The sequence below is a fragment of the Arthrobacter sp. lap29 genome (assembly GCF_032458965.1).
Lineage (GTDB): Bacteria > Actinomycetota > Actinomycetes > Actinomycetales > Micrococcaceae > Specibacter > Specibacter psychrochitiniphilus.
The window spans coordinates 284,562-342,232 of the sequence record NZ_JAUCEK010000005.1; the positions used below are offsets into that span (position 1 = coordinate 284,562).

At 60.4% G+C, this 57,671-nt stretch carries 47 protein-coding genes (2 of these 47 cut by a window edge); 26 read left to right on the forward strand and 21 right to left on the reverse strand.

Annotated features, from left to right (window positions below; genetic code table 11):
- A protein-coding gene (locus tag RY113_RS10920) for a hypothetical protein (RefSeq protein WP_146213017.1) crosses the window boundary here: on the reverse strand, positions 1–241 show its 5' portion. Its footprint begins 284 nt before the window's first position; the window shows 241 of its 525 coding nt (coding positions 1–241); its start codon is at positions 239–241; its stop codon lies off the left edge, out of view.
- A gap of 705 nt (positions 242–946) precedes the next feature.
- Here RY113_RS10920 and RY113_RS10925 point away from each other — a divergent pair.
- The 14 genes from RY113_RS10925 (at position 947) to RY113_RS10990 (ending at position 13,839) form a co-directional block, all read left to right on the forward strand.
- On the forward strand, positions 947–2,062 hold the full coding sequence (locus tag RY113_RS10925) for a DUF475 domain-containing protein (RefSeq protein WP_315914557.1): 1,116 nt from the start codon (positions 947–949) through the stop codon (positions 2,060–2,062).
- A gap of 47 nt (positions 2,063–2,109) precedes the next feature.
- Positions 2,110–2,703, forward strand: a complete 594-nt coding sequence (locus tag RY113_RS10930) for a TerD family protein (protein ID WP_315914558.1) — start codon at positions 2,110–2,112, stop codon at positions 2,701–2,703.
- Between the two features lie 69 nt (positions 2,704–2,772).
- Positions 2,773–3,354 carry a TerD family protein gene (locus tag RY113_RS10935; protein ID WP_110105755.1) on the forward strand — a complete coding sequence of 194 codons (582 nt, stop codon included), beginning with the start codon at positions 2,773–2,775 and terminating at the stop codon, positions 3,352–3,354.
- 87 nt (positions 3,355–3,441) lie between these two features.
- Positions 3,442–4,023 (forward strand): TerD family protein, encoded by a 582-nt coding sequence (locus RY113_RS10940; protein WP_110105754.1) that lies wholly within the window; start codon positions 3,442–3,444, stop codon positions 4,021–4,023.
- Positions 4,024–4,137: 114 nt separating this feature from the next.
- Positions 4,138–5,331 (forward strand): toxic anion resistance protein, encoded by a 1,194-nt coding sequence (locus tag RY113_RS10945; protein ID WP_110105753.1) that lies wholly within the window; start codon positions 4,138–4,140, stop codon positions 5,329–5,331.
- 35 nt (positions 5,332–5,366) lie between these two features.
- Positions 5,367–5,924: a hypothetical protein gene (locus RY113_RS10950; protein ID WP_315914559.1), complete on the forward strand. Its 558-nt coding sequence runs from the start codon at positions 5,367–5,369 to the stop codon at positions 5,922–5,924.
- Entirely contained in the window at positions 5,912–6,463 is a 552-nt protein-coding gene (locus tag RY113_RS10955) for a TerD family protein (RefSeq protein ID WP_315914560.1), read from the forward strand. Before RY113_RS10950 ends, RY113_RS10955 begins: the two co-directional genes overlap by 13 nt.
- A 10-nt stretch (positions 6,464–6,473) precedes the next feature.
- Entirely contained in the window at positions 6,474–7,376 is a 903-nt protein-coding gene (locus RY113_RS10960; protein ID WP_315914561.1) for a hypothetical protein, read from the forward strand.
- Between the two features lie 49 nt (positions 7,377–7,425).
- The gene (locus tag RY113_RS10965) at positions 7,426–8,607 is read left to right on the forward strand and encodes an HpcH/HpaI aldolase/citrate lyase family protein (protein ID WP_315914562.1); all 1,182 of its coding nucleotides are present in this window, start codon (positions 7,426–7,428) and stop codon (positions 8,605–8,607) included.
- 26 nt (positions 8,608–8,633) lie between these two features.
- Positions 8,634–10,103 (forward strand): phosphoribosyltransferase domain-containing protein, encoded by a 1,470-nt coding sequence (locus tag RY113_RS10970; RefSeq protein WP_315914563.1) that lies wholly within the window; start codon positions 8,634–8,636, stop codon positions 10,101–10,103.
- 77 nt (positions 10,104–10,180) lie between these two features.
- The gene (locus RY113_RS10975) at positions 10,181–11,350 is read left to right on the forward strand and encodes a cysteine protease StiP family protein (protein WP_315914564.1); all 1,170 of its coding nucleotides are present in this window, start codon (positions 10,181–10,183) and stop codon (positions 11,348–11,350) included.
- Positions 11,347–12,162 (forward strand): HAD family hydrolase, encoded by an 816-nt coding sequence (locus tag RY113_RS10980; RefSeq protein WP_315914565.1) that lies wholly within the window; start codon positions 11,347–11,349, stop codon positions 12,160–12,162. Before RY113_RS10975 ends, RY113_RS10980 begins: the two co-directional genes overlap by 4 nt.
- Before the next feature lie 174 nt (positions 12,163–12,336).
- A complete protein-coding gene (locus tag RY113_RS10985) occupies positions 12,337–13,320 on the forward strand; it encodes a DUF1524 domain-containing protein (RefSeq protein ID WP_315914566.1) in 984 nt (327 codons plus the stop codon).
- Positions 13,321–13,431: 111 nt separating this feature from the next.
- Positions 13,432–13,839 (forward strand): hypothetical protein, encoded by a 408-nt coding sequence (locus tag RY113_RS10990; protein WP_315914567.1) that lies wholly within the window; start codon positions 13,432–13,434, stop codon positions 13,837–13,839.
- A gap of 70 nt (positions 13,840–13,909) precedes the next feature.
- Here the strand turns inward: RY113_RS10990 and RY113_RS10995 are convergent, their stop codons facing one another.
- Positions 13,910–14,545, reverse strand: coding sequence for a LysE/ArgO family amino acid transporter (locus RY113_RS10995; protein WP_396334235.1), 636 nt, complete (start codon positions 14,543–14,545; stop codon positions 13,910–13,912).
- A gap of 70 nt (positions 14,546–14,615) precedes the next feature.
- On the opposite strand from RY113_RS10995, the gene RY113_RS11000 reads away from it, so the two are divergent.
- The gene (locus RY113_RS11000) at positions 14,616–15,509 is read left to right on the forward strand and encodes a LysR family transcriptional regulator ArgP (protein ID WP_315914570.1); all 894 of its coding nucleotides are present in this window, start codon (positions 14,616–14,618) and stop codon (positions 15,507–15,509) included.
- Between the two features lie 67 nt (positions 15,510–15,576).
- Here the strand turns inward: RY113_RS11000 and RY113_RS11005 are convergent, their stop codons facing one another.
- Positions 15,577–16,770: an aminotransferase class I/II-fold pyridoxal phosphate-dependent enzyme gene (locus RY113_RS11005; RefSeq protein WP_315914571.1), complete on the reverse strand. Its 1,194-nt coding sequence runs from the start codon at positions 16,768–16,770 to the stop codon at positions 15,577–15,579.
- Positions 16,771–16,834: 64 nt separating this feature from the next.
- Here RY113_RS11005 and RY113_RS11010 point away from each other — a divergent pair, with 64 nt between their 5' ends.
- Positions 16,835–18,091 carry an MFS transporter gene (locus RY113_RS11010; RefSeq protein WP_315914573.1) on the forward strand — a complete coding sequence of 419 codons (1,257 nt, stop codon included), beginning with the start codon at positions 16,835–16,837 and terminating at the stop codon, positions 18,089–18,091.
- A 21-nt stretch (positions 18,092–18,112) separates the two neighbouring features.
- On the opposite strand, the gene RY113_RS11015 is transcribed toward RY113_RS11010, so the two are convergent.
- Positions 18,113–19,630, reverse strand: a complete 1,518-nt coding sequence (locus tag RY113_RS11015) for a TIGR01777 family oxidoreductase (protein WP_315914574.1) — start codon at positions 19,628–19,630, stop codon at positions 18,113–18,115.
- Between the two features lie 129 nt (positions 19,631–19,759).
- Here RY113_RS11015 and RY113_RS11020 point away from each other — a divergent pair, with 129 nt between their 5' ends.
- Both RY113_RS11020 and RY113_RS11025 read left to right on the forward strand, forming a co-directional pair.
- The gene (locus RY113_RS11020; protein WP_315914575.1) at positions 19,760–23,485 is read left to right on the forward strand and encodes a TM0106 family RecB-like putative nuclease; all 3,726 of its coding nucleotides are present in this window, start codon (positions 19,760–19,762) and stop codon (positions 23,483–23,485) included.
- 7 nt (positions 23,486–23,492) lie between these two features.
- Positions 23,493–24,143 (forward strand): DUF1345 domain-containing protein, encoded by a 651-nt coding sequence (locus tag RY113_RS11025; RefSeq protein ID WP_315914577.1) that lies wholly within the window; start codon positions 23,493–23,495, stop codon positions 24,141–24,143.
- Between the two features lie 32 nt (positions 24,144–24,175).
- Here RY113_RS11025 and RY113_RS11030 read toward each other — a convergent pair whose 3' ends face one another.
- The 5 genes from RY113_RS11030 to RY113_RS11050 form a co-directional block, all read right to left on the reverse strand.
- Positions 24,176–25,450 carry a M18 family aminopeptidase gene (locus RY113_RS11030; RefSeq protein WP_315914578.1) on the reverse strand — a complete coding sequence of 425 codons (1,275 nt, stop codon included), beginning with the start codon at positions 25,448–25,450 and terminating at the stop codon, positions 24,176–24,178.
- A gap of 83 nt (positions 25,451–25,533) precedes the next feature.
- Complete coding sequence (locus RY113_RS11035) at positions 25,534–26,217, reverse strand: response regulator transcription factor (RefSeq protein ID WP_315914579.1); 684 nt, start codon at positions 26,215–26,217, stop codon at positions 25,534–25,536.
- Between the two features lie 13 nt (positions 26,218–26,230).
- On the reverse strand, positions 26,231–27,514 hold the full coding sequence (locus tag RY113_RS11040) for a sensor histidine kinase (RefSeq protein ID WP_245932111.1): 1,284 nt from the start codon (positions 27,512–27,514) through the stop codon (positions 26,231–26,233).
- Between the two features lie 47 nt (positions 27,515–27,561).
- Positions 27,562–28,464: an ABC transporter permease gene (locus RY113_RS11045; protein WP_315914581.1), complete on the reverse strand. Its 903-nt coding sequence runs from the start codon at positions 28,462–28,464 to the stop codon at positions 27,562–27,564.
- Between the two features lie 2 nt (positions 28,465–28,466).
- Complete coding sequence (locus RY113_RS11050; protein WP_315914582.1) at positions 28,467–29,408, reverse strand: ATP-binding cassette domain-containing protein; 942 nt, start codon at positions 29,406–29,408, stop codon at positions 28,467–28,469.
- A 401-nt stretch (positions 29,409–29,809) separates the two neighbouring features.
- On the opposite strand from RY113_RS11050, the gene RY113_RS11055 reads away from it, so the two are divergent.
- Complete coding sequence (locus RY113_RS11055; RefSeq protein WP_315914583.1) at positions 29,810–30,043, forward strand: phosphatase PAP2 family protein; 234 nt, start codon at positions 29,810–29,812, stop codon at positions 30,041–30,043.
- Here the strand turns inward: RY113_RS11055 and RY113_RS11060 are convergent.
- Together RY113_RS11060 and RY113_RS11065 are read right to left on the reverse strand one after the other, a co-directional pair.
- Positions 30,040–31,239 carry an MFS transporter gene (locus RY113_RS11060; RefSeq protein WP_315914585.1) on the reverse strand — a complete coding sequence of 400 codons (1,200 nt, stop codon included), beginning with the start codon at positions 31,237–31,239 and terminating at the stop codon, positions 30,040–30,042. The two genes, RY113_RS11055 and RY113_RS11060, sit on opposite strands and share 4 nt — an antisense overlap.
- 113 nt (positions 31,240–31,352) lie before the next feature.
- Positions 31,353–33,035, reverse strand: a complete 1,683-nt coding sequence (locus RY113_RS11065) for an ATP-binding cassette domain-containing protein (RefSeq protein WP_315914587.1) — start codon at positions 33,033–33,035, stop codon at positions 31,353–31,355.
- 214 nt (positions 33,036–33,249) lie between these two features.
- Here RY113_RS11065 and RY113_RS11070 point away from each other — a divergent pair, with 214 nt between their 5' ends.
- Positions 33,250–34,560, forward strand: coding sequence for a sensor histidine kinase (locus RY113_RS11070; RefSeq protein WP_315914589.1), 1,311 nt, complete (start codon positions 33,250–33,252; stop codon positions 34,558–34,560).
- A gap of 61 nt (positions 34,561–34,621) precedes the next feature.
- A complete protein-coding gene (locus tag RY113_RS11075; protein WP_315914644.1) occupies positions 34,622–35,278 on the forward strand; it encodes a response regulator transcription factor in 657 nt (218 codons plus the stop codon).
- Between the two features lie 18 nt (positions 35,279–35,296).
- Here RY113_RS11075 and RY113_RS11080 read toward each other — a convergent pair whose 3' ends face one another.
- From RY113_RS11080 to RY113_RS11105, 6 genes are all read right to left on the reverse strand, one after another.
- Positions 35,297–35,671, reverse strand: coding sequence for a hypothetical protein (locus RY113_RS11080; RefSeq protein WP_315914591.1), 375 nt, complete (start codon positions 35,669–35,671; stop codon positions 35,297–35,299).
- 216 nt (positions 35,672–35,887) lie between these two features.
- Entirely contained in the window at positions 35,888–38,818 is a 2,931-nt protein-coding gene (locus RY113_RS11085; RefSeq protein ID WP_315914593.1) for an NPCBM/NEW2 domain-containing protein, read from the reverse strand.
- A 117-nt stretch (positions 38,819–38,935) separates the two neighbouring features.
- Complete coding sequence (locus RY113_RS11090; RefSeq protein ID WP_315914594.1) at positions 38,936–43,918, reverse strand: NPCBM/NEW2 domain-containing protein; 4,983 nt, start codon at positions 43,916–43,918, stop codon at positions 38,936–38,938.
- Positions 43,919–44,220: 302 nt separating this feature from the next.
- On the reverse strand, positions 44,221–45,369 hold the full coding sequence (locus RY113_RS11095) for a C40 family peptidase (protein ID WP_315914595.1): 1,149 nt from the start codon (positions 45,367–45,369) through the stop codon (positions 44,221–44,223).
- A gap of 359 nt (positions 45,370–45,728) precedes the next feature.
- A complete protein-coding gene (locus tag RY113_RS11100; protein ID WP_110105727.1) occupies positions 45,729–46,379 on the reverse strand; it encodes a response regulator transcription factor in 651 nt (216 codons plus the stop codon).
- Positions 46,372–47,748, reverse strand: a complete 1,377-nt coding sequence (locus RY113_RS11105; protein ID WP_315914596.1) for a sensor histidine kinase — start codon at positions 47,746–47,748, stop codon at positions 46,372–46,374. The genes RY113_RS11100 and RY113_RS11105 overlap by 8 nt, the downstream gene beginning before the upstream one ends.
- Before the next feature lie 189 nt (positions 47,749–47,937).
- On the opposite strand from RY113_RS11105, the gene RY113_RS11110 reads away from it, so the two are divergent.
- The 3 genes from RY113_RS11110 to RY113_RS11120 all read left to right on the forward strand — a co-directional run bounded on the left by RY113_RS11110 (position 47,938) and on the right by RY113_RS11120 (position 50,412).
- Positions 47,938–49,047: an FtsX-like permease family protein gene (locus tag RY113_RS11110; protein ID WP_315914598.1), complete on the forward strand. Its 1,110-nt coding sequence runs from the start codon at positions 47,938–47,940 to the stop codon at positions 49,045–49,047.
- A 167-nt stretch (positions 49,048–49,214) separates the two neighbouring features.
- Entirely contained in the window at positions 49,215–49,913 is a 699-nt protein-coding gene (locus tag RY113_RS11115; RefSeq protein WP_110105724.1) for an ABC transporter ATP-binding protein, read from the forward strand.
- A gap of 109 nt (positions 49,914–50,022) precedes the next feature.
- A complete protein-coding gene (locus tag RY113_RS11120; RefSeq protein WP_110105723.1) occupies positions 50,023–50,412 on the forward strand; it encodes an META domain-containing protein in 390 nt (129 codons plus the stop codon).
- Between the two features lie 85 nt (positions 50,413–50,497).
- Here RY113_RS11120 and RY113_RS11125 read toward each other — a convergent pair whose 3' ends face one another.
- From RY113_RS11125 to RY113_RS11140, 4 genes are all read right to left on the reverse strand, one after another.
- Complete coding sequence (locus RY113_RS11125) at positions 50,498–51,952, reverse strand: NAD(P)/FAD-dependent oxidoreductase (protein ID WP_315914600.1); 1,455 nt, start codon at positions 51,950–51,952, stop codon at positions 50,498–50,500.
- A gap of 2 nt (positions 51,953–51,954) precedes the next feature.
- The gene (locus RY113_RS11130; protein ID WP_315914601.1) at positions 51,955–53,436 is read right to left on the reverse strand and encodes a hypothetical protein; all 1,482 of its coding nucleotides are present in this window, start codon (positions 53,434–53,436) and stop codon (positions 51,955–51,957) included.
- Between the two features lie 68 nt (positions 53,437–53,504).
- On the reverse strand, positions 53,505–54,134 hold the full coding sequence (locus tag RY113_RS11135; protein WP_315914602.1) for a histidine phosphatase family protein: 630 nt from the start codon (positions 54,132–54,134) through the stop codon (positions 53,505–53,507).
- Between the two features lie 43 nt (positions 54,135–54,177).
- Positions 54,178–55,701 carry a CCA tRNA nucleotidyltransferase gene (locus tag RY113_RS11140; RefSeq protein WP_315914603.1) on the reverse strand — a complete coding sequence of 508 codons (1,524 nt, stop codon included), beginning with the start codon at positions 55,699–55,701 and terminating at the stop codon, positions 54,178–54,180.
- A gap of 139 nt (positions 55,702–55,840) precedes the next feature.
- Here RY113_RS11140 and RY113_RS11145 point away from each other — a divergent pair, with 139 nt between their 5' ends.
- Both RY113_RS11145 and murJ read left to right on the forward strand, forming a co-directional pair.
- Positions 55,841–56,371 carry an NUDIX hydrolase gene (locus RY113_RS11145; RefSeq protein ID WP_315914604.1) on the forward strand — a complete coding sequence of 177 codons (531 nt, stop codon included), beginning with the start codon at positions 55,841–55,843 and terminating at the stop codon, positions 56,369–56,371.
- Positions 56,372–56,429: 58 nt separating this feature from the next.
- Positions 56,430–57,671: the 5' portion of a lipid II flippase MurJ gene (gene murJ, locus RY113_RS11150; protein WP_315914606.1), read on the forward strand. It continues 573 nt past the right edge of the window; the window shows 1,242 of its 1,815 coding nt (coding positions 1–1,242); its start codon is at positions 56,430–56,432; its stop codon lies beyond the right edge, outside the window.

The following is a 57,671-nucleotide window of genomic DNA, read 5'->3' on the forward strand; positions in this document are numbered from 1 at the left end:
CAGGTGCGTTGGTGGGACGCAGGGGTGCGGAGCCGCCGTCGTAGTGACCGCCGCCAACCGCCATGCCAGTACCGAAGCCGGCAGGAGTAGACCCGCCGTAGACATTTCGGTCAGCACCATCAGCACCAACAGCACCGAATGGATTGGCGCTACCCGAAGCACCCGCGGGTGAGGGCGCATTGCCCGGGGCACTAGCGCCACCAAACTGGCCAAAATCGAATGGCCTTCCGTTGTCAGACATGGTGCTGCTCCCCCGCATATTGGACGATCCGTGGTGAAAGCAAAATTCCCGCGCGCACGCACGCACAGTTACTTAACTTTGAGACCGCCATCACTGTGGTAATAGTAGGCATTTGACCACTCTCCGGACAAATGTCTACCGCTATAAGTCCCGGGAGACTTTCAAGAGGTGCTATACCGGGTTTTTGTGACGCCGGAACTTTAATGCCACGCAAAGCCGGCTGAAAGGGCCGTGCCCTGATCAGATCCGCCTTGCTCATGCCCCTGCCTTGTCCATGCACACCATTCATTTGCCGAGAGAAACCCCAAGAATCCTCAAAGAACTCGTGGAACTTCAGTGAGGAAGGTAGGAACCTTTGAGCTGATTGCCCACACTAGGGCGGGGGTGAGACATTCTTGGCCCTCAAGGCCGCATCTATGCCGTCCGCAACGCCCAAGCTGCCACCTGCGAACGTTCCAGAGAATCCCGTATGCACAACACGAAACGCAAAATGTCAGTGGGGAAGGGCACAATGTTTGTCACTAGTTTCGGTGACATGATGGAACGTTTTAGCGTTGCCAACCATTAGGAATATGTAGCGTGAATGGAGATAATTGAGTTTGCACGATCCACGCCAGCGCCGCGAGGCGTTGCATCGCCTATCCAGATCGACCAAATCCCTGATCTGAGTCAGTTCATGGGATATCTTGAGGAGCTTGTCAGCGCGTGTTCATAAAAACTTTTGGCTGGTCCTTCGGGATCACCGCGGTGGCACTGATTGTCGCCTACTTCTACGGTGGCGTTGAAGCGCTTATTCTCTGTGCCATCCTCGGTGTTCTTGAGATCAGCCTCAGCTTCGACAATGCTGTGGTCAACGCGCGCATTCTGGAGAAGATGAGCGAGTTCTGGCAGAAAATCTTCCTCACAGTCGGTATTCTCATCGCCGTGCTCGGTATGCGCATCGCGTTCCCGTTGTTGATTGTTGGTGTTACGGCCAATCTCAACCCGGTGCAAGCCATCTCGCTCGCACTGGAAAAGGGCGATATCCACACGCCCGGCAGCTACGCCTACTTACTCCATGATGCACACCCGCAAATCGCTGCCTTTGGTGGTGTCTTCTTGCTGATGCTGTTCCTGGACTTCATGTTCGAAGAACGCGAGCTGCACTGGATCAAGTGGCTTGAAAAGCCGTTGGCGTTCATTGGCCGTCTGCACGGTGCGTCCATGGCGATCGCCCTGCTGATCCTTGTTGCCTCGGCCCTCATGGTCCGTCCCGGCAAGGAGGTTGACGTCCTGATTGCGGGCATCCTCGGCATGGTCACCTACATGCTCGTCAACGGCCTCGGTGACCTTTTCGACGTCGACGGTGACGGTGATTCGGATGCGGACGATATCGACGCCGAGGCGGCAAAAATCGCCAAGAAGGCAAATAGGGGTGTGGGCAAGGCTGTTGGCAAGGCCGCCTTTATGCTCTTCCTCTACCTTGAAGTCATTGACGCCTCGTTCTCCTTCGACGGCGTGATCGGCGCCTTCGCCATCACCTCCGACCCCATCATCATCGCCCTGGGTCTGGGCTTGATCGGTGCCATCTTTGTCCGTTCACTGACGGTTTTCCTTGTCCGCGAAGGCACCTTGGATGACTATGAATACCTTGACCACGGCGCCCACTGGGCCATTGGCGCACTGGCCATCATCTTGTTGCTGACCATCAGCATCGAGGTCAACGAGATAGTGACAGGCGTCATTGGAGTCCTCTTCATCGGCGCAGCGTTCCTTTCCTCTATTGTCCGCAACAAGCGGGTCGCGGCTGCCAAAACCTCTGTTGGGCAGCTCTCTCGCTAACCCTCAAGCCAATTTTTTCCACTGCTATTCACTAGGAGCAAAACGTTATGGGACTTAGTTTGCAAAAGGGCCAGGCCCTTTCACTGAAAAAGAACGACGGCGCTGCCCTCACCCGGGTGCGGATGGGCTTGGGCTGGGACTCTGCAGCCCCGGTAAAGCGCGGACTCTTCGGTGGTTTGAAAAAGGCTGCTGATGTTGACTTGGACGCTTCGGCCATCTTCTTTGATGCCAGTGGCAAGGCTGTTGATACGGTGTTCTTCAACCAGTTGCAAAGCAAGGACGGTTCCACCCAGCACACCGGTGACAACCTCACGGGTGAAGGCGAAGGCGACGACGAGACCATTCTGGTTGACTTGGCCAAGGTTTCTCCTGCCGTTGCCCAGATTGTCTTTGTGATCAGCAGCTACTCCCGCCAGAGCTTTGACACCATCGAGAACGCGTTTTGCCGCCTGATCGATGACTCCACAGCAGGCTCCCCCGAGGTGGCCCGCTTCCAGCTGACGGATGCCGGCACACACACAGCCATGATCATGTCCAAGGTTTCCCGGGAAGGAACCGGCTGGAAGTTCACGGCCATTGGGGACCGCGCCAACGGGCGCACTGCCATGGACTTGATCCAGCCCGCGGCCAACGCACTGTAGGGTTTCGCCAAAGGCTCTTTTGTTTTAGTTTATTAGCGGCACTTTTGTAATTAGAGGAGTTCAGTTCTTATGGCATCTTTGACACTTTCTAAGGGCAGCAACCTTTCCCTGACCAAGGCCGATCCCGGCCTGCAATTGGCCATGGTTGGTTTGGGTTGGGATCCGCGCACCACCAGCGGTGACCAGTTCGACTTGGATGCATCAGCAATTCTGGTCACTGCCAGCGGCAAAGTCCGCAACAATGACGATTTCATCTTCTATAACCAGCTCGAGTCCAAAGACGGCTCGGTTGTGCACCAGGGAGATAACCGCACGGGTGAGGGTGACGGTGATGACGAGCAGATCCTGATCAACCTCGCCACGGTCCCCTCGGACATTGACCGCGTGGTCATTGTTGTCTCGATCGACCAGGCGGAAGCCCGCGGCCAGAACTTCGGTCAGGTCCGTGACGCTTACTGCCGCGTGATCAACCAGGAAAATGACCACGAAATTGTCCGCTACGACCTTTCCGAGGACGCCGCATCTGAGACCACCATGGTCTTCGCTGAAATTTACCGCAACGGCGGCGAATGGAAGTTCCGTGCCGTGGGTCAGGGCTACGCCAGTGGCCTTCACGGCATTGCAACCGACTACGGAATCGTCCTGGACTAGTCCATCTGTGGTGCGCGGAATGATCCGCGCACCACACGAGCGCACCCGGCAACCCGCCGACCACTAACAACGTAAGGACACGATCTCATGGCTGGACTTTCGCTTGCCAAGGGCAACAACCTTTCCCTGACCAAGACTGACCCGGGCCTCCAGCAGGCCCTGATCGGCCTGGGCTGGGATCCTCGCACCACCACGGGTGAGGCCTTTGACTTAGACGCCTCGGCGCTCCTTGTCGGCGCATCCGGCAAGGTCCGGTCCGGCGATGATTTCATCTTCTACAACCAGCCCGCTGCCAAGGACGGTTCGGTGACACACCTCGGTGACAACCGCACCGGTGACGGGGCAGGTGACGACGAGCAGATCCTGATTGATTTGACCAAGGTCGCCTCCGACGTCGAACGCATTGTCATTGTGGTCTCCATTGACCAGGCAGAAGCCCGTGGTCAGAACTTTGGCCAGGTCCGTGGCGCGTACTGCCGCGTGGTCAACCAGGGCAATGAGCAAGAAATCGTGCGCTTTGACCTGAGCGAGGACGCTGCCCCAGAGACGTCCATGCTGTTCTCGGAAATTTACCGCAACGGCACCGAATGGAAGTTCAAGGCAGTGGGCCAGGGCTACGCCAGCGGCCTCGCAGGGATCGCCACCGACTTCGGTGTCCCGCTCGGTTAACCAACCGCGCCAGCGTGCTGGAGTCCGTGCCAACAGCTCTTCGCGTGGCACGGGCTTCAGCCATAAATTAGCATTTGCCGCAACCTCCAACTATTTGGAAAATTGGATCTCACCATGACTTCTCCTTTGACCCCTCCCACCGAAGCCGAAACCGCTCTTGTCCTAAAGGCCCCTGACGCCCCCGCGATCGTCGTGGCTGACGAAGCACCCGGAATGGTTCCCGTTCCGATGGAACGTCAGAGTGAAATCAACCGTCAGGCCAAGGACTTCATCGCGGAGATCGCCACTTTTGATGCCCGCAGCCCCGAATTCACCACCAAGGTGGACGGTATTTCAAAGTTGGCCGGCAGCGAGATGACCAACTCTTCGGATGCCTCAAGCCGCATGCTGGAACGCTCATCAACTTCTGTTGCCGGGGCAAAGAAGAGCGGCAATAGTGCCCAGGCCCAGGTGGCTGGCACCTTGAATGACCTGCGCAGCACGGTGGAATCCTTGACGCCCAACAACGCCGATCTGGGTGTTGGCCGGAAAATTCTGGGGTTCATCCCCGGCGGCAACAAGATGGCCAAGTACTTCCAGAAGTACGAATCGGCGCAGACCCAGCTCGATGCCATCATTAAATCGCTCATGGCCGGCCAGGATGAACTCCTCAAGGACAACGCCTCCTTGGCAGGGGAAAAGGTCCAGCTGTGGGAAACCATGCAGAGCCTGAGTGAATACGCCGTCTTCGCCAAGGCGTTGGATGGTGCCTGTGTTGAAAAGATTGACGCCACCCGGGCCTCGGGCCAGATTGAGCAGGCTCAAAAGCTTGAGGCCGATGTACTCTTCCCCATCCGCCAGCGCCATCAGGACATCCTGACGCAGCTGGCAGTTTCGGTGCAGGGCTACCTGGCCATGGACCTGATCCGCAAGAACAACTTAGAACTCATCAAGGGTGTTGACAGGGCTCGTACCACCACCATTTCGGCGCTGCGCACGGCCGTGATTGTGGCTCAGGCCCTGGCGAACCAGAAAATGGTGCTGGATCAGATCGATGCCATCAACACCACCACGAACAACATGATCTTGAAGACTTCAGAGATGCTCAAGGATCAGACGGTGCGCATCCACCAGCAGGCTGCCAGCTCCGGTGTCAGCGTTGAGACGCTGCAGAAGGCCTTCGACAACGTCTTTGAGACCATGGACGCCATTGATACCTTCCGCGCATCGGCCGCCAAAAACATGGAAGGCACTGTGCACGCCCTCGAGGATGGTCTTGCCAAGGCAAAACCGTACTTGGAGCGTTCACGCCAGTCGGAACGCGAGTAGGCTGAAACGTACGACGACGAAGCAAGGGTAAAGCAATGATTGGCCGTTTTGTGGGGGGCAGGTTTGGCGGTGGCCAAGCGCCCCAAACACCTGCCTCACCTGCAGTTGACCCGGTGGCGGAGGAAATCGCCCAAATGGGCCTTTCCGTGGACAATTTGCGGGCAGCCGTGCGCCGTTCCGGCAGCAGGCTTCCCCCTTTGATCACCTCGCAGCTGCGGCATTTGGGAGACCTGATGCGCGAGGCCGTGACTGATATTGGCATAAGAGGCTGCTCCACGGAGCAGCGCGTGCTGCTCAACGCCATGATTTGCAGCTACGTCCCCACCCCGCTGCAGGCCTACTTGGCGCTGCCTCCTGCACACCATGACGAAGAGTCCCCCGCAACGTTCCTTTTTGCGGAGCAACTGGCCACTTTGCAACTGACTCTGGCGGACCTGCTGAATCAGATCCGCATTGGCGCCGTGGAGGAACTTTCCACTCATGGGCGTTTCTTGGCTGACAAGTTCTCGGCCCAGGACGCTGCCCTGCAGCTTCAACCACCCCCAACAGAGAGAGATCCATTGCGTTTGGAGGGCCAATCGTGGCATCACTAGTGGCGGGGGCCAATGCGGCCCTGACAGCTGAAAACCCGGGCCTGAATCAGGTTCTTGTGGCCATGGGTTGGGATACCATCCCGAGCCATGGCCCGCAGGCAGAGCTGGTCCCCTTCGCCATTATGTGCGATTCAGACGGCAAGGCTGTCTCCAATGAGCATCTGGTATTTTTCAACCAGCTTGTCAGCGCCGATGCTTCCGTGACGTTTGTGGGCGGCAACGATCAAGAACAGATCGATGTTGAGTTGAGCCTGATTCCGCAGGATATTTCCAAGATCATCTTTTTGGCCTACGTTGACCCGGAATTTCGCGGCCAAGGCACTTTTGCGGCAGTGCGCAACGCCCACATCCGTGTAGCCACGACTGAGAACCGCGAGCTTGTCCGTTTTGATCTTGCCGTTAGTCAGCTGGATTCAGTAACTGCCATGATCTTCGGCGAACTCTACCGGCACCGCGACGACTGGAAATTCCGTGCCTTGGGCCAGGGTTACAGCAGCGGCCTGGCCGGGGTGGCCAAGGACTACGGGATCAGCCTGTAGGCCCGCCGACGTGAACATTCCTTCAACTCCACGCACAGACCTTCCGTACTTGCGTCGCCGGGTCAAGCCAGGCACCGCCAAACCGGCTCCCGCTCAGGCACCCATTCGGGCTGCGGCGGCCCCCGCACCAGCTTCCACTCCAAGCCCTTCGCTGAGCCTTCGTTCCCCGGCAGCAGCCGCCCCCGCACCAGTTTCGGCTCCAAGTCCGTCGCTGACCCTGCGTCAACCAGCCACGGCACCGGCACCCACACCGGCCACGCCAACCGCCGCCCAGGGCGGGGCGCCGCGGCCCTCCGGACTGGTGTTAGGAGGCGCGGCACCGGACTCGTCCACGAGTCCTAGGGCAAAGAAGTTGGCAGCTCAGAGGGAAAAGGCAAAGCGTGAGGACCATGAGGTGGCTCTGCTGTTTGAGGCACCTGGCATCCGGGATATTTTTGAACTGAACCTCGCGGACCGGGTCCTGAGGTTATCCGCGCTGGAGTCATCCGTTGGCACTCTGCTGGTGGGCGGCAGCACCGCCGTGGCCTGGGAGGACGCGCGCCATGTGACTGGTGGCCAGAGCGTTGATGGCCACAAGGCTGGCACCGCCGTCATGACCTCCGGAAACCGCGAGCTTGTGGGATATCATGGCCGCGATGCCCTGGTTTCCCTCCGTCACGTCCGTGAGCTGCGGCGCGCTATTTTCATCAATCGCAGTAGTTCCGCCATGGGAGTGCGGCTGTATTCCGGGGAGTCCGTGGCCCTGCCGCCAGCAGCTGACGGCACACAAATGGTGCTGCTGCTGCACAGGATCGGCAATGTCTTGGAACTGCGGGCAGAACCCATTCCGCACGACTGGTCTGATTTACAGATTTGGCAGGAGTTTGACTTCTCCATGACTCACCGCGCACCCACCACCGCCTACGGACGCTAGGGCATCCGCCCAAATAATGCCTACTTCACGCAGCACCTTGAAAGAGCACATGCGACACTTCCGCTCCCTGACAGCCTCCCAAGAAGCGAGACTTTTCCACCGGCTGCCGGTGGAATTGACGGCGGAAAGCTCCCCCGAGCTGCAGGCCGTTGCCTTGGGTGGGACACTGTACACCCCCGCCAACCGGCCTGATCTGGTCAAAGATGTGCGCCGTCAACGTGACCTTGGCTGCGTGTCCATGGTGCTGTGCTTAGAAGACTCCATTGCTGACGCGGAGGTTGCCGCCGCCGAGAAAAATGTGATCGCTGCGCTCGGTGTCCTCGCCGCCTGCAATGAGCCCTTACCACTGCTCTTTGTCAGGGTCAGAACACCTGAGCAACTTCTCTCGGTGGCCCGCCGGGCCGGGCCCAGCACGGGGGTCCTGACAGGTTTTGTCATCCCCAAGTTCGACAACGAATCAGGGGTGGCGGCCGCATTCCTGCACGCCCTGCACCTGATCCAATCCGAGCTCGGATTGGACGGCACCACGGAGGGTAAGCACCGCCTGCGGATTATGCCCATTTTGGAATCACCGGCCGTGATCCATGCCGAAAGCCGTGCCACGGCACTGACAAATGTTCATGCCTTGTTGTCCGCCCACCGGGAGGACATTCTCTCAGTCCGGATTGGCGCTACGGACATGTCCAGCGCCTTCGGCCTGCGCCGCTCACGCGATATGACCATATACGACGTCAAAGTGGTGGCTAGTGTCATTGGCGATATTGTGAACGTTCTGGGCCGGCCGGAGAGCGGCTTTGTTATCTCCGGCCCCGTCTGGGAGCACTTTGCCAACACGGAAAGGGTGCTACGCCCACAATTGCGGCTCACCCCGTTTGTGGGGCCGCAAGAAATTCAATTGCGCCAACGCATCATGACAGCCAACCTGGACACTCTCATCCGCGAGATAGAACTCGATTTAGCCAACGGGTTGCTGGGCAAAACCGTCATCCATCCCACCCATGTGGCTCTAGTGCACGCCATGAGCGTTGTCAGCCATGAGGAATATCTTGACGCTCTGGCCATTGCCGGCAACGTCAACGGCGGTGCCGCGGCGTCCCCTTATGGCAACAAAATGAATGAGATGAAACCACACCAACCGTGGGCGCACCGCACCCTTGTGCGCGCCGACGCTTTCGGTGTGGCGGCGGCTGACATCACTTTTGTGGACCTCCTCGAAGTGAGCATGGCGTGAATGGGCATGGAGTAAGGGATCACAGCGTGAGCGCGCCGTGGCGTGGAACCTTCGTTGCCACGGCACTGGATGTGTCCCTTCACACCGACCCCTCTAGCGCCGTGGACGTGGCCGATCTGGTGGGTCTGGCCCTGCGCCGCAACCCCAAGCGCGCTCATTTGCTGGTCTCTCAGGTTTTGGCCAAGCATGTCCCCACCGAACCGGGGCTGGTTATTGCTGCTGGTGAACTCTTGGGTGCTTTTGTCGCGGACCGGCTCGCGGCCATGGCGGACGACGCCGATCCTCACCCGCCATGCTCCAGCCCACCCCCTGCTCCGCTACTTCAGGCTGCTAAAGCTCTGAGCACGGTCCTGCAATCGCCCTCACCACAGCGGCGTGCGGCTATCGCCGCTCTCACCGAGCATGTGGCGCGGCTGCGTACCCAGGTGCCGGACGCCGTGGTGATTGGCTATGCCGAAACGGCCACCGGGCTGGGGCGGCTCGTGGCCAATGCCTTGGGCGCCTACTACATCCATTCCACCCGCCATGCAACGCCCGGGGTAGCCTCAGTGGCAGGCTTTGAGGAAGGGCATTCGCACGCCACCTCGCACACCATGGTCCCCACCGATCCGCACTGGCTCGACGGAAACGGGCCCGTGATTCTTGTTGATGACGAGTTCAGCACCGGTTCCACCGTCATCAACACAATCCGTGAACTGCACGCCCTGGTGCCGCACTCCACGTATGTTGTGGCTGCGCTGATTGACCTGCGCAGCGCAGTGGACCGGGCCCGTTTTACGGCCCTCGCGAAGGAGCTGGAGTGCCGAATTTCGGTGACGGCGTTGGGTACGGGCCGGATCGAGTTGGGGGAGGACATTTTGGCGCGTGCCAGCGCGTTAATTCAGACGCTGCCTCAAGAAGCCGCTAAAGGCACGGTACCGCTTCCCGGAGGCCGGCTCTCGACGCTTGAACTCACGGCCGCGGATGTCACCCCCGTGCGCAGCGACCGTTTTGGCACTACTGCCCCACCCGCCGCCGCCACCATTGCATCAATTGCGGCGCACGTAGCGGAGCACTTAGCGGCTCTGGACTGTCAGGGGCCCATTGTGGTGGTGGGCTGTGAGGAAAACATGTTCGTGCCGTTGGCGGTGGCGCAGGCGCTCGAGGTGCTGCGTCCGGCTGATAACGTGCGCTTTTCCACCACAACCCGCTCCCCCATTGTGCCCATCGATCGGGATGATTACGCCATTTCCGGGGCGTTGACATTCGCCAGTCATGATCTCACCCATGACGGTCCCGGCGTACGTTTTGCCTACAACCTGAACGGCTCAGGCCAGCGGCCAGGGACTGTGGTGGTGTTCCCGGAACCTGGCACCTCCCGCCGCGACGTGGTGCACAGTGCCGTTCCGGAGCTTGCCCCTTTGGGGATGGCGCAAGCAATGACGAAGGTAGCCGATGACGCAGTGATCATTCTGCTCCCGGCCCACTCTCCTGCACCACCCCGAACCGCACCCTAACCGTTAAAGCTAGCCAACTATCTAGCCATCCAGCCCAGCCCAGCCAACCCAGCCGTCCAGTCGATCAGAGGTCCATCATGAGCCAGCCTGCCCTGCCAACACCCCTGACCGGGCCTGCTTTTGGCTCCTATGCCTCCGATGAGGTCACCTGGCTCTTGAAGGACCTCAGCCACCTGGCATTGGAGGCCCCCACCGCGGATCGTGAACACGCCATCCAGTCCGGTGCCGCCAACTACGCCGAGTCGCTGCCAGTGGAATACTCTCCGAGCCCCGAGTATCAGAAGCTTTACACCGAGGCCGTGACCCGGGCCGGTGCACGGCTTGCCACGGCCGTGGGAGTGGTGACCGAGCTGGCTCTGGCCGCCCGCAACAACGCTCCGGTGCTGGTTTCCCTGGCCCGTGCGGGCACGCCCATAGGTATTTTGATGCGGCGTTGGGCCAAGGAGATCCACGGCTTGGAACTGGAGCACTTCACCATGAGCATTGTGCGCGGTGTTGGCTTGGACCAGACGGCGCTGCGCTATTTAGCAGCCAACTTTGACCCCGCAAGGATTCTCTTTGTAGATGGCTGGACCGGTAAAGGCGCTATTTCCCGTGAGCTGAGCGCAGCCTTGGATGACTTCGCCGCACGTTCCGGGATCCGTTTCCCCGACGATCTGGCCGTGTTGGCGGACCCCGGACACTGCGTATCCATGTTCGGCACCCGGGAGGACTACCTCATTCCGTCAGCCTGTTTGAATTCCACGGTTTCCGGGCTGGTTTCACGCACCGTGTACAACGTGGACCACATTGATCCGCATGATTTCCACGGTGCCAAGTTCTACTCCGAGTTGGCTCCCAATGATGTCTCCAACGGCTTCCTCGACGCCGTCTGCACCCACTTTGCACAGGTCCGTCCCGACGCGCTGCGTTTGGCAAAAGAACACCTAACCGCGGCACCTGCCCCCAGCTGGATTGGGTGGGCGGCAGTGGAACGGATCAGCACCGAATATGGCATTAACAACGTCAATCTGGTCAAGCCTGGCGTGGGCGAAACCACCCGGGTGCTGCTGCGGCGGGTGCCATGGAAGGTGCTGGTCAACCCGGAGGCAAGGGCCGACGTGGCCCATGTTTTGTTGCTGGCGCAACAGCGCGGCACCCCTGTGGAGGAAGTCCCGGGCCTGCCGTACAGCTGTGTGGGCCTGATCCATCCGCAGTTCGATAAGAGCGCTGTGGGCGCCGACGGCAAAGCGGTGCCCAACGCATGAGTTACTCCTCTGTTGTGGCGTGCGATCTGGACCGCACCCTCATTTATTCCAAAAACGCGCTCTGGCTCACTGGTGCCGATAAGGATGCCCCGGCCATGGTGGTTGCAGAGGTTTATGAGGGTGCCCCATTGTCCTTCATGACGCGAACAGCTCAGGAACTGCTGCTTTTGGTACAGCAGCTTGCCTGTTTTGTCCCCGCGACCACACGTACGCAGGCCCAGTACCAGCGGGTGCAACTGCCGGGCCCTGTCCCCGAATATGCCATCACCTCAAATGGTGGGGTGCTGTTGCATCACGGCACGCCGGACACGGCGTGGAACGCGCAGCTGATAGCCAGTTTGAGGGCGTGCTGCGCACCGTTAGAAGAGATTCAGGCGCACCTTTCCAAGCCGGAGTTTGCGCCGTGGATCCTGCGGCTGCGCCAGGCTGAGGACCTGTTTATCTACGCCATCATTGACCGGGAAGCCATGCCTGAGGCCTTCCTGAGCGAGCTTGTGGACCTTTGCGCCACGGCGGGTTGGCGCGTTTCGGTGCAGGGCCGGAAGTTGTATTGCGTCCCTGAGCCCATTAACAAACGCGCCGCCCTGGCAGAAGTAGTCTCGCGGACGGGCACTGGGAACGTCATTTCCGCCGGTGATTCGCTGCTGGATCAGGGCATGCTGGAGCTCGCCCACCTCGCCTTCCGCCCCCTTCACGGAGAATTGCACGACGCCGACTACCGGGCCTCGCATTTGCGGCTCACCTCGGTACGCGGTGTTCTTGCGGGTGAGGAAATTCTGCGCAGCATCCTGGCCGAAGTCACCGCTAACTGACGCGGTAAGCTCAAGGGATACCCCTTCACTTTTCAGGAGAACTGCGCCTTGACTGCTGTCCGCACCACCCGTTCCCTTCGGGCAACCGATTTCCTCATGGGAGCAGTGCTTGCCTCCGTTCTTGTAGTAACAACGGGGTGCGGCGGTGCACCTGTAGCCTCGTCTTCCTCGAGCATGGCAACGCAGTCTCCAGCTGGGAGCTCCTCTCCCACCGCCACGCCCAGTGCCACCCCGACTTCTGAGGATGAAACCCCGCTGGACGGTGACGTGGCGCCCGATGCTGGCGGGGCTGAGCTAGCCTCCAACAAACAGCCTCCCTTCGCTGCGAAGGCGTTGACGGTCCTTGCTACCCTGCCCATCAAGGGCCGTGCCCCAAAAACCGGCTACACCCGCGCCATGTTTGGGCAGGCTTGGGCGGATGTGGATAAAAATGGTTGCGACACCCGCAATGACATTCTGGACCGGGATCTGAGCGCCAAGACGTTTAAGCCAGGCACCCGTGACTGCATGGTCCTGACAGGAATTTTGGCTGACCCTTACGCGGCCGTCACCATTGACTTTGTCCGTGGCACCACAACGAGCAGCGCTGTTCAAATTGATCATGTGGTGGCTCTCAATGACGCCTGGCAAAAGGGTGCACAGCAGTTGAGCAAGGACCAGCGCACAGCGTTGGCGAACGATCCCTTGAACCTCCTGGCCGTTGACGGTCCCAGTAACCAGCAGAAGGGGGCCGGCGACGCCGCCACCTGGCTGCCCCCGAACAAGGGCTACCGTTGTGAGTACGTGGCTCGGCAGATTTCCGTCAAGGCCACCTACAAGCTTTGGGTGACACAGGCCGAACATGATGCCATGGCGAAGGTGCTGGATAGTTGCGCCCAAATTGAAGTTCCCACCAACCAGACCGCTGCGCCGGCAGCACCCGTGATTCTGCCTGCACCGGTTCCGGTTGCTCCCGTGGCCCCGGTTGAGGCAGCTCCGGCCCCTGCACCTGCCCCGGCTCCCGCCCCGCTGGCGGAGGTCCCTGCCCCTGCTCCGGCGAATGTGTACTACCAGAACTGCACTGCCGTGCGGGCAGCCGGTGCCGCCCCGATCCGTGTTGGTGACCCGGGGTTCCAGTCCAAGTTTGACCGCGACGGCGACGGTGTAGGCTGCGAATAACGCCTCCGGACACCCTGTTAGCAGCGCTACCGCACCCGCATTTGGGTGCCACACCTGGTCAATCGGTACAGCCTCTGGCAACTGCCGCTCTCTTTTGGCTAAAATTAGTGTGTGAGCTCTCGCAGCGACCAGCCGCTGGTCCCAGCAGTGTGGCAGCGCCATGACTCGGAGATATTGCCGTTGTGGCGGGACCGGCTGTGCCTGGAAATGGGGCCCACAGTGGCAAGTCGTTATGCATCCGGGCTGTTCTTTGAGGATCGGCGCCGCCCTATTGCGCAATGGTTTAACCCTGCACTGAATGCGGCACTTTTAGTAGGTATTGAAACTTCAGCTGAGTGGCCAGTTCAGCGGTTCGGCTTGTTCTATGCGCCCGCCCAGGGAGGTGTTGTGCATGTCCGGACAACAGTTCATGAGTGGTACACCCGCAACCCCAACACACCGCCCACGGCGGATGACGCCTTCACGGCAGCCATTGAATCCGCCGAATCTTTCCTCCAGGTGGAGATGGACTTCTTCTAGGGCCGGTGAACCGTACGCTCAGCGTGGGCTCCGCAGCCGTTCAGGGAAAACTTTCCTGCGCTCTCTTGCGCTACGTCCCCAGCGCCATTTTGATGCCCAGGAAAAGCATCACGGCGGCAATCAAACCGTCAAGCACGCGCCACGCACCCGGTTTGGCAAAAATGGGCCGCAGGAATTTTGCCCCATACCCCAGAGCGCTGAACCAGATCACGCTGCCAACAATAGCTCCGGCACCGAACCACCACCGCAGTTCTCCTTGTTGGTTGGCCAAGGTTCCTAGCAACAGCACCGTATCCAAATAGACATGGGGGTTCAGCCAGGTCAACGTCAACGCTGTCACCAGGGCCGCTTTCCTGCCCAGCGCACCTTGCTGCCCCCCTGAACCCTGCACGCCCGTAACCAGTGCCCCGGGGTGCACTGCACGCTTGGCCGCCAGCGCAGCGTAGCCAATCAGGAAAGCTGCTCCGGCCAGCCGCACAGCCACCACCACGGCAGGCACTGCTGTAATCACGGCCCCGATGCCAACAATGCCAGCAGCTATCAGGACCACGTCGCTGAGCATGCAGACCAGCACCACCAGGCCCACATGCTCTCCGCGGATGCCCTGACGCAGCACAAAAGCATTCTGGGCGCCGATGGCAATAATGAGGGCTAGGCCAGCACCTAGGCCGGTGGTCATGGTCGCAAAAATATCTAATGGAGTCACAAGCATTGAAACTACTAGGCTAAAGATCAGCAGTACAGCTAATGTTTTTCATGTAAGTTAAGGAAATCTAATGTCAACCTTTCAGACCGAACAGTTGCGTACCTTCCTAGCGGTGCTGGACCATGGCACCTTTGAGGCCGCCGCCCAGCAGTTACACGTCACGCCGTCGGCCATCTCGCAGCGGATCAAGGCCATGGAAGGCTCAGCGGGACAGGTTCTACTCCAGCGCACCACCCCCATTCTCCCCACCCCTGCCGGGACCATAGTTCACCGACTGGCACGCCAACTGCGCCAATTGGAGGCGGACGCCGCCACCGAGCTCGGTCTAGCAGTGAGCGGACCCAACACGTTAACAGTCGTGGTCAATGCCGATTCACTGGCTACGTGGTTCTTGGATGCGCTGGAGCTCCTGCCGGGGTCCGGGCAGCCAGGTGTGGAGGTTATCCGCGAAGACGAGCAACATTCCGTGGACCTGCTGCGCTCCGGCATTGTCATGGCAGCCGTTACGGCCACGGAACAGCCGGTCCAGGGCTGCTCCTCAACGCCGCTAGGCGCCATGACCTACCGTGGCGTGGCCTCGGCCGCTTTCATGGCCAAATGGTTTCCTCAGGGATTCTCGGCTGAGGCGCTCAATGCTGCCCCGTCGTTGAACTACGACCGCTGCGATACCTTGCAAAGCAACTTCACGGCGGCCATCACCGGAAAACCACTGACCGGGCCCCGGCACTTCCTCCCGGACACCCTGCAACTGGCCGAGGCCGTTTCCCGCGGCGTGGGCTGGGGCCTCATGCCGGAGGCACACTGCCGCGCCGGGCTCGCGGCACAAACACTCGTAGAACTGGTTCCTGGGCATCGCACACATATCCCGCTCTACTGGCAGCGTTGGAAGATCCAATCAGCGGCCCTAGACCTCCTGAGCACGGCAGTCCGCCAGGCCGCGGCCGCAGCCCTAGCCTTACCTTGAGGACCTCCGACCTTAAGCACCTCCGTGCCCTAATTTCCGGCAGCGCCTACCAGCCCGGCAACGCCAATCAGCCCGGAAGCGCCGCCCCCATCGCTTCCACGAGCTTACGCAAAATCGGCGCGGGCGTGGCAAAGTTCAGCCGTACAAAACCGGCACCGGCGTCACCGCACAGCCCTCCTTCGGTCAGCACCACGGCTGCATGCGCGGCGAAGAATTCGGTGGGGGTGCCCTCAAATCCGCCCAAGTTGAGGCCGTTGCAGTCAATGAACGCCAAATACGTCCCTGCCGGGCGCACCAAAGAGGCCCCGGGCAGGTGCTGACCCACCAGTTCCGCCAGCAGAGACCTGTTAGCGTCCAGGTACTCAAGCACATCCCTCAGCCACGGAGCACCTTCGCTGTACGCCACAGTATTCGCCACAACCCCCAGTGGCGTGGCGCTGTGTTCCTTGGCCGCCCCCTTTTGCGTCCACACAGCAGCGTCCGCAGCGTTGGAGAAAATAATTTGCGCCGTCTTCAAACCGGCCAAATTCCAGGCCTTCGACGCCGAGGTGGCCGTCACGGTGTGGCTGGCCGCAGCGTCACTGAGCGATGCGTACGGAACGTGCCTTGCGTCGTCGTACACCAGGGGCGCATGGATCTCATCCGAGAACACCCGGGCCCCGCGCCGCTGCACAATCTCGGCGAGCCGCAGCAACTCGGTGCGCGTGTAAACCTTGCCAATGGGGTTGTGCGGATTGCACAAAATCAGCAAATCTCCCCCGTGCAACGAATTCTCAATCGCGGCGAAGTCCAGCTCCCAAGCATCACCGGTAGCCAGCATCGGAACCTGGATGAGCTCGCGGCCGTACGTGGCGGGCAGCCAGATGAAGGGCATGTAGGCGGGTGTCAAAACCACAATGCGTCCGGTTCCAGGGGTGAACAAGCGCACGGTACTTTCCAATGCGGTGAGAACATCGGCAACGGGGCGGATGTTCTCAGCGCGAACGTGCCATCCGTGCCGGCCCGCCATGAAATCAGCGCAGGCACGGCTCATGGCGGGAATCAACGCGTTGGGCAGGTAGCCCACCCGAGCATTCCTAATGGACTCTTGCAGCCGCAGCGCAATGGGCGTGGCCAGGCCAAAGTCCATTTCCGCCACCCATGCCGGCAGAGAATCAGGGTGCTCACTCCATTTCAGGCTACCCACCTTACGAAGTTGCTCCTCCGAAATCGCATCAAACGCTGCCGCTGCTGCAGATCTCTGGGGTTGCGCGGTTCTCATACTTAGGCGCTCCTCTGTCACACTGGTTTTGTCTGCCTTCACCTTATGACACAAGGATTCACCCATGAATACCACTTCCCACCAGCGCCGAAACCAAGGCGTACTGGTTGTAGGCCAGCTCCTGTCTGGGGTTGGCGTGGCCTCCGGCGTTGCCGTGGGTGGCATCCTCGCGGCCCAATTGACTGGCACAACAGCGGCATCCGGCTTTGTACAAACAGCCTCGGCTTTGGGCGCGGGACTAGTAGCCGTGCCATTAGCGAATCTGGCCGTCCGGGCCGGGCGTCGCTGGGCACTCAGCACAGGGTTCGCCCTTGGCGCAGTGGGAGCTGCGCTAGTATTGCTCGCCGCATCAATGGGCCAGTTTTGGCTCATGGCTGTTGGCATGTTGTTCTTCGGTTCGGCCACGGCATCCGGGCTGCAGGCCCGTTACGCCGCAGTGGATGGTGCTGCGCCGGAGAAGGCAGGCCGCGCCATGGCCATCGTCATTTGGGCCACTACCGTCGGTTCGGTGGCCGGGCCCAACTTGTCAGAACCCGGACGGGTTTTAGGCATCCGCATGGGAATTGTGCCCTTGTCCGGGCCGTTCGTATTCTCCTTGGTTGCGTTCGTGACCGCCGCACTGGTGGTTGGAATCTTCTTCCTCACCCCACCTGCCTCGCAGCAGATAGCCCCGAAGGAACGCACTAAAACACATGGTGCGTGGCGTGCACTTCGGCTGGCCAGCCACAACCCGCGCGCACTTTTCGCCCTCATGGCTGTGACAGGCGGGCACGCCATCATGGTGGGCGTGATGGTCATGACTCCCGTTGCCATGAACGCGCATGGGCATTCGCTCGAGGTCATTGGGATCGTCATCAGCTTGCACATTTTGGGCATGTACGCGGCCAGTCCGGTGTTTGGCTGGCTTGTGGACAGGCGCGGCGCACTAAGCGTTGTCATGATCGGTTGCGGAATTTTCTTGGCCGCCATCGCTGTTGGCGCCGTCGTTTCCGAGCGTAGCGATCCGGTGCTGATGTCAGTGGCACTGACCATGCTGGGTCTGGGTTGGTCGGCCACCCTGATTGGCGGCTCCTCCCTTCTGAACCAATCCGCCCCGGATGAATTGCGCGTTCCGCTGCAGGGCGCCAATGACATGATGATGAACTTCGGTGCTGCCGGGATGGCCGCTCTGGCCGGTCCTGTCCTGGCGCTTGGCGGCTTCTTCTGGGTCAACATGATGGCGCTGGCGGTGCTCATCGTCATGGTCACCTTTGGGCTGCGCGCCTTGCGCAGCACACCGGAACCCGCTCCCGAGCAGAAGCTCTCCGACCCGGTGAGCTAAGCGGCAGGCAAGCGTCTTGGCTTAGCGCGGTGGTGCACCCAGGATATGCCGCAGCGCCGAATCTAGATCGCCATGACGGAACTCGTACCCCGAATCTTGGATCCTGTGAGCCGAAACCCGCTGGTTTGCCATGGCCAGTTCCGCTGCACCCTGCTTTCCCAACAAGAGCTGTGGGCCCAGAGCAGGGACCTTGACAACAGCGGGCCGGTGCAAGACTTTGCCCAGAATGCGCGCGAATTCGGCGGCCTGCACCGGGTGCGGGGCAACACCATTCACCGGACCGCTGACGTCCTGGGACAGGGCTGCGTGGGCAAAAATTCCCGCAATGTCATCAATACCTACCCAGCTTTGCCACTGTTTGTTCCCGAGCGGGCCACCTACTCCAGCCAAATACAACGGCAGTAGCCGCTGCAAGACCCCGCCACCTGCTGAGAGCACAATGCCCGTGCGAACATTGACCACCCGCACACCCGCATCAGCCGCAGGCGCGCACTCGGCCTCCCACCTTCGGCAAACACTGGCAAGAAAATCGGTCCCGTTTGGATCCGATTCCACCAACGGCGGTGGGCTGCTCATCCCTGCCGCACTCTTCGGATCCGCTCCGTAGTACCCCACCGCAGAACCGGACACCAAGGTGCGCCGGACGCCGTCGGCTGCCAGAGTGGCCAAGGATTTAGCCAGCAAGCCGGTGCCAAGGACTCTGCTTTGCAAAATCGCTTCCTTGTTGCTTTCCGTGAACCTCCCACCGATCGGGTGCCCTGCAAGATGGATCACCACAGTGGCCCGGGCCAGACCGGCCTTATCGAGGTGCCCGGCCTCAGGGTTCCAGTAAATCTCGTCGCTGCTTCGTGGCGCACGGCGGACTAGTTTAAGTACCGTATGCCCACCACCTCCCAAAAGGGCGCAGAGCGCACGCCCAACTAGGCCCGACGCCCCGCTCACCGCAATCACGAGCGGCTCACCGTCATCGGCTCCAGCCGCTGAATGTGCCGCATGAAATGCGAGATCCCCGCGCAGCTGCCTCTCCCGGAACGCAAACATGCGCGCCAGTTCCGCCTCCATTCGCTGGTGGGTCCAGGCGCCTCGAACCGGCGACGGCAGCTCATAATGCATCTCGTCGAGCATCACGGTGGTGCCCGGTTCGCCGTCGAAAAAGCTGTGTTTGTGCGAGCTCGATGCCAACGGCCCCTTCGCCATGACGTCGGTGAAGCTTTCGTTCGGCACCAGCTCGGTGTGCAGGGCATCCCAGCGGAGCTCCGGCCGCGCCCACCCCAGCCGCGCGGGCAGCATGCCGCGCACGGTCCCCGCTGCTGAGCCCAGCCACATGCCCAACCCGCCGGGGGCACCCACGCCCATGGCCGCCGTCGAGCCTGGATTAATGCCATCGCTGGGCTCGTCCAGAATTGTGCCAAAGAACGACGGCGTGAGCCGCACCAAGGCGCCGGGCCGGGTAAACCACCGGAACACTTCCTCGCGCGGGTATGGCAGGTGCGTTTCGTAACGGAACACGGGCATGATGTCCTCCAAGTTTGTTGACATTTCCCATCTTGCCCTACCCCTGTGACATTTTGGTCTGCTTCTTGATGCGCGGTGGCCACAATGTCGGTGCCGCTTGCTAGATTCAAGGCATCGAAACCATCTGGTTCGACGCTGCAGGAAGGCACCCTCATGTTTTTGCTTGACTCCCCCGAAGGCGAGACGGAGCTGATCTTTTCGGCGTCTGATCTGGTGACGGCCAGTGAGTGCCAGTACCGTTCGCTGCGGATTCTGGATGAGAAGATTGGCCGTACCGCCAAGGCCGTGTTCGCGAAAGATGACATGCGCGAACGCGCAGCACGGCTTGGTGACGCCTTTGAAAAGAAGATCCTGCAGGAGTACTTGGCCGAATTTGGCGAATGGGATGCATCCGCAGGCAAGGGTGTGAAGTCCCTCGACCGCGGCGAGTTGAGCTGGACCGGACTTGAGGCCAAGCGTGAGGAAACGTTGGAGGCGTTGCGGACTGGGGCCAGCGTCATTTTCCAGTCCACTTTCTTTGACGGTTCGTTTGTGGGATTCGCCGATTTTCTGATGCGTCAGCCGGACGGCTCGTACGCCGTGCACGACACCAAACTAGCCAGGCATGCTCGGGTCAGTGCGCTGCTACAGCTGGCAGCGTACGGAGACCAACTGGAAAAATATGGCATCCCCGTGGCCCCCACCACCACGCTGGTGCTGGGCAACCGAAAGCATAGCGACCACGCCATGGCAGACTTGCTGCCGGTGTTCCGGGAGCACCGTGAGCGGTTCCTGACGCTCACGGCTGCCCACCGCGCACAGCCGCTTCCTGTGACGTGGATGCAGGACGGCATCAAGTACTGCGGGCGTTGCGACTACTGCGCCGAGCAGGTCGCAGCGCATCAAGACTTGCTGCTGGTGAACGGCATGACAGGCTCCCAGCGCCGCAAACTCATGGCGCAGGGTATTGCCACCATCCAGGATCTGGCGGCGTTGCCGGAAGCCGGGGTTGCCGGGCCGCTGGTCCGGCTTCGTGACCAGGCACGCATGCAGCTGGGCCTGGAAGAAGTAAAGGGCTCAGCCACGGTTGGGAAGGGTGCTGACGCGCACCAGATCAGCTACAAGGTGTTGGACAGCGTCAGCCAGCTGCCTAAACCCAGCGACGGCGACATCTTCTTTGACTTTGAGGGAGATCCGCTGTGGCAGGACCCCACTACTGAAAAGTGGGGCATTGAGTACCTGTTTGGCTCCATTGAAGCCGTGCCCGCCGGTGTTGCGGCCTCATCAGTGCCCGATACTGACCTTATATTCAAGCCCTTTTGGGCGCATTCGCGCCAGCAGGAGAAGGCGGCATTCATGTCATTTTTGGAATATGTCCAGGCGCGCCGAAAAACATGGCCGGAGATGCATGTGTACCACTATGCCCCGTATGAGAAGTCGGCATTGCGCAACCTCTCGGTCCTGCACGGTGCGGGTGAGGACATCATTGACGAATGGCTGCGTTCGGGTCTACTCGTGGACTTGCTGGACACTGTTCGCCAATCAGTGCGGATTTCCGAATCGTCCTACTCCATCAAGAAACTCGAACCGTTTTACATGGGCGCTAACGTCCGCTCAGGCGATGTAAAGGATGCCGGCGCCTCGGTTGTGGCGTACGCCAACTACTGCAGGCAGCGCGACGCAGGACTGGGTGGAGATGCTGAAGAGGCCGCGAAAGCTACGGAAACCATGGTCTCCATCACGGACTACAACAGGTACGACTGTGTTTCCACGCTGCGCTTGCGTGACTGGCTCTTTGACATAAGTGCCGCCACAACAGTGGGCTCGTGGGCTGAAGGCAGCGGCAAGCTCAACGTCAAGGGCACCGAGGAGCAGCAGAGCAGCTACGAACTTGCTCCGGAAGAAGTCCGGCTCCACACCTACGTCGAAGCCGTGCAGGACATGAAGGACTATAAGCTCAGCGCGGATGAAAACGCCGTCGCCATGGTGTCCGCCGCAGCCAGCTACCACCGCCGTGAGGACAAGCAGTTCTGGTGGGGTCACTTTGACCGGCTGGAAAAGGGCCCCAACGCGTGGACCGAAGAGCGGAACATGCTGCGCATTGACACGGCGGAGATCGTGGCGGATTGGGCCAGGCCAGCGGACAAGCCACGTGCCCGCACGGAAGGTCGCACGCTAAGAATCACGGGGACCGCCACGGAAGGCTCCGACTTCCGTGCCGGTACAACCTGGTTTGGCATGCACGAGGCCCCGCTGCCGGAAGGCATGGAGGACGCGCCCAATGATTCGGGCAAAGCGCCCGCCCCGCGTGGAGGGCTATTCAATGTCACCGTTCTGGAAGATGTTTCGGATCCTGCCACGCCCGAGCTGACCACACTGTTAGTAGCGGAGAAGTCCACCACGAAGGTCCAGCCTTATGGCCAGCTGCCCATGGCGCTTGCCCCGAACAAGCCGGTTCCCACCGTCAGCATCCGGGCCGCCCTCGCGGAGTTCGCCAACACCGTGGGCAGCACCCTGCCCCGGCCGGGTGAGCAGCCGCATCTGCCCAACCACCCCGGTTTGGATATCCTGCGCAAGCTCAAACCAAGGCTGAAAGACGGCGGCGCGCTGCCGTCCGCGGTCATGCACGGGGACGGGCACAGTGTTCAGGAACACGACTATATTGCCGCCATCACGGCTGCTGTGGAGAGGCTGGAGGATTCCTACCTGGCCGTCCAGGGCCCGCCCGGCACGGGCAAGACTCATGTGGGCTCGCACGTCATTGCCAACCTCATGAAGCAGGGCTGGAAAATCGGCGTGGTGGGGCAGTCGCACGCCGTGGTGGAGAACATGCTGCGTGCAGCCATTGAGAAGGCGGACGTGGACCCGGAACGCGTGGGCAAAAAACTCAACGGCACGTACCAGGTGCCGTGGAAAATCATGAGCGACTTGCAGTTCACCAAGCTGTTGGACAGCGGGGGTGGCGCGTTGATTGGCGGCACTGCATGGACCATGACAGGGGCGAATGTTCCCGCAGGTTCGCTGGACCTGCTGGTCATTGACGAAGCGGGCCAGTACTCACTGGCCAACACCTTGGCCGTATCCCGTGCGGCAAAACGGCTTCTGCTGCTCGGGGATCCGCAGCAACTGCCACAGGTCACGCAGGGTTCACACCCAGCACCTGTGGACGAATCAGCACTGGGCTGGATCTCCGCCGGGGAAGCCACCTTGCCGGCGGAGAAGGGCTATTTCCTGGCCGATTCGTGGCGCATGCAGCAGGACCTCTGTGCTGCGGTGTCCCGGTTGAGCTACTCAGGAAAGCTGAAATCCGCGCTGGCCGCCACCCAGCGCCACTTGGAGGGCAAGGATCCCGGTGTGGAAACCATCTACGTCAGACAGGACCCTGCAAGCGGCAAGGACAACAAACAGTCATCACCAGAGGAAGCCACGGAGGTCGTGGCCCAGGCCAGGGAGCACCTAGGCCTGATGTGGACACCCGGCAAGGATCAGACACCCCGGCCGCTGGTTCAGGACGACATCCTCGTGGTGGCTGCCTACAACGCCCACGTCCACCTGGTGCGCGGCGCCCTCGATGACGCTGGGCTGCAGGATGTCAGGGTGGGCACGGTGGACAAGTTTCAGGGCCAGGAAGCACCTGTGGTGCTGGTGACCATGGCCTGCGCGGACCCGTCAGGCGCCCCGCGTGGCATGGAGTTCCTGCTGAACCGCAACCGCATCAACGTTGCTGTTTCGCGCGGCCAGTGGCGGGCCGTTATTATTCGCTCCCCCGAACTGAGCAATTTCATGCCCAGCCGGCCCGAAGGTATGGCGGAATTGGGGGCCTTCATTGGGCTGTGCCATGCCGGCGATAACCCCGGACGCGGCCCTATTGCAGGCAACCATGGCACCGCCGTGGCATGATCACAGCATGAACCAGGTAACGTCAACCCGCGCCCGGCATCGGCAGCTCCGTGTTCTGGGCATGGTGGTGTGCGGGATAGCGGCTACAGCGCTGACAGGTGTCCTCGGCGCCTGGATTTACGCGCCAGCCGTGGGCTGGGCCGTGGCGGCTCTCATTTACAACGCCACGGTTTGGCTGACCATAGCCCCCATGGACGCGACTAAAACGGCAACCCATGCGCAGGAGGAGGATCCTGGCCTGCGCACCACCGATCTGCTGATTCTGTTGGCAGCGCTGGGTTCCTTGGCCGCCGTCGTCCTGGTCATGGTGGGCAGCAAAGACATTCAAGGCACCGGAAGGTTCCTGCTGGCACTGCTGGCACTGAGCGCAACCGCCATGTCCTGGCTCATGGTGCACACGCTGTTCACCTTGCGCTACGCCCAGATTTATTACAGCGGGGAGCCCGGCGGCATTGGCTTCAACCAAGAGGAACCGCCGCAGTACACCGACATTGCCTACATGGCGTTCAGCGTAGGCATGACCTACCAGGTCTCGGACACCAACATCACAACGCGCCCCATGCGCGGGGCAGTGCTCCGTCATTCTCTGCTGGCCTTTGTCTTTGGTACCGGCATTCTAGCCACCACCATCAACCTAGTGGTTAGCCTCGCCGCGTAACCTCCGCGCGCTCCCATGACGGTGGCCGCGAGCTACACCGCCGCGGCGAAGAACGTCTGCGTGATTTGCGCCAGATGGTGCGGATCATCCACGCCGCACAGTTCCCGCGCAGAGTGCATGGAAAGCAGCGGTGTGCCCACATCAAGGGTCCTAATGCCGAGCCGGGTGGCTGTCAATGGCCCAATGGTGGAGCCGCAGGGAACATTGTTATTGGAGACAAACTCCTGGTACGGGGCCCCGGCTTTCGCACACAATCGGGCCCACACCGCTGCCCCCACACCGTCAGTGGCATAGCGCTGATTCGCATTGATCTTCAGCAGCGGGCCGCCGTTGAGCACGGGCAGGTTGACGGGATCGTGGCGCTCACCATAGTTGGGGTGGACAGCATGCCCGGCATCGGCAGAGACACAGAACGAGCTGGCGAAGGCTCGGCGGCGTTCGCTCTCGCTGGCACCCAATCCGTCAGAGACACGGGTCAGGACATCTTCTAGAATGGGCCCGCAGGCGCCGGAGCGTGAACCCGATCCAATTTCTTCATGATCAAAGGCGGCCAAGACGGGAATCACACCGGCGGCGGGTGCTGCTGCAGCAGCCATCAGCGCCACAAGTCCCGCATGCACGCTGGTCAGGTTGTCCATCCGCCCGGCCGCAAAGAATTCATTGTTGGCACCGAAGATCTGGCCGGGCTGGGTATCTGCCACAACAATGTCATAGCCACCTATGCTTGCGCCGTCCACACCGGCACGGTCCGCGAGCAGTCCCAAAAGGTCGCTTTCCACTCCCTCACTCTGGCCCCATACCGGGTTCATGTGGAACTGTTTATCCAGCTTGAGCCCGTCATTGCTGCCACGGTCAAGATGGATCGCCAACTGCGGAAAGCGCAGCAATGCTCCGGTGGCCACTAGGGTCTCGGTGCCGTCCAGGTCCACGAGTCGGCCAGCAAATTGCAGTTCCCGGTCCAGCCACGAGTTGAGCAACGGGCCACCATAAACCTCTACGCCTGCTTGCAACCAGCCAAACCTGCTCATGGTCGGCTTGGGTTTGAGCTTGAACGAGGGTGAGTCAGTATGGGCGCCCAGAATGTTGAATGGCGTGGTGGCAGTTGCCCCCTCAGGCACTATCCACGCCATGATGGCACCATCACGGATCATGAAGAACTTGCCGGTCACGGGCCAGGCATCAGTTTCAGCCAGTTGGCTGAAACCTGCCCCGGCCAGACGCTTCCCAGCCTCCCTCGCTGCATGAAAGCTCGACGGCGCCGCTTCGATGAAGTCGCGTAGGTCCAGAATGTGCTCAACAGAAGTCATACTTCGATTCAACCACGAAGGGGAGGAAACGGCGGGGCCACGCTCTCTTGCCGCCAGCCGTCCACCCACTACTAATCGTCAGCCTAGTAGTCAGGGTTGCTAGGAGTGACCAGGCCCGTCTCGTAGGCGTAAACCACCACTTGAACACGGTCACGCACGTGCAGCTTCGTCAAGATCCGGCGCACATGGGTTTTGACTGTTGCCTCGGAGAGAAACAGGGCATGGGCAATCTCCGCATTGGAGAGCCCTTGAGCAATGTGTTGGGCCACCTCGAGTTCCCGTGGCGTGAGTTCTTCGAGCAGCGGGTCCGGCTGCAGTGCGGGCCGTGGCGGGCTGTTGCGGACAAAGTTCTCCAGGAGTCGTTGCGTCACCCGTGGCGCCACCACGGCATCGCCGCTTGCTACCAGCCGCACAGCTTGGATCAGCTCAGCGGGTGCAACATCCTTGAGCAGGAATGCACTAGCCCCGGCCTGCAGGCCGGCAAACGCGTACTCATCCAGGTCAAAAGTGGTCAAGATGATGACCCGTGCGCCAGAGGATGAAGCGCTGATCTTGGCTGTCGCGTCAATGCCATCCATCAGCGGCATCCGCACATCCATCAGCACAACATCAGGATCCAGCGACTCCACAGCGGCCAGGGCTTGAACCCCGTCGGAGGCTTCACCCACAACAACCAGATCATCCTCGCCCTCCAGGATCAGCCGGAATCCCATCCGCAGCAGCGGCTGGTCATCCACCAGCAGAACCTTGATCAAGCCCTCATCCATAACATTCCTTTATTTACTCCGGTCCATCCGCAGGGTACAGGATAGCGTGTACACGCCACCCACCCTGAGTACCAGGTCCGGCGTCGAGCGTGCCGGAAAATATTCGTGCCCGTTCCCGCATGCCTTCAATGCCCTGCCCCGTCCCGAGGGAACCCTTGAGCGTGCCGCGGCCGTCATCGGCGATCTGCACCCTAAACTCGCCTGTGGCCACATCGTTGAGCAGGCTCACCTGAACCCGGGAAACGGCCGCCCCATAGCGGAGCACATTGGTCAATGATTCCTGCACAATCCGGTACACCGTCAACGCCAAAGCGGGATCCGGTGATGTGGGTGGTCCCGAATTGGAAACAGTGATGGGCAGCCCGGCCTGCCGGAACCCCTCAATCAGGGCGCCCATGTCCGTATGGACCGGCTGCGGAGAGCGCTGCACTCCACCATCTGCACGCAGCACGCCCAGTACCCGGCGCATGTCCGCAAGCGCGGTACGCCCGGTTTGTGAAAGCTGGCCCAGAACTTCGCCAGCCTTGGCTGGATCACGCTTAACCACCACGGCGGCACCATCGGCAAGTGCCACCATGACGGTCAGCGAGTGGGCCACCACATCATGCATTTCTCGGGCAATCCGGTTGCGTTCGGCCACGGAAGCCAGCTGCGCATTCCGCACCGCCCACTGACGCATTTCGGCTTCATGGCGCCGGTTGCTACGTACAGAGGACCCAATTCCTGCGGCAATAATATTGGCCAGCAGCATAATGATGGCGGAAATAATGTTGGTCTGGGCCGCAGTGGGACCGTCCGCCACTAAATATTCAGACGGGAGCTGGAAAAAAAAGAGCGTGTAGAAGCCAAGTGGTAGCGTCGCCAGCACTGCCATTGAGAAGCTCAGCAAGGGGCGGTAGGTGACCGCCACGGAGTAGAGGGCAAACCAAATGCTGATGCCAACATTGCTTGTATTTGGCATCTGGGCAATATTGAGAAGTTCAAAAATCGTCAGAATACCAAGGACTGCCAAGGGCTTGTCCCGGCGGAATAAGAGCACAGTGGCTGAGGCAGCCACAATCACCACGTGGGAGCTCACGTTCATGTCAGGTTGCAGGTCCACAAAGGTGCCCAGGCCAAGCAACAAATACACCAAAACCACCACCACATCCATGATGCGGGGGTGGTTGGAAAAGTAGTTGCGGATTCTGCCTCGACGGCGGTCCGAGAATTCTGCGGCCCGCCGTTCAAAGGATGGTAGTTCGGCGGCGGAAGCGGCCGTTCGTTCCGCCTCCGCCGCCTGGTCTTGTGTGCGCATGGGAATGAGCTTAAGTTCCCGGCAGATGCGCCGGACTCCAGCTGGTCCTAGACGTCACGAGTCTTGAGGGAGATGATGGCCGGGATCATCAGCACAGCGATCCAGGCGAGGAAGATCAGCCCACCGGACAATGGGGAGATGTAGGCTGCCGTCTCACCAATTTCGAGCATCCGGCCACCTGCCACGCTGGGCAGGTACTGCGGCACGTACTTCCAGAAATCACCTGGAACCAGGGTAAGCAACGGTGCCGCGATTTGCACCAGAAAGAACAGCGCAACAAGGACAATAATGCCGCCAGCGGAGCTGCGAAGCAACGTACCAAGGGACAGGCCGGCCAGTGAAACACCCGCAACATACACACCGGCCATGAGCATGCTGTACAGCACCCCGTCCATACTCAGCGACAGCTCAATGCCGTAGGCCCCCATGATGGGGACGGAGATCAGGAACGTGACAAACGCTGCCGCCAGGGTCAGCACGTAGGAGACCACCACCAGCACAATCGCCTTGGCGAAGAAGGCCGGCAAACGCTTGGGCACGGCCGTCATGGTGGAGCGGATCATGCCGGTACCGAACTCGGAGGAGATCAGCAAAACGGATAAAGCACCCAGAATCAGGATGCCCAGCTGCAGGCCCGCAATGGGAGTGTTATAAAGAAGAATCCCTTGTCCCTTGGCCAGCTCTATGGCTTGGTCCAGCGTCATCTTGCTTGCACTAGGATCAACACCGGATCCCCGACCTGACGACCCAAAAGACATGATGTTTTCAATGATGACTCCTCGCAGCCAGGCGGCCATGGTGCCAACACCCACCACTGCCAGGAAAGCGAAAGCGAGCAGCAACCGTGTGGAGCGCAGAGACCGGAACTTGATCCATTCGCTGCGCAGGACACCGCCAAAGGACACCCAGCCGCCTGTGTGCCTAGGCGCGGAAGTCGAAATCGTACTCATGGTTAGCGTTCCTTCACAGCAGCAGGAGCATTGGAGTCAAGTTCTTGGGAATGGTATTCCACCGAGTCCTTTGTCAGGTCAAAGTAGGCCTCCTCCAAGGAGGACGTCAGCGGTGTCAGCTCATACACGAGCACCTGATTTGCCAGGGCAATACCGGCGATCTGGCGGGCATCGAGCCCGGTGACCTCCAATGTTTCATTCTCGTGGCATGCCACTGTGACGCCGTTCCGGCCCAGCAGCTGGCTCAGCCGGGTGACCTCTGAGGTACGCACGCGTACCTTGCTTTGCGAAGCGCCAGCAAGAATCTCGGCGATCGGCGCATCAGCAATGATCAATCCGCGGCCAATCACAATCAAGTGGTCTGCAGTCTGCGCCATCTCACTCATGAGATGTGAGGACAGAAACACTGTTTTACCTTCAGAGGCCAGGTATTTCGCCAGATTTCGCACCCACAGCACGCCTTCGGGGTCCAGCCCGTTGACAGGCTCATCCAGGATCAAGGTCTGGGGATCACCCAGCAGTGCCGAGGCAATACCGAGCCGCTGGCCCATGCCAAGCGAGAATCCGCCGGCTTTTTTCTTGGCTACCGCGGCCAGGCCTGTCATGTCGATGACCTCGTTGACCCGGCTGGTGGGGATACTGTGTGTAGCTGCCATAGCCAGCAGGTGGTTGTAGGCGCTTCGTGAGGTGTGCACGGCCTTGGCGTCCAGCAGGGCGCCCACCTGATGCAAGGGATCGCGGTGTTTGACGTAGGGCTTGCCGTTCACGGTGACGGTGCCGGCAGTGGGCTTATCCAATCCCACGATCATTCGCATGGTGGTTGACTTGCCTGCACCGTTCGGGCCCAAGAAACCGGTCACTATTCCGGGCTTGACGGTGAACGTGACACCACCAACCGCCGTCTTGGCACCGTAGCGCTTGGTTAGGTTTACTGCCTCAATCATGGTGCGTTCCCCTTGTGTTGAGCCCACAACGCGTGCGGCGTTGCGTATGAATCTATTACAACCGTACGCAACACCTTCCCCATTTTCTTCTATCTCAGGGATGATTCAGGGTTTGCTCAGGGTAATCCCAAGTGATGACGTGTTGTGCACGCCCGCCCTTAGACTGGCCAGATGCCTTCATCGTCTGCCCTGCACCCCCTGGATCGGCCACGCAATCAGTTGCTGTAGCTCTGGGTACCGGCCCTGATCCTGCTGGTGACCGGCGCTGTTCTGGTGTGGGCCACGGGGAATAACCCGCCTTTTCAAAAGTACGACGACGGCTGGTACCACCTCATGGTGTCCTCACGTTCACAGTGGCTCACCGGTGCGACGTAGTGCTGAATGTTGTGGGCAGTGCGGGAATGGTTATTTACAGTGCCGCGTTCTTCATGGTGCTTTTACGGCGCCATTGGCGGCTGGCCCTGTTCACGGCAGGCGCCATTCTCAGCCTGGCCATGATGTACAGCCACACATATTTGGTCGTTCACTGGCTATCAGACACCGTGGCCGGGGCAATGCTAGGTGTTGGTGTCACCCCGTTACTGTGGGCAGCCATGAGCAATAAGTACCTCCCGCGGAATATTTCTCCAGCTTAGTGCTTGACTGACTCAAACTCTGATGCGGGCAGCGGTTTGGCCGCCGGTGCGGTCAGCAGTGAGGCAATGATGGCCACGGCAATGGCCAGTAGCGCCCAGCGGATCGTGATGTGATCGCCCAGGAATCCCAGCAGTGGCGGGCCTGCCAGGAAGGCCACATAGCCAATGGTGGAAACCACTGATACCCGGGCTGCGGCCCGGGCAGGATCGTCCGCGGCGGCGCTCATGCCCATAGGGAAACCCATGGCGGCACCGGCGCCCCACAGTACGGCACCTACGCCGGCCAGCACCATGTTCGGGGCAAAAACAAAGATGACAAGGCCCACCAGTGCCGAGCCTAGGCTGCCGTACAGCACGGGAACGCGGCCAAAGCGGTCAATGAAGCGCCCGCCGAAGAACCTGAACAACGTCATGGAGGCAACGAAGACGGCGAACATGATGGCGCCTTGGGCTTCCGTGGAACCGAAGCCGTCAACACTGGCCTTGGCAATCCAGTCATTGGCGGCTCCTTCCGTCAAGGCCGCACCGAGCACCACAAGCCCCACCATGAGCGTGCGCTTCTCCGTCCACGCGCTGCGGCCCTTATGGGTCTTGACCGCGGCATCCGCGCGGCTTCCGCTGGTGGGTGTCTCGGGCAGGAACATCCGCGGCACCAGCACCATGGCTAGGCATACGCCCACCACAATCACCAACAGATGCAAGGACATGCTCACATCCAGGGCGGAGAGCCCCGCGCCCACTAGGGCGCCAATCAGCGCCCCACCACTGAACCCTGCATGAAATTGCGGCATAATGGTGCGGCCCAGGTGGCGCTCCACATCGGCACCCTCAATATTTTGGGCCACGTCCCACAGCCCAATGCCAACACCAAAAAAGAACAACCCGGTAGCGGTGAGGGACACATTGTGCTGGAACAGAGCCAGGGCAATGATGAGGCCGCCAAAGGACGCGGCGAAGCCACCAACACGAATGGTGTTGGCCGTGCCAATCTTCGCCACCACGCTTCCGGCCAGCGGCAGGGCAATTACGGAGCCGGCTGCAATGGTCAGCAGCAGCAGCCCCATTTCCCCGGCGGTCAGCTCAAGGATGCGGGTGACGGCCGGGATCCTGGCAGCCCAACTGGCAAACACGAAGCCGTTGATGGCGAACACGGCAAAGGTGGCAATGGCTGCGCGGCGGACCGCTTGCTGATTCATGATGTGTGGTTCTCTTTACGCAGGGGCTATTCGCCCGGGAACAAGGTTTGAGCCACGAATGGTAGGCACTGAGGCAACTCTAGTACCGGAGACGCCGGGTTGGTATCTACGGCTTAGCGGGCGCGCTCCACCCGCTTTTCGTCCCACACAGGTTCCTCGGATTCGTAGACCTTGCCGTCTGAGCCGAACACCAGAAAGCGGTCAAAGGAGCGGGCGAACCAGCGGTCGTGGGTCACCGCCAAAACAGTTCCCTCGAATGAGTCGATGGCCTTTTCCAGCGCCTCAGCGGAGTGCAGGTCCAGGTTGTCGGTCGGTTCATCCAGCAGCAGCAGCGTGGCTCCGGAGAGTTCCAGCAACAGGATTTGGAAACGCGCCTGCTGGCCGCCGGAGAGTGAATCGTACTTTTGTTCGGAGCTGGCGGCCAGGCCATAGCGGTCTAGCGATGCCGCAGCAGCTTCACGCCCTAAACCGGAGCGGTGCTCGTCTCCGCGGTGCAGAATGTCCAGTAGAGTCCGGGTCAGCAGGTCTGGCCGGGCATGCGTCTGGGCAAAGAAGCCGGGCCGGATGCGGGCGCCGAGCTTGACGTTGCCTTCATGCGGAACGGGGGCAATGGTGACATCGGAAACCGGCTCATGTTCCTTGTCCGGATCCGATCCTCCGGCCGCCAGAAGCCGCAGGAAGTGGGATTTGCCGGAGCCATTGGAGCCCAGCACACCAACCCTGTCACCAAACCAGATCTCGGTGCTGAAGGGTTTCATCAACCCAGTGAGCTCCAACTTGGTGGCGACAATGGCGCGTTTGGCGGTGCGCCCGCCCTTGAGCCGCATCTTCACATTCTGTTCAATGGGCAGAGCCTCAGGCGGACCCTGCTCCAGAAACTGGGACAAGCGTGATTGTGCGGCCTGGTAACGGTTGGCCATGTCGGAGCGGAAAGCGGCCTTGTTCTTATACATATTGACAAGTTCCTTGAGCTTGATATGCTCCTCGTCCCAACGCTTGCGCAGCTCCTCAAAGCGGGCGTTGCGGTCCTCACGCGCGGTCACGTATGATTCAAAACCGCCGCCGTGCGTCCAGCTGGAGGCGCCGTTGATGCCCGGTTCAAGGGTGACGATCCTGTCTGCGGCATTGGCCAGCAGCTCACGGTCGTGACTGACAAACAGTACCGACTTATCGGAGCCAGCCATCTTTGCCTCAAGCCATCGCTTGCCGGGCACATCCAAATAGTTATCCGGCTCATCGAGCAACAGGAGTTCATCCGGGCCGGAGAACAGTGCCTCCAGGACCAGCCGCTTCTGCTCACCACCGCTGAGTGAGGCCGCCTTGCGATATTGGGCGGTATAGAAATCCATGCCCATGGCAGCCATGGTGACTTCGTCCCAGGTGGTTTCCATCTCGTAGCCGCCAACATCACCCCAATCGGCAATTGCTTGGGCGTAGGCCATCTGGCTGGGCTCGTCGTCGCGCTCCAGCATGGCCAGTTCGGCGTCATCCACAGCCTTGCCAGCCGCGGCAATGGTCGCCGACGCCACCGAGAGCAATAGCTCACGCACCGTGCTCTCGTCGCGGACCTGGCCAACAAACTGGCGCATGATGCCCATGCTTCCGGAGCGCGATACGGCTCCTTCATCGGCCTTGATGTCCTGGCAGATGATGCGCAGCAAGGTGGTTTTACCTGTGCCGTTAGGGCCAATCAAAGCGGTTTTACTGCCGTCGGAGACGCGGAAATTCACCCCGTTCAGCAGCTGCCGGCCGTCGGAGAGAAAGTAGTCAATGTTTGCAACGTCAATATGTCCCACTTGGCAATTCTCCCATCTTCTGAGCCCACTCCCTGCCCGCTCTTTCCGAACGCGTCCATCCGGGAGAAATGGTCGTTTAGCTCCCCGCTAAGCGACCATTTCTCCCGGATGAATTCAGGCACGGGTCCGCATGAGCCGTGGTGGGGATATCCCTACCTTGTAAAGACCGGCTGGCATGATGGTTTCAGCACCCCGCCGCGGCAAGGATTGAATCATGATGAACAGCACTGCATCCCTGCCCCGAACCTCGTGGGCCATTTGGCGGCCTGCCACGTGGCGCCAAATCGGCACTGACCTCTTCTATATCCTGCCCGGATTCTTAGTCTCTATTGCTTCCTTCACTGCGCTAACGGCACTGTTCACCCTTGGCTTGTCCACGATTGTCGTCTGGGTGGGTCTGCCGGTTCTGGTGGCCTGTCTGGCCACAGCCCGCTGGTTTGCCAACCTCAACAGGGCCGCGATGAAGCGTTGGGCCAGCAGCATTCCCCCAGTGCATTACCGCCCCGCACACCGCTTCACCATCAGCGGCATGTTCAAGAACCTCGCAGACCCGCAGCTGTGGAAGGACTTCGCGCACGGCTTCCTCGTGGCGTTTCCGCTACGCACAGCTACATTTGGCGTGGTCCTGAGCATCATGGCGGCCATTCTCGGTGGATTGACCCAATGGTTCTGGCTGCGTTTCTTGCCCGCGGATAACACCTCATTGGCTGCTCTCATCGGCCTTGATAGGTTCATGGGCGTCAGCCCCACCGTGGCGGAGGGCATCCTTGGCGTGTTTTACGGCATCGCGCTGCTCCTGTTGTTCCCTTTCATCACCCGACTCTTGGCGATGGCGGACGCCGCCGTTGCACGTGGCCTGCTCACAAACGAGAAGGCTGCACTCCGGGCACGCGACGAAAAGCTAACCACCAGCCGCGCCCAGGTGGTTTCGGAGGAAGCAAGCACACTACGCAGAATTGAGCGGGACCTGCACGACGGCCCGCAGCAGCGGCTCATCCGTTTGCAGATGGACGTTGAGGCGGCCCAGCGCCGCATGGATACCGACCCCGCCGCAGCAAGGGAGCTCATGGATGGGGCACTGGAACAGAGCAGGGAGGCCCTGAATGAGCTACGCCAGCTTTCCCGCGGGATCGCCCCGCCCCTGCTGGCCGATCGGGGCCTGCGTGCCGCTGCCGAGTCTTTGGCCGCCCGCTCCACAGTTCCCGTGAGCGTTGCCGGCAGCCTTGAGCCGGGGGCCCGGCTGCCGCAAAGCGCGGAGAATGCCGCCTATTTTGTCATTTCCGAGGCTCTGGCAAACGTTTCAAAGCATTCCGGGGCATGTCAGGCCGGCCTCTCACTTGATGCCACGGCCGCCACGTTGGTCGTTGAGGTCATTGACGACGGCGTTGGCGGCGCCCATGTGGGCAAGGGGCATGGGCTTTCCGGCTTGGTTGACAGGCTTGCGGGTGTGGATGGTTCGTTGGAGATAATAAGTCCCGACGGCGGACCCACCACCCTGCGCGTGGACATCCCCCTGCATGGCTGAGACGGCCCTGGCAACTGCCCCAGCAACAGAGCTCGGGAACCGCCGGCAGTACGCTGGAGCCATGCGTGTTGTTCTTGCTGAAGATTCCGTGTTGCTCCGTGAGGGCTTGGTCCGCCTGCTCGAGGAAATCGGTACGGAGGTGTGCGCAGCAGTGGGTGACGGCGTCGAATTACTCAAGGCTGTCGATGAGCACCTCCCGGATCTACTGATCACGGATGTCCGCATGCCGCCCGCGCACCGGGACGAGGGACTCAAAGCAGCCCTTCAGGTACGGGCAAAATATCCAGCGGTGGCGGTCCTCGTACTCTCACAATATGTGGAGTTGAGTTATGCAGGCGAGCTCCTTGCCGGCGCCACAACCGGCGCGGGTTTGGGCTATTTACTCAAGGACAGGGTGGCCCGCTTTGAGGATTTCAGCGACGCCGTCCACCGCATTGCGGCAGGGGCCACGGTGATCGATCCTGAAGTTGTGGGAGCGTTGCTGGCAAACCGTGGTGCCACCGATCCAATCAGGAAGCTGAGCCCGCGCGAGGCACAGGTGCTGGAACTGATGGCGCAGGGCCTGACCAATGCTGGCATCGCCAAGACACTTGTGGTCAGCGGTGGCGCAGTGGAAAAACACATCAGCGCCATCTTCATGAAGTTGGGACTGCATCAGAGCAGTGACGACCACCGCCGGGTCCTTGCGGTTCTGCACTTCCTGCAGAAGCGCGGCTAGGCAGCAGCCCTGCAAACGTCAGTATTCATTGCCGTACTGGTAAGGCGGGTCCATGGTGAAGCAGGGTGAAAAGGACATGACCCGCACGAGGTGGTGCTTTTCTGAATAATCTATGCCGTGGCTATACCCCGCAGCGTTCGAGATATCAACAACCGTCATGCCTTGGGCTGTGGTGCGCTCAGCCACGTCCCAGTTACCTTTGTCGGTCCAGGTTTTCTTTATCTTTTGCACATAGGCAGGTCCGTCCACCCCGTCCTGCAAGTAAGCGGCTATTTGTCCTGTCCACGTGTATTCCCCATCGCTACAACCGAGCAAACTGGATGTCTCGTTTTGCTTGACCTCCACAATGTCCTCCGGGGCAATGACGGCAATTATTTCCCGCTCATTTCCCATAGTGGTGCTCTTCGCGGTCCGCAAATCCGCAGCAGGCTTTTCAGCTTCTTGGCTGGGGAAACAGCCCGACGTCAAAAGCATCGCGCACACAGCAGCTTTCGCACCCGACGAATCCAAGCGCCACCCTAATGGTTGCATGGGAAAGGGTGCCGGATTCCGGCAAGCAGTGAATCCTGCCCCGAAACCCGGCACCCTTTACTTAGTCCCTATTGCTGTTTAGGCACGACGGCGGCGGGTGACGACCAGCCCCACACCACCTCCCAGCACCAACAGCAGGGCAATGCCTGCCGGCAGCAAGACGCTGGCACCGGTGTGGGCCAGCTCGTCGCTGTCGCTGATGGACGGCGCACTGGAGGTTGGCGGAGCGGTGGGAGTTGACGGATCGCTCGGCTCCGGAGTTTCGCTCGGCTCCGGGGTCTGGGTCGGTGTCGGTGTCGGTTCCGGCACCTCGATCGGTGCAATCACGGCTTCAACCGTAGAAGCAGCAACCAGACCGGCCTGATCCGTGGCACGGTAGGCGACGGAAACTCCGCCGTCCGTGGCCTTGATAGCCGAGGTGTACGCCTGCCAGGTGGCGCCGCCGTCGGTGGAGTATTCCACCGACGCAATGCCGGAACCCGCATCGCTTGCGTCCACCGTGACGGTGCGCGCATCCTCATCCACAACCGCAGAAACCGTCGGCAGCTGCGTGTCAACCTTGGCGGTGGCTGTTTTGGCCGGTTCACGGTTGCCTGTGGCGTCCGTGGAGCGGAAATCTACCGTGTTCTCACCCTCGGGCAGTGCCACGGGCACCGTATAGCTTTCCCAGGCCCCACCGTTGAGGCGGTACTCACTCGAGGCCACCTTGTCATTGTCGGTTGCGCCAAGCGTCAACGTCGGGGCGCTGGTGTACCAGCCGGACGCCGACGGCGTACCCGAGAACGTTGCCGTGGTCACCGGAAGTTCGGTGTCAGCGTCAGCGCAAACCAGCTTTGGGCTGCCCCAGTCGCCGTGGGCGCCGTTGATGTTGCCACCGGCTGGCGGGTCAACACGGAGTTCAAGGGATTTCACACCTGCCAGGTCTACGTCCACGTGCTGCGGCGCGGTGCCTGCCGTAGACGGGTTGGACGTCCAGCGCTTGACCCCGTCGGTCCAGACGGAGAACACCACGGTTCCGGCAAAGGGGTCCTGCATGAACGCATCCGAGCTGAAGTTGCTGCAATTTGCGGCAAGGTTGTAGCTCAGGATGGACGAAGCATGCACGCCCAGTCCCTTGGCATAGACAGGCTTCTTGTTCGTAGCCGGGTCGGTGTAGTTCGCCGTCAGGGGCACATCCGCGTCTGAAGCGTAGTCCTTCACGCCGGAGTCAATACCAATGACGCCATAGCCTACCGAGGCATTGGTCCAGGCAATGTCGGAAAGCCAGTTGGTACCTGACGGCGGCACAGCTGGCAGCGGGTCGACAGTGCTGCTCACCTCACCTGGAACCGACCAGATTTGGTACAGCGGATTGTCGCCGCAGCTGTCCACAGTGACGGCACCGCCGGTGGGCGTACCCACGCAGAGGGCAGCCGAGTCGCTGATCAGCTGGCCGTTCTTCTTGTAGCCAATGCTCTGCGCATCCGCACCGGTGCAGTCACTGAGCACCAGCTTTGAGCCCCTGATCCCGGCACCATCAACGGTGGCGCACTGGCCCAGAACCTGCAGGCTGCGGTCGGCGCCACGGACAAAGCGCTGGGCTTCGCTACCGTTGCAGTTTTGCAGTGTCACAGCAGCACCAGGCGTGGCAGCTGCTGCGGACGCATCAAGGCAGCGGGTTTCCTGCGGCGCCATGATCTGCCCCGATGGGGCGGCAAAAACAGCTCCGTCAACGGGTGTGACCCGCAACAGCTCTGTGGCATGCGAACCCAAAGAGGCGCTGAAGGCGCCAGCGGTGGTGGACTTTTCACCGGTCCACACATTGCTCACTTCGTAACTGCCGCCGGCTGCGAAACCGAGCTTGGCCGCCGTCGTACTGACAGTGGCCTGTGCCCCGGAACGGTTGAACAGGCTCACTGCGAAGCTGCCGTCGGACAGCGGGCGGTACATGACTTCGCCAGTGCCGTCGCTGCTAACCAGGGTGCCTTGAATGCCGGCAGGGTCCTGGTCAATGGCAATCATGCCCGGATGCTTAAGGTCAGCCAGGAAACTGTCCGGGATGGCGGTGATGTCAGTGCTCAAAATCAGCGGCGAGGCCATCATGGACCACAGGGACAGCTGTGTCCGGGCCTCGACGGGGCTCACGCCGGCGTTGCCGCCAATGATGTAATCGGGGTCGTTCCAATGACCCACCGAGGCGAAGCGCTGGATGGGCTTGTTGTAGTCGTAGTTGCGCATGATCCCGGGCCAGCGGCTCGTGCTGGGGTTGGCCGTGTTGTAGACATCGATGTCCCACGATTCACGCCACAACTGGCTCATGTCCCCGGACCAGTCCATGACCGAATACCAGGCCGGCAGCTTGGTCGGGATGGAGAAGTAGGCCGGTGCTGAGTTGGAAAGCATCATGGGACGGCCGCTGTCTTTGATGGCCTGTGCTTCCTCGAAGTAGATCCGCTTGTACGTCTGCTCCTGCGTTTCCCCCGCGACGGAGGGGACGTTGCAGCCGTCCATCTTGACGTAGTCCACACCGAAGCTGGCGAACAGTTTCATGTCCTCATCAAAGTGCCCATAACTGCCGGCGTAGTCGCCACCGGAGCACGTCACGGTCCCTGAGTCTTGGTAGAGGCCATATTTCAGGCCCTTGCTGTGGATGTAGTCCCCCAGCGCTTTCATTCCTGACGGAAAGGTTTCCGAGCGGGTTTGCAGATCCCCGTTGGCGTCCCTGTCCTTCTGCATCCAGCAGTCGTCCACCGTGACGGTGTCATAGCCTGCCTTGTCCAAGCCCTTGGCCACGATGGCGTCGGCCTGGTCCCTGAAAAGTTGCTCATCAATGTTGCACATGTTGTGCGCCCAGTTGTTGTATCCCATGGGCGGGGTGAGCGCCTGTGCGTAGTCAGCGTCGCCCGCGGCTGCGGTCTCCGGGGCCGGGGCTGCTGTTGCTGGGGCGGCGACCATGCTTGGTAGCACGGCCATCCCCATCAGTGCTGCCACGGCGAGTGCTGTGGCGCGGTATTTTGGCTTCCAGGTCATAAATCAAGCCTGCCTTCCTTGGTTGTTGTTCGTGCGAAAAAAGTGCCGGCCCGTGCAGAGAAATTTGTACTCTCTGCAAGGACCGGCGCTTAGTCATTGTTTAGGTCTGTTCTTCTCTTATGCCCGACGGCGGCGGGTGATGACCAGCGCCACACCACCTCCGAGTACCAGCAGCAGTGCAATGCCGGCCGGCAACATCACCTTTGCACCGGTGCTGGCCAGGCCATCATCGTTGCTGTTGGTGTTGCCACTGTTGGTGTTGTCACCGTTGTCCGTCGGAGCGCTGGGCTTCGTGGTGGACGGTGTGGTCGGCTTCGCCGGATCGGTCGGGGTTGCCGGGTCCGTGGGTTCGGTGACCGGCGGGTCAACCGTTGCCGCCGTGACCATAATGGCGGTACGCGCCAAAACAGTGCCTTCGATTTCCAGTGTCAGCTCATGAGCTCCCACCTCGAAGCCGGCAGGAATGGTGACCTTCACAGAAGCCGCCCCAGTCCCTGCACCCTTGACGGTTGCCAGCTTGACCGGCTCCGAGTGGAGCCACAGCTCATAGTTTTTGCCTACGATCAGGTTCTTAGCCGTAACGGTGATCTCGGAGCCAGCAACACCCGTTGTAGGCGCAGACAGGGACGGTGCGCCCGGTTCCGGCGCCTCGATCGGTGCAATCACAGCATCAACAGTTGAGCTGGCCATGAGGCCTGCCTTATCCGTTGCGCGGTAAGCAACGGACACGCCGTCGTCCTTGGCGTTGATAGCCGAGGTGTACGCCTGCCAGGTGGCACCACCATTGGTGGAGAACTCCACCGTGGCAACGCCAGAACCTGAATCACTAGCCTCCACAACAACAGTGCGCGCACCGGCGTTAACAATGGCAGTGACAACAGGAACCTGAGTATCCACCTTGAATTCGGCAGTTGCCTTCTCCGCTTCAACGTTGCCTGCGGCATCAGTGGAGCGGTACTTGAAGGTGTTGACACCCTCGGGCAGCGTGACAGCCTTGGTGTAGTCAACCCAGGGGCCGGAACCGATCTGGTATTCGGTCTTGGCAACACCCACATTATCCGTGGCGGCCAGGGAGACCGAGGGAACCGTGGTGTACCAGCCGCTGGCGGCCGGGGCGGAGGGATCCACGGTGGCAGTGGTGACAGGGGCAACCGTGTCAGCCGGTGCGGCATCCGAGCAAGTGACCTTGGCATTGCCCCACACGCCGTGGGCGCCGCTGATGGCACCTGCAGAGATCGGGTCAACGTGCAGTTCCAAGTAAGAAATGCCCGTCAGGTCAAGATCAAGGGACTCCGGAGCGAAGCCCTGTACATAGGTGCGGCTCTGGTAGAGCTGCTTGCCATCGCCAACCACCGAGAAGATGATCTTGCCAGCGAAGTCGCCTTCCAGACCAACCTGGCTGGTGAAGCGGCTGCACTGCCCACCCACGTAGTAGCTGACGTTGGAAGGGGCGTGAACGCCAAGGCCCTTCTCGTATTTGTGTGTAACCGTTTCGGCGCCGGAAGCGTCAACAATGGTCAACGGCGCGTCAGGTGAATTCGCGGCGTCCTTGTTTGCTACGTCCTTACCGATGACGCCGTAACCGTTGCTGGCTGATACCCAATCCAGATCCGAGACAAAGGCATCTGCACTGGGGGCGTCAGGCAAGGGGAAGTTCACCACTTGCCAGTCAAAGATCTTGACGGAGGTTGTCACTGGCAGTGTCACTGAGGCCAGTGTCTTGGCCGGCAACAGGCGCAGCGTTCCGGAATAGATCTGGTAGCCGTAGTCCTTGTACTCCGGGTTTTCAGCGTTGGACTGGCTGTTGCGTCCAAGTGACTTGATCGCCACTTTAGCCCCTTGAGTATTGCCCTGCGGCAGCCAATTCGGGAAGTAGGTGGACTGCTTCTGAACAGTGCCATCCGTGTAGGTAATGGTGAACTCCGGGGAGGCACCCGAACCACTATTGGAGGAGCCCAAGATAGCCAGGTCTGTGCCCTGGCCGGAGAGGGCAACAGTCTGCCCATCCAGCGCCACGGCGTTCTTCTTGTCAGCGCCAACGGTAGGCCAGGTGTAGTTGACCTCTGTGGCCAGACCGGCATCCACGGTGACGGTGGAACCGGGCGTGACGCCACCGGCGGGAATCGGAGCCGTTTTCAGCTGTTCAATGCTGTAGGAGGCGTTGCCCCCGTCAAAGTTGCCCAGCTTGTCAGCAAAGGAACCACTTGCACTCGTGACCGAGATGTTGTTGAACGCTCCGGCGAGTGAGCCGTACGCCACGTACATCTGGTTCGCACCGGTGACTTCCTGGCTCACGCTCTTGGAGTCCTTGTAGCTTGCCTTGGCGCCCACTGTTTGCTGACCCGCGGCAGAAGTTGCCCCAGGTACCAGATCAAAGATGGCCTGGACCGTGGTGCCGGGAGCAACCGAGGCCACCGTAGCGCCCTTGGCGTTGCTGACAGTCCAGCCCGCAGGAACTACGGGGCTGATGACAACATTGGTCTTGGCGTTGCTGCCGGTGTTGGTGAAGGAAGCTGAGGCTGAGGTTGCCTGTCCCTGGAAGACCTTATCTTCTAGCTGAACGGCAACTTCAGCTGCCTTGGCATCGGAGTCAGTGCCGCCAACGGCGGAGGTTGCCTTCAGCGTGACCGTAGCCGTTGCCGCAGAGGCAACGGCGCCGGCCTTGACGTGGACAGTACCGCCAGCGTCGGCAGCGTCGTAGTACCAGCCGGTGGTAGCAGCCTCCAAGGCTGCGGCGTCAGCAACCTTGGTCAGCGTGGTGGTGCCAACAGTGACGGAGGCCGGGGCCGAGCCGCTGTGAACAGCGAGCTTGTAGGGGCGGGAGGCCGCCTTGCCGGTGTAGTCGCCGTCGCGCTTGCCGATGGTGACTGTGACGTCGCCACCATTCTTAGCCGGCGCGGTGACCTTGAATTCCTGCTTGCTGGACTTGCCGTTCCTGTACTCACGGGTGACCTTGTCATCCTCGTTCAAAGCAAAGGAGGAGTTGCCTGTGGGGTAAACGTCAACCGTGAGGGCGGAGTTTTCCGGCACTAGCGAAGCGTTGCGCTCAATGAGGCCCTTGGGCACCACTGCACCGGCACGGACGAACATGGGGAGCGTCTCCAGCGGTGCATGGTAGCCGTTGAGAACCTGGCCGCCTTGGTAGATGGTGCCGGACCAGTAGTCCACCCATTGGCTGCCTGACGGCAGGACAATTCCGCTGCGAACATCACTGCTGGCAGAAACTGGCGCCACCAGGTAGTTCGCACCCACCATGAACTGGGTTTCGGCTTCCTTGGTGTACGACAGCGGATCGTTGGGGAATTCCAACGGCATGCTCCGCATCATGCCAACGCCGGTGTTGTGGGCATCAACAGAGAGTGAGTAGATGTAAGGCATGAGTTCCTGGCGCATTTGCAGGTACTTGCGGTTAATCTCCGTGGCAGCCTCACCATAGAGCCACGGGCGCTTATCCACTGCGGCCCAGCCACTCATGGAATACAGTTCCGGAGCGAAAGCCTTCCACTGCAAGTCCCGGACGTAGCTTTCGGTGCTGCCGCCGAAGATCCCATCAACGTCGGAAGTGGTGAAGGCCTGGCCCGAGTTGGTTGCACCGGCCAGTGCCGGAACCCCCCAGCGCGCCTGGTCCAGGTTGCCGGAGTGGTCTCCTGTCCACTGCACACCACAACGCTGTGCACCGGCCCAGCCCTCAACCATCAAGGTGTTGGCGCGGCCGCTGGAGTATTCCTCAATGCCACCCTTAGCGCTTTCACAACCCGTCAACGCCAGGCGGTAGCCCTCGCCAACCCAGGCCACGTCAAGCTTGCGCATGGCAATGCCATCGGCGCCAACTTCAGCCTCCTGCTTGGTCAAGGAACGCTGGGTCCACAAACCGGTCTTCAGGTCTGCTTCGGCCTTGATGGCCTTGACAGTATTTCCCAGACCCTTGTCGGGACTGTTGGGATCGTAGGGCGCGTTCTTGTCGTAGCCTGCGGCGTCCTCCGTGTATTCACAGCCATAACCGTCATTGACAATCATCCAGCCTGCGGGCATGTCATTGGCTTTGAATTCCTTAGCAGTCTTCACCGCGTCAAAGGTGACCTGCTTGGGCGCAGCCGGGTTGTTGAAACCCGAAGAAGAGTAGGTGGGGTTCGAGCGGTTGTAGCAATCGGCGTCGCCATACTCTAGGCCGTAGACGGGCGGGAGGTTGGGGCGGCCGGTTAGCTTGGTGTATCCGTCAAGGCTCTGCTTGTAGTCACCGACGAAGTAGTAAGCGTCAAAGCGCTTTTCCCTGTGCGTGGTGGTTTCATTGTCAGTGAAGGTATAGGAACCCTGCGCGAAGGTGTTCCGCAAAACGCCGTAGCCGGCACTTGTCATGTAATAGGGAACGGCGTTCGGGTGGCCTTCGTCATCCCAATCGTAGTTGTTGGAGATGTTGATGGTGGAGCCGGTGTGAACCACGCGGCCGTTCTGCATGCCGCCGCCAAGGAACTGCTCCCCTTTAATCGGGGTTAGGTGCTGAGTTGTTGAGTTCGCACCGAAGCTCAGTGCTGAGGACTCCTGCCAGATGATGGAGCCGTCCGTGTGCTTAAGAGTGAAAGCTCCAGTTGACTTTTTGACCTCAAGCTTGACTTTTGCCGTGGTCATCGTAATCAGGCCGCCAGCATCGATGACGTCGACAGAGCCTGCGGCGAAGTCAGCCTGGCCAACCACAATGTTGGCCGAGCGCTGCGGGTCGGCCGGGCTCGCAGGGGTGTTTGCCGGGTCGGCGAAAGTTCCCGTGGGGGTTGCTTCCAGACGGAAGTTGCCATCGTCAAGGAAGGTCACCCGAACGGCGCCCGTGGCGGGGGTCAAATTAACCACATTGCCGGCTTTGGTGAATGCGCTGATTGCACCCAAAGTGGCCCCACCAGCGTCCACAGCAACTTCGGGCTTAATGTTTGATGCCGAAATCGGAGTTCCGGGAGCGGCCATCGCAGCGGGAGACAATGCCAACGCTGGCACGGCGCCCGCGGCGAGCAGAGCTGCAAGAGCAACGGCCGTAGCCCGTCGGCCAAAGATCCTCCGCTCTGGGATTTTTGTCGGCGGGTTCGCCGGATTGTTTTTGTGGAGCACTGACATGGGAACTCACTTTCAAGCGGAAATGATGTCTTGTGATGCTTTTTCACGCATAGAACTCATGATTAATCAAACATTCGTGATCTGAGTCCAGCGTACATGAAAATGTGATGGATAACACCGTATTTCGTGACCTGAGGCACAAAATACGCTTAGCCTTGCTTTCCGCTTGGGCACCTTGGTGGGGGGGCGTTATTTTCCCTCACCGCTTAACCCAGAGAGGGCGTCCGCTTCAGCCGAATGGCCAAGGCGGGCGCCCCGTCAAAATGTTGCTACCCCTACTGACGTAGGGCCAAAGGTGCCGTTTACGGCGCTCCAGATTCCAGCCCTGGAAGAGTGGTTAGTGCAGACGGCGTTGACGCACCAACGGGCACCTGGATTCCCGACTCTGTCGACGCTGGCGCCTCAGGCACAATGGGCTCCACCGTCTCGGGCTCCGCGGGTCCTGTAGTCACGGGCGGATCAGTAACCACGGGAGGTGTGGTGGCCGGATCCGTCGTCACCGGCGGGTCCACAACAGCAGGAGGCGTGGTGCCCGGACCCGTGGTTCCGGGAGTTGTTGTGCCCGGCCCGGTGGTACCGGGAGTCGTGGTGCCCGGCCCGGTGGTACCGGGAGCTGTGGTGCCCGGCCTCGAGGTTCCGGTGGTGGTGGACGGCTTCGCGGAGGGCTTGGCCGCGCTGGTCTTGTCAGTGCTTCCAGCGGCGGAGAGTTTGCCCTTCTTTTCCTTGGCTTCCTTGGCAGCCTTCTCATCGGCAGCAGCAAAGGCAGGCATGGTGAAGTAGGCGGAAGAACTACTGACATCTGCGGGCGCGTGGATAAATGTTCCCACCGAAGGGTTCAAGGCACTGATCATCTTGCCGTTGCCAATGTAGAGGCCAATATGCGACCAGTGGTTAGGGCCGTCCGGGTTCTGCACTACTAGATCCCCTGGCTGGGGATTGCTGGTCTCCACCATCGGAAGCCACTGCTCGGTGCGGGGCAGGCCCACTCCGGCTTGAGCGTAAGCCCACTGAACAAAACCGGAGCAATCCCACCCATGATCAAAGCTGGTGCCGCCCCAAACATACGGATGGCCCAAGCCTTGGAAAGCAGCAGCAAGAATGTCTTTGCGAACCTGGGAAATGAGCTCCGCTGAAACCTCAGGAATATCTCCGCGCATGGCGTTAACTGAGCGGGCCAGATGAGGGGTGTTTCCATTGGGATCCGTGAGGTCAAAGCGCAGCGGAGCAGCCGGTTTCTTGGCAAGAATCAACGTCTTGGCAAAGGAAATATTGACACCCAGCCCCTGCGCAGCGAAGGAGTCGAAGCCCGCGGGGGACGCTTCCTCGAATGTGTCTGAGGTACGGATAAGTGCCTGCGCACCCTGGGCGGCTGCGGCATCCGCAGCCGAGGTACCGGCATAACCCGCACTCACAAAACCACCAGAGGCCAATAGTGTGCACACCACTGCCATGCTCAATTGGTACGAACGCGCCTTGCCCTTCGAAAACCTCACCGGGTGGTCCTCCTGCTTCCTTGCACGCTGTATTGAGAGCCTACGCCGCCTACTGAGTCCTGTAACCACTCGAATGAGAGGTCCTAAAGTTCAGTGGCGAACAACAATTCACACTATTCCACACAATTGTTATGCATATCACTAATGGGAGATATGTGACGTACGCCCCATTTTTCTGGATCACCAAGCCCCCATAGCCACTAGGAGCCATATTGCCCACGTACCACCCCGTGTTCTAGCTCACATTACACATAATTCTTACTGCCCGAAATGGCTCGGGCCACTTATAAATCTTCCTCGTACGGGCGTGCACGGTTTCAGCCGGCACTGCGAATAATCCTACGTGAGACGGCAACGGAGATGGCGGCTGTCCGGTTGTCCACGCCCAGCTTGTCGTAAATGTGTACAAGGTGTGTTTTGACAGTTGCTTCAGAGATGAACAACTGTTTTGCGATTGCTTTGTTGCCCATTCCCGTGGCGAGCAACTCCACCAATTCCACCTCGCGCCCGGACAGTGCGGGGGCAGGGTTGCGGATCCGGCCCATGAGCCGCGCAGCAACCTCTGGTGCCAGTGCCGTCTGTCCCGCCGCGGCCGATTGCACAGCACTGCGGATCTGCTCTGGCGGCGCATCCTTGAGCATGTACCCGCTGGCCCCGGCCTCTACCGCCGCCAAAATGTCCGCATCGGTGTCATAGGTGGTCAGAATCAGCACTGGCGGTGCCCCGGTCAATTCCTTGATGGCCTTGGTGGCGCTGACACCGTCCATGCCGGCACCCATTTGCAGATCCATCAACACCACGTCCACAGGTTCACCAAGCATCGCGAGCCGCTGGACTTCCTTGATGGCGGCACCACCCTCGGGCGCCTCGGCCACCACGGTGAACCCCTCAAACTCGGTGAGCATGGCTCGCAATCCCGCACGCACTACCGGATGGTCATCCACCAGCAAAATCCGAATTTCACCCATTACTATCCCCTTGTCTCGAACTCAAACCAGTACCCAATTCAGTACCCAGCCCCGCATTAAACCCAGTATCAACCCCCGCCCCTAGCGGTAACCGGATGGCTACCACTGTTCCTTCACCGGGGGCTGTTTCCAGGGCCAGAGTACCGCCTTGGACAACCACCCTCTCCCGGAGGGAGCGCAGCCCAAAGCCACTTCCATCAGACCGCCCAGCCACCGCGCCGGGGAGGATATCCGGATCAAAGCCACGTCCGTCGTCGTACACGTCAAGAGTTACTTCACTTCCCAAAAACGCCAAACTCACGACGGCGGACGTGGCGTGGGCGTGCAGCCAGACATTGGCCAGACTCGTGGTTGCGGCACGGAACAACGTGACCTTGTATGGCTGCGGGATCTCCACAGGCTCCCCGTCCAGCCGGAAACTGCACGCTAGCTGGCCGCCGCGGGCAGCCGCCTCACGCTCCGTCTTGGAACAGAGCCTGGACAGGGCCTCCACGAGAGATGTTTGAGCCAACGCCGGCGAAGAGAGCCCGCGAACAAAATTTCGTGCCTCGGCCAGATTCTCGGCTGCCGTTGCCTCCACCATCGTCAAAGATTCACCGGCGGATTCCAGATCCCCTGAATCCAAGCTGCGCCGGGCCGCCCGGGAGACCAAAATGATGGAGGAAAATCCTTGGGCCAAGGTGTCATGGATTTCTCGGGCCAGCCGTGCACGTTCAGCTAAAACACCTGCTTCGTGCTGGGTAGAGGCAAGTTCGGCCCGGGTGCGCCGCAGCTCCTCAGCAGCGTGGCGCTGGGCCTCGCCTTCTTGATACAGCAGCTTGTACGCCTTGGCAGTGGCGATCGAAAATGCCATGCCAAAAACCGGTCCCAGCACCACAGGCAGAGGGGGGAAATCAGCCCCGGAGGAGGCCCACTGGGCAAGTATCACCCCCGCTGTCATCACCAAAACCATGCCGATACCCGCCCACCGCGGCAGGAGATGCAGATGAAGGAAAAATAGCGGAAAGACCAGCCAGGAAAATTCCACTGACCCAAACATCAACACTGCCCACATCACCGTGATCAGGCCCAGCCACAGCACAGCCCAACGGCGTGGATTCTTTTGAAGCCTGCCGGCCGAGAACCGCTTTTCAGCCACCGTCCCCACGAGGTAGACCAGTGCCAGCGCAACGCTGAGCCCGAAGTAGACATACCTGCTGGGGCGCTCACCGGCTTCTAGGAGCAGGCGGCTAACCCCTACCGCCAGCAATACTGCGAAGCCAACATGCAAGGTCACGCGAAGGAATCGCAGAATCGCAGTACTCGTGACGGGTGAAGTACTTGTGATGGGCGGGGCATTCGTGACGGGCGGGGCATCCACGGCAGACATGCCACCAGCATAAGTGCTGGTGGCCCCCTCTGCGCATCAACCAATTGGTTGATTGGCTTATCAACCTCTCGCTTCCGCGCTATCAACCAACCCCGCGATGGAGGCGAAGTGTTTTCGCAGGAGAGTTGAAGTAATGACTGATCCACATGGAAAAACACTAGTTCTTCCAGCATCTGAAAGAGGCCTTCTATGTTCCTCGCAATCCGAGACATCCGCTTTGCCAAGGGACGGTTCGCCCTTATGGGCTCCGTGGTTGCACTCATCAGCCTCCTGTTGGTGATGTTGTCCGGCCTGACGGCAGGGCTGGGCAATCAAAACACCTCGGCACTGGAAAAACTCGGCGGCAGCACCGCCGTCAACCAGGTGGTGTTTGGTGCCCCCGGCAAGAATGAGGCCAAGGTTTCCTTCACTGAAAGTGAAGTGAGCCAGGAGCAGGCGCACTCATGGGCCAAGACCCCCGGCGTTGCCTCGGTGGTGCCGCTGGGTATCAACCAGACCCGTTTCCAGGCCAAGGGAGCTAGCCAGGGCACCACGAACGTGGCTGTCTTTGGTGTCGGCGGGGATGGCACAGGTGGCGGGATCGCGCCGTCGGCCGTCACCGATGAGACGGTGGTCATTGGCGCGGACGTGGCCAAGGATTTGGCGTTGGACACCGGCGACATGGTCACCCTCGGCGGTGTGGACCTGAGGGTCAGCGCCATTGTGCCCCAGCAATGGTATTCACACTCCTCCGTGGTGTGGACGTCATTGCCGGCCTGGACCAAGATTGCGCATGTGAGCGACGCGAACCAGCTCGCCACTGCCTTGGCCGTGACGTACAGCAGCGGCGCAACAGTTGATACCGCAGCCGCCAACTCTGCCGCTGGCACAGTAAGCACCACGCGGACCGGCGCCTTTGCAGGACTGGGCGGCTACAAGAGCGAGAACGGCTCACTCATGATGATGCAGGCGTTCCTGTATGGCATCTCAGCCTTGGTGATCGTGGCGTTCCTGACCGTGTGGACCGTCCAGCGCACCCGTGACATTGCGGTACTGAAGGCCATGGGCGCATCCGGTCCGTACTTGTTGAGGGACGCGTTGACGCAGGCGGCGATCGTGTTGGTGGCAGGCGCCGGCCTTGGTGGGCTCGTGGGAATTGTTGGCGGTTTCTTCGCCGCAAAGGGTGCACCGTTTCTGCTCACACCGGCCACCACCTTGCTCCCGGTGATCGGCATTGTGCTCCTGGGCCTGGCCGGTTCAGCCTTGGCTGTCCGCAAGGTCACCCGGGTCGACGCCATGATCGCCCTCGGCGGCAACTAGTCCCCACGCCCTCCCACTACTCGCAAGCTCGCAGCGGGACCCTCGGACGCGTGGGCCCAACCACGCCAGACACACAGCCCGCAAGCTCGCAGCGGGACCCTCGGACGAGTGGGCCCAACCACGCCAGACACACAGCTTTCCCCTTCCATTTGTTAAGGAAACTCCAAATGACTGCTTTGAACCTGATCAATGTGACACTGCAATACCCCGATGGGGATGGGGTAATGACGGCCTTGGACGCCGTGAACCTCACAGTTCACCCCGGCCAGTTTGTCTCCCTAGTGGGCCCGTCCGGCTCCGGAAAGTCGAGCCTGCTGGCGGTTGCCGCAACCTTGGTCAAGCCCACCTCGGGCCTTGTCATGATCGACGGCGTGGACGCCACGGCACTCTCCGAGAAAGAGCTGGCATCCCTGCGCCGTGACAAGGTAGGGATCATCTTCCAACAGCCCAACCTGTTGGCCTCGCTCACTGCCTCGGAGCAGCTGATCATCACTGACCACCTTCGCGGCAAGTCCTTGAAGGCTGCTGCAGTGCGTGCCGCCGAACTGTTGGACCTTGTGGGGCTGGCCGATTGCGCTGGCAAACGTCCCCACCAGCTCTCCGGTGGTCAGCGTCAGCGCGTGAATATAGCCCGTGCTCTAATGGCCGACCCCAAACTCTTGTTGGTTGATGAACCTACAGCCGCCCTTGACCACGCTCGCAGCGATTCGATCGTACGGTTGCTGCGTAAGGTCAGCGACGAGTTCAATGTGGCCACCATCATGGTCACGCACGACACCGAGTTTGTCCCACTCACCGACTTGGTTGCCACCATGCGCGACGGCGTCCTGACCGCCCCGGTGCCCGCACTGGCTGGCAGCTTCTAGACCCAGTTATCCGAGCGTCCCGCCGGAGGCAAAAGCCGTGATTGTGCGGCCATGCAATAACATAAGGGAAACGCATGTATAGACCAGCGCGATCGGAGCCCCCCTCATCATGAAACGCATTGCAGCCCTTGGCGGCAGCCTACTCCTTGCTTTGACCATCTCTTCCTGCGGTGCCGCAACAGGCCCCGTTGGCACATGGGGCAATGGTTACAACACCGACAAGCAACCCTATTTGGAGCTCTCCTTGGGAGCCGATAAAAGCCCAGATTTCGAACAAGCAGGTTTCATCAGCGGCAGCGATGGTTGCAACCGGATTACCGGCCAGTGGTTCCTGGTTGAGGGCAAGCTCTCCTTTTCACAGCTCAGCGGCACTCAAATGGCTTGCGAAGGCGTAGACCAGTGGCTAACCAAGGCCGCTGGCGGTGTCATCAATGGTGATGTTTTGAGCATTAAGGATGCAGCGGGACTCCCCATCGGTACTCTGGATCGCCGAAACTAATTCTGAGAGTAGCCTGATCCTCCACCCTGAGCATCGGGTGGATGTTTAAACGTGTGGCCCGCAGCGTTAGCTGCGGGCCACACGTTTAAACATCCACCCCCAAGGCTGGCATTGGCAGCCCAAAGGTGTGCTTCAACGCAGATTTTGCTGCAAACCAGCCGCCCATCCCATGCACGGCAGGCCCGGGAGGGGTGGAAGCTGATCCCAGGTAGAGCCCTTGCACGGGCGTTCGCCACGGCTCCATCGATACCACGGGGCGTTGTAAAAGCTGCCTCATGGTGACCGCTCCAGAGCCAATGTCGCCGCCAATATAATTGAGGTTGTAGGCGCCCACATCATGAGCGCTCTGTACTGAACTTGCCAGGATCAAGTCTCTGAAACCTGGGGCGTGCTTCTCTACGGCATCAATGATCTCTGCTGTGCAGTCACGTGAGGATCCTGCCGGAACGTGCGTGTAGGCCCACAAAGTGTGTTGTCCTGCCGGCGCCCGAGTCTGATCAATAACTCCTGCCTGCACCGCGAGCACATAAGGGTTCTTTGGGTGGCGTCCTGCCAGCACTTCACTCTCGGCAAACGCTATTTGTTCCCGCGATCCGCCCAAGTGCAAGGTCGGCGCAGCCCGCAGATCGGTCGCGGTCCACGGGACAGGTCCGGAAAGGGCAAAATCTACTTTGCACACACCTGCCCCATAGCTAAAGGATTCCAACTTCCGCGCATAAGCAGATGGCAGCTCGGCACCCGCCATCCCAACCAGGGCACGCGGCGTAGTGCTGGCGATGATGGCAGTGGCGCCCGTTGCAGCCCGTAATTCGGCCACGCTGTCAATGCGTACTCCCATCTCAATCCGGCCTCCGTGGGCTAACAGATCATCGGCCAACGCCTGGGAAATAGCGTGTGAGCCGCCCTTGGGAACCGGCCAGCCCCCGGCATGCGCCAAGACTCCCAACAGCAGTCCCGCCCCCGCAGCGGACGGTGACGGTAGGCGGCCAATGGCATGTGCGGACACTCCTGTCAGCATGGCCGGTGCCACGTCTAACGCAAAGCCAAGGTTCCATGCCGGCGTTCCTTGCAGCAGGGCCCTGGCCCCAAATTTCAGCACCGCCAACGGATCCCTGGGCAGTCGCAGCAGCGGTCCCTGCGTGAAATCAACAACCCCCTCCAGCCGGCGCAGGAGGGGTTCCATCAGGGCGCGCCAAACCGGCCCGTCCGCGCCCAGTGCCTCAACAGTTCGGTCTAGGCTGCGGTAGGCAATTCCGGCCCGGCCACCGTCCAGCGGGTGCCCGTAGGAGACCTCGGGTACCAGCAGCTCTATCCGGCGTTCCAGCTCGAAGGCTCGGAAGAAGGGCGAGGCCAAGGCCATGGGGTGGACGGCAGAGCACACATCGTGAAGAAAACCCGGCAAGGTACTTTCTGCAGTACGCGTCCCTCCGCCAATCGAATCGGCATCTTCAAAAACCTGCACCGACAGCCCCGCGCGTGCCATGGTCACAGCGGCGGCTAGGCCATTGGGGCCAGAACCCACAACAGCAACATCCACCATGATCAGCGCACTTCCGCAATCTTTGGCGCTTGTCCTGGCAGTTCTTTCCCAGGCAGTTCTTTCCCGGAGTCCTTCTCCATCAGGGATTCCGCCCTCGGTTCCAGCAGTACCCCACCCTGGGGATCGGCCACTCCTGCACGGCGCACCACATCATAGGCAGGCACAAACATGTCACGGATCACCAAGCCCACCATGATGCAGGTTGCCACTGTGCCTATGACGGCTGCCATGAGGAAAAAGGGTGTGTCTATGGCGTGCTGGTTACTGATGTTACCGAGGCTCTTGCTGCGGAAAAGCATCAGGGCAATAAAGTGCGTCACGATCGCGGCCTGCCATACAAGCACCGGGCGCCACCGTGGCATGGCCAATGCAATCAGCGGCACCAACCACACCGCATGCCACGGTTCGGTGCCCTTGTTCAAGACCATGAATCCTGCTGCCGCAATAAACACCAGCTGTGCCACCCTGGGTGTTCTGGGCGTATAGATCGCCAAACCCAACAGCCCGGCTACCAACAAGATCAAGAGCATGCCTGACATGGCATTTATGGCACCAATCTCAAGAGTCGGCCAGCCCATGCGGGCCGCAATCAAGTTAATTCCCCCATATAGAGAGGACTCCGTGGCGTCAGCGGAAATCAGGTTTTTGAGGTAATCCGGGAAGGCTGGCGGGTTGATGGCCATGATCGGGGCCAAACCCAGTAGCCAGGCGATGGCCGCTGCGGCAATCAGCTCGAGCATCTTGGCTACGTGGCCGGTTCGGATACCTAGGAACACCAGCGCCATGAGGATGAAGATGGGGTATGGTGCGGCCAGTGCGGCCACGCCAAAGAAGACTCCTGCCGAGAGTGTCTTCTTCCGAGCGAAGAGGTAAATCCCGGCGCTGACCAGTGCCGCAGCCCAGAAGTCCCAGCTCACATAGGCCATCAAGATCAGCACCGGGCTGGCTGCCACCATGGCGGCGTCCCACACCCTGCGCCCGGATGTCCGGGCAACTAGTACCACGGCGGTAATCCAAGCCGCCGCAATGAGTGCCGCATTGACGTCAAAAAAAGCCAGTTGGCGCAAGGCCCCTGTCCCGGCACTACCCGTCAGCCATGCAGTGATTGTGGCAATCCAGCCAGCCAGAACCGGTTGCTCAAAGGGGGAACCCTGGGAAAAAAAGGGGAGCAAGGTCCCCACCGAGTCATCAACAAAAGCGTTGGGGAAAACCGAAAAGCACACTGTGGAGTACTGGTCGGGAGTTGTCCAGCCGGCCGTGCGGCAGTGGGACTTGGTCATGACTGCAATCAGCGCCGAAACGGCTGCCATCAGGACAAGAACACGCTCCACAGTGAAGAAACCCGGGTTGGTCTGCCCCGGCGAGGTGCGCTTACCCAGAGGTCCGCCCACAGCCTCGGTCCACGTGCGCAGCATGTTGTCGCTGCGTGATGGCACAACAATGGGATGCCGGGTTTGAGTCCCCGAAGCCTGTGAGTGATGCATGGCTACGAGCCTACCTGTTCAACCCCTCATGGCCCGCTTGGTGCGTGCGCATTACCTCGACGCCGGTGCTACAGTCCCCACTGTTCGATCGCAGGGGTTTTCTTATCCCATCCGAGCGTGCAAACTTTGGCTGTACCCAACACAAAATGCCTGCCGGAACCGGCCGGCAAGCGCAGCCAGCGGGCGGCCATGATGCGCAGGAAATGTCCGTGGGCCACCAACAGAACGTTGGCAGGGTTGCCGTCCTCCCGGGTGATGGCCAATGCCCGGCTCACAATCCGATCCGCACGCTCACCCACCTGCTCCAGAGTTTCCCCGTTGGGAACTCCGTTGTCCCAAATCAAGTACCCGGGGTTCTCCGCGCGCACCACAGCGCTGTCAACGCCTTCGTAATCGCCATAGTCCCATTCCACCGCGTTGGGTTCCACAATTGCCTCAGGGAAGCCGGCAAGAATCGCCGTACGGTGTGCCCGCTGCAATGGGGATGTAAGAACAAGGTCAAAGTCGACGCCGGCCAATGCAGCCTGCGCGGAGCGTGCCTGGTCCTCTCCCACCTGTGTCAACGGCAAGTCCGTCAAGCCCGTGTACTGGCCGCTGCGGGACCACTCGGTCTCGCCATGGCGCAATAGCCAGAGTTTTGGCCCGCCCAGGGCTGCTGTTGCACTGGTCGGAGTGCTTCCCTTTGATATATTACTCATTGCGTATATTCCAATCAGAGAATATTATTATGAATCTCACTCGTCAGTCTTCTGCAGGACCCGCGGACTTAGCTGCGCCTTCAAGCTCTGACTTAGGCGTTTGTGGCACTCGTGGCGCATGTGCCGCCTCAGGCTGCGACTCGGGCTGCTCCGTCCACCAGTCGCGGAGGACGGCCTGCGCCTTATCCGGCCCCAGCGGACCGTGTTCCATCCGCTGCTCCATGAGGAAGTTGTAGGCACGGCCCACCACACGCCCTGGCTTGATGCCGAGCAGGGCCATGATGGCAGCCCCGTCAAGGTCAGGACGGATAGCATCCAGCTCTTCCTGCTGCGCCAGAACAGCAATGCGCTGTTCCAGATCATCATAGGCAAAGGAGAGCCTATCCGCCTTGCGCTGGTTTCGTGTGGTCACATCTGAACGGGTTAGCCGGTGCAGGTGCTCCAACAGCGGGCCCGCATCCGTCACATAACGGCGAACGGCGGAGTCACTCCAGCCCGATTCCCCATACCCGTAAAAGCGCATATGCAGCTCCACAAGCCGGGAAACGGCCTTGATGGAATCGTTGTCAAAACGCAGCGCCTTCATCCGCTTGGCCGTGAGTTTCGCCCCGGCCAGATCGTGGTGGCGGAAGCTGACCGCGCCGCCCGGTTCAAAACGGCGGGTCTTGGGCTTGCCGACGTCGTGCATCAACGCAGCAAAACGCAAAACAAAGTTTGGCCCGGGAACAGGCCCCTCCGGCCCTGTCTCCAAGGTGGCAGCCTGCTCCAGAACCTGCAGTGAGTGCTGGTAAACGTCCTTGTGCCTGTGGTGCTCATCGGTTTCCAACTTAAGCGCTGGAATCTCTGGCAGCACCAGTTCGGCCAAGCCCGTTTCCACCAAAATATCGATCCCGGCCCGCGGGTGGGCACCGCAAATGAGCTTGACCAGCTCCTCGCGAACCCGCTCGGCTGAGATGATGCTGATACGCCCGGCCATGTCCTTCATGGCAGCAAGCACGTCCGGATGCAATGTGAAGCCAAGTTGCGAGGCAAAGCGTGCGGCGCGCATCATGCGCAGGGGATCATCAGAAAAGGAATTTTCAGCAGTTCCCGGCGTGCGCAACAGCCCGGCGGCCAGGTCTTTGGCACCGCCGAACGGGTCCACAAGTTCCATGGCGGGCAGCCGCAACGCCATTGCGTTGACGCTGAAGTCACGCCTCTGCAGGTCATCCACAAGGGAGGTGCCAAAAGCCACTACGGGTTTGCGGGAGTCCGGATCGTAAGCTTCTGCTCGGTAAGTGGTGACCTCAATGAGGAGCACCTCTTTCGCAGAGTTGCGTTTGCGAAAGCCAATAGTGCCAAAGTCGCGGCCCATCTCCCAGTGTGAATCCGCCCATTTTTTTGCCACGGCGAGAATCTCATCCGGGGTGGCATTCGTGGTGAAATCTAGGTCGGGAGAAACCCGGCCCAGAAACAAGTCGCGGACCGGTCCGCCAACGAGGGAAAGCTCAAAGCCAGCATTGGCAAAGAGCATCCCCAGTTCAAGAACAACCGGGTCAAATTTTGAGGTATCAGGCACTAAATCCATGGTCCCTTAAGAATGCCAGACTTTTACCCTCCCGGGTTTGTCCAGGACACCAATCCCGCCTCGCTACTCATAAGGCACCGCAAAACTGCACCGCTGGGCCTGTCATCATCCAAGGCCAAAGATAGCTAGAGTGGACTGCATGGTCCACCCCGTGCCGCGCGCGCCCAAGAGGAACCCGTTGCCACCGGCAATGGGAGCACTCGGAGCGCCCGCAGCACCGAGCCAGTTACCCACTATTGAGGAAGTCTCGGCAGGTGGTGTGGTGGTGGAAATGCACCAAGGTGTTCCCCAGGTTGCCATCATTGCCCGCATCAACCGTGGCGGCCGGCTTGAGTGGTGCCTGCCGAAGGGGCATCCCGAAGGTGTGGAAACTCATGCAGAGGCTGCTGTCCGGGAGATTGAGGAAGAAACCGGCATAGCCGGGGAGATTCTGGCTCCCCTGGGCAGCATTGACTACTGGTTTACCGTTAGCGGCCACCGAGTGCACAAAACGGTCCATCACTTCTTGTTGCGTGCCACCGGCGGGTTCTTAACCATTGAGAACGATCCGGACCATGAAGCAGTAGATGTCGCTTGGGTGCCGCTCAATGAGCTGGCAAGAAAGCTCTCCTTCCCCAATGAGCGGCGCATCACCGATTTGGCGCGGGAATTATTACCGGAATATTTTTAGTCCAGTAGCCGCCGCTCAGGAGAGTGAGCGTGCACTCCCATGAGTCCACGCTCAGTGCATGTCCATTGTCAGCGCGTCTCAAGGCTGCAATGAGATGATGGTGGTGATGTCTAATGTTGAACGGGTTAACATCCCGCCTAAACCCGTAGCCGCACCGCGTGTGCCTCCCCGGAACCCTGCTCTTGTCCCCGCTCCGCCCCTAGCTCATACCGCGAGCAAGGGACGCATGAGCCCTTCTGCTGCGCGTTCCAGCGCCAACATGGCAGTTGGCACCTTGGTGTCCCGTATTTTGGGGTTGATTAAGGGAATTATCTTGAGCATCGCCGTGGCCGGCACGGTCATCGGTGACATTTTTGAAGGCGCCAACTACCTGCCCAACTTGATCTTCCTCATGCTGGCAGGAGGTGTCTTCAATGCCGTGTTGATCCCGCAGATTGCCAAGGCCAGCAAGCATCCTGATGGCGGCCGTGATTTCATTTCTCGGCTGCTGACCCTAGGACTTCTGGGTCTGCTGACGCTGACCGCCGTCGTCATGCTCCTTGTGGTACCCATCATGAGCCTGTCAACTTCGTTCACAGGTAAGCAACTAGAACTCGCCATTACCTTTGGTTTGTTCTTGTTGCCACAGATCTTCTTTTACGGGTTGTTCTCGCTGCTGGGGCAAGTCCTCAATGCGCATAACTCCTTCAAGGCTTACGCTTGGGCCCCTGTGGTGAACAATGTGGTGGCCATTACAGGATTGCTCGTGTTCATTTTTGTTGCTGGCAGCTCCGCGACTAACCCGCACACGGTCGGTAACTGGACCACCGGACAATCGTGGATCCTGGCCGGTACCGCCACTCTCGGCATCATCGCCCAGTCCGTGGTGTTGCTTATACCTGTTCACCGTCTGGGTTTGAACCTGCGCCCCAAGTTCTCTTTGAAGGGCGCAGGGCTAGGAGCCACTGCCAAGATCGCCACATGGACCATGGGAACCATGATTATTGGCAACTTGAGCTTTATCCTCATCCTGCGCATCGCCACCATCCCGAGCGGCGCAGACAGCAACGCTGGTGGGTCTGTGTATCCTGGCGCTCTGGTATTGAGCCGTGCAACCGAGATGTACATCATGCCGCATTCAACCATTGCGTTGTCCATTGCCACGGTGATGTTTACGGCCATGGCACACGCCGCAGCAAGCAAGAACCTTCCGGCGTTGCGATCCTCCGTCTCCAGTGCGTTGCGGACCACGGGGATGGCTACGGTCTTTTCCGCTATGGCTTTGCTGGTGCTGTCCGGTCCCCTCGGGATGCTCTTTAGC

Bases quoted from the DNA above. Each gene is read 5' to 3' on its own strand.
- RY113_RS11120 (WP_110105723.1), top strand. From the start codon at position 50,023: ATGAAACGCATTGCAGCCCTTGGCGGCAGCCTACTCCTTGCTTTGACC.
- RY113_RS11030 (WP_315914578.1), bottom strand. From the start codon at position 25,450: ATGACTTCTGTTGAGCACATTCTGGACCTACGCGACTTCATCGAAGCG.
- RY113_RS11110 (WP_315914598.1), top strand. From the start codon at position 47,938: ATGTTCCTCGCAATCCGAGACATCCGCTTTGCCAAGGGACGGTTCGCC.
- RY113_RS11045 (WP_315914581.1), bottom strand. From the start codon at position 28,464: ATGAGTACGATTTCGACTTCCGCGCCTAGGCACACAGGCGGCTGGGTG.
- RY113_RS11075 (WP_315914644.1), top strand. From the start codon at position 34,622: ATGCGTGTTGTTCTTGCTGAAGATTCCGTGTTGCTCCGTGAGGGCTTG.
- RY113_RS10965 (WP_315914562.1), top strand. From the start codon at position 7,426: ATGCGACACTTCCGCTCCCTGACAGCCTCCCAAGAAGCGAGACTTTTC.
- RY113_RS11050 (WP_315914582.1), bottom strand. From the start codon at position 29,408: ATGATTGAGGCAGTAAACCTAACCAAGCGCTACGGTGCCAAGACGGCG.
- RY113_RS10930 (WP_315914558.1), top strand. From the start codon at position 2,110: ATGGGACTTAGTTTGCAAAAGGGCCAGGCCCTTTCACTGAAAAAGAAC.
- RY113_RS10935 (WP_110105755.1), top strand. From the start codon at position 2,773: ATGGCATCTTTGACACTTTCTAAGGGCAGCAACCTTTCCCTGACCAAG.
- RY113_RS11105 (WP_315914596.1), bottom strand. From the start codon at position 47,748: ATGTCTGCCGTGGATGCCCCGCCCGTCACGAATGCCCCGCCCATCACA.
- RY113_RS10940 (WP_110105754.1), top strand. From the start codon at position 3,442: ATGGCTGGACTTTCGCTTGCCAAGGGCAACAACCTTTCCCTGACCAAG.
- RY113_RS11135 (WP_315914602.1), bottom strand. From the start codon at position 54,134: ATGAGTAATATATCAAAGGGAAGCACTCCGACCAGTGCAACAGCAGCC.
- RY113_RS11100 (WP_110105727.1), bottom strand. From the start codon at position 46,379: ATGGGTGAAATTCGGATTTTGCTGGTGGATGACCATCCGGTAGTGCGT.
- RY113_RS10950 (WP_315914559.1), top strand. From the start codon at position 5,367: ATGATTGGCCGTTTTGTGGGGGGCAGGTTTGGCGGTGGCCAAGCGCCC.
- RY113_RS11140 (WP_315914603.1), bottom strand. From the start codon at position 55,701: ATGGATTTAGTGCCTGATACCTCAAAATTTGACCCGGTTGTTCTTGAA.
- RY113_RS11060 (WP_315914585.1), bottom strand. From the start codon at position 31,239: ATGAATCAGCAAGCGGTCCGCCGCGCAGCCATTGCCACCTTTGCCGTG.
- RY113_RS11000 (WP_315914570.1), top strand. From the start codon at position 14,616: ATGTCAACCTTTCAGACCGAACAGTTGCGTACCTTCCTAGCGGTGCTG.
- RY113_RS11035 (WP_315914579.1), bottom strand. From the start codon at position 26,217: ATGGATGAGGGCTTGATCAAGGTTCTGCTGGTGGATGACCAGCCGCTG.
- RY113_RS10980 (WP_315914565.1), top strand. From the start codon at position 11,347: ATGAGTTACTCCTCTGTTGTGGCGTGCGATCTGGACCGCACCCTCATT.
- RY113_RS11005 (WP_315914571.1), bottom strand. From the start codon at position 16,770: ATGAGAACCGCGCAACCCCAGAGATCTGCAGCAGCGGCAGCGTTTGAT.
- RY113_RS10985 (WP_315914566.1), top strand. From the start codon at position 12,337: ATGGCAACGCAGTCTCCAGCTGGGAGCTCCTCTCCCACCGCCACGCCC.
- RY113_RS11095 (WP_315914595.1), bottom strand. From the start codon at position 45,369: ATGGCAGTGGTGTGCACACTATTGGCCTCTGGTGGTTTTGTGAGTGCG.
- RY113_RS11080 (WP_315914591.1), bottom strand. From the start codon at position 35,671: ATGGGAAATGAGCGGGAAATAATTGCCGTCATTGCCCCGGAGGACATT.
- RY113_RS11020 (WP_315914575.1), top strand. From the start codon at position 19,760: ATGTTTTTGCTTGACTCCCCCGAAGGCGAGACGGAGCTGATCTTTTCG.
- RY113_RS11025 (WP_315914577.1), top strand. From the start codon at position 23,493: ATGAACCAGGTAACGTCAACCCGCGCCCGGCATCGGCAGCTCCGTGTT.
- RY113_RS11010 (WP_315914573.1), top strand. From the start codon at position 16,835: ATGAATACCACTTCCCACCAGCGCCGAAACCAAGGCGTACTGGTTGTA.
- RY113_RS11115 (WP_110105724.1), top strand. From the start codon at position 49,215: ATGACTGCTTTGAACCTGATCAATGTGACACTGCAATACCCCGATGGG.
- RY113_RS11085 (WP_315914593.1), bottom strand. From the start codon at position 38,818: ATGACCTGGAAGCCAAAATACCGCGCCACAGCACTCGCCGTGGCAGCA.
- RY113_RS10975 (WP_315914564.1), top strand. From the start codon at position 10,181: ATGAGCCAGCCTGCCCTGCCAACACCCCTGACCGGGCCTGCTTTTGGC.
- RY113_RS11145 (WP_315914604.1), top strand. From the start codon at position 55,841: ATGGTCCACCCCGTGCCGCGCGCGCCCAAGAGGAACCCGTTGCCACCG.
- RY113_RS11090 (WP_315914594.1), bottom strand. From the start codon at position 43,918: ATGTCAGTGCTCCACAAAAACAATCCGGCGAACCCGCCGACAAAAATC.
- RY113_RS11040 (WP_245932111.1), bottom strand. From the start codon at position 27,514: ATGCGCACACAAGACCAGGCGGCGGAGGCGGAACGAACGGCCGCTTCC.
- RY113_RS10945 (WP_110105753.1), top strand. From the start codon at position 4,138: ATGACTTCTCCTTTGACCCCTCCCACCGAAGCCGAAACCGCTCTTGTC.
- RY113_RS11125 (WP_315914600.1), bottom strand. From the start codon at position 51,952: ATGGTGGATGTTGCTGTTGTGGGTTCTGGCCCCAATGGCCTAGCCGCC.
- RY113_RS11070 (WP_315914589.1), top strand. From the start codon at position 33,250: ATGATGAACAGCACTGCATCCCTGCCCCGAACCTCGTGGGCCATTTGG.
- RY113_RS11130 (WP_315914601.1), bottom strand. From the start codon at position 53,436: ATGCATCACTCACAGGCTTCGGGGACTCAAACCCGGCATCCCATTGTT.
- RY113_RS11015 (WP_315914574.1), bottom strand. From the start codon at position 19,630: ATGTCAACAAACTTGGAGGACATCATGCCCGTGTTCCGTTACGAAACG.
- RY113_RS11055 (WP_315914583.1), top strand. From the start codon at position 29,810: ATGGTTATTTACAGTGCCGCGTTCTTCATGGTGCTTTTACGGCGCCAT.